This window comes from Nostoc sp. NMS2 (assembly GCF_017115105.1).
Classification (GTDB): domain Bacteria; phylum Cyanobacteriota; class Cyanobacteriia; order Cyanobacteriales; family Nostocaceae; genus Nostoc.
This window is the reverse complement of sequence record NZ_JABXKH010000163.1, coordinates 1-57,671: the sequence shown is the minus strand read 5'-3', so window position 1 is coordinate 57,671 and position 57,671 is coordinate 1. Positions and strand designations below refer to the sequence as shown.

Annotated in this window: 48 protein-coding genes, 1 tRNA gene, 1 other RNA gene and 1 pseudogene (1 of these 51 running past the window's edge); 24 read left to right on the top strand and 27 right to left on the bottom strand. The window is 40.7% G+C overall.

Features of this window, described 5'->3' with window-relative positions:
• Together HWQ36_RS29995 and HWQ36_RS29990 are read left to right on the top strand one after the other, a co-directional pair.
• A protein-coding gene (locus tag HWQ36_RS29995; RefSeq protein ID WP_292709621.1) for a low specificity L-threonine aldolase crosses the window boundary here: on the top strand, positions 1 to 985 show its 3' portion. The gene continues 59 nt to the left of window position 1, outside the view; only the last 985 of its 1,044 coding nucleotides appear in the window; its start codon lies beyond the left edge, outside the window; the stop codon is at positions 983 to 985.
• 68 nt (positions 986 to 1,053) lie between these two features.
• Positions 1,054 to 1,249, top strand: a pseudogene (locus HWQ36_RS29990) (IS4 family transposase); the annotation flags it as partial.
• Between the two features lie 65 nt (positions 1,250 to 1,314).
• Here the strand turns inward: HWQ36_RS29990 and HWQ36_RS29985 are convergent.
• The 5 genes from HWQ36_RS29985 to HWQ36_RS29965 form a co-directional block, all read right to left on the bottom strand.
• Positions 1,315 to 3,249, bottom strand: a complete 1,935-nt coding sequence (locus tag HWQ36_RS29985) for an ABC transporter ATP-binding protein (RefSeq protein WP_292709620.1) — start codon at positions 3,247 to 3,249, stop codon at positions 1,315 to 1,317.
• A gap of 414 nt (positions 3,250 to 3,663) precedes the next feature.
• A complete protein-coding gene (locus HWQ36_RS29980) occupies positions 3,664 to 4,110 on the bottom strand; it encodes an HNH endonuclease (RefSeq protein ID WP_292709618.1) in 447 nt (148 codons plus the stop codon).
• Between the two features lie 6 nt (positions 4,111 to 4,116).
• Positions 4,117 to 4,392, bottom strand: a complete 276-nt coding sequence (locus HWQ36_RS29975) for a hypothetical protein (RefSeq protein ID WP_292709616.1) — start codon at positions 4,390 to 4,392, stop codon at positions 4,117 to 4,119.
• A 549-nt stretch (positions 4,393 to 4,941) separates the two neighbouring features.
• Positions 4,942 to 5,622: a single-stranded DNA-binding protein gene (locus tag HWQ36_RS29970; protein ID WP_366829952.1), complete on the bottom strand. Its 681-nt coding sequence runs from the start codon at positions 5,620 to 5,622 to the stop codon at positions 4,942 to 4,944.
• A 382-nt stretch (positions 5,623 to 6,004) separates the two neighbouring features.
• Positions 6,005 to 7,261 carry an FAD-dependent oxidoreductase gene (locus tag HWQ36_RS29965; RefSeq protein WP_292709614.1) on the bottom strand — a complete coding sequence of 419 codons (1,257 nt, stop codon included), beginning with the start codon at positions 7,259 to 7,261 and terminating at the stop codon, positions 6,005 to 6,007.
• Between the two features lie 206 nt (positions 7,262 to 7,467).
• On the opposite strand from HWQ36_RS29965, the gene HWQ36_RS29960 reads away from it, so the two are divergent.
• Positions 7,468 to 8,796: an ABC transporter ATP-binding protein gene (locus HWQ36_RS29960; RefSeq protein ID WP_292709612.1), complete on the top strand. Its 1,329-nt coding sequence runs from the start codon at positions 7,468 to 7,470 to the stop codon at positions 8,794 to 8,796.
• A 12-nt stretch (positions 8,797 to 8,808) separates the two neighbouring features.
• Here HWQ36_RS29960 and HWQ36_RS29955 read toward each other — a convergent pair whose 3' ends face one another.
• The 5 genes from HWQ36_RS29955 to HWQ36_RS29935 all read right to left on the bottom strand — a co-directional run bounded on the left by HWQ36_RS29955 (position 8,809) and on the right by HWQ36_RS29935 (position 13,103).
• On the bottom strand, positions 8,809 to 9,162 hold the full coding sequence (locus tag HWQ36_RS29955; protein WP_292709610.1) for a hypothetical protein: 354 nt from the start codon (positions 9,160 to 9,162) through the stop codon (positions 8,809 to 8,811).
• Between the two features lie 157 nt (positions 9,163 to 9,319).
• Positions 9,320 to 9,937, bottom strand: coding sequence for an NUDIX hydrolase (locus HWQ36_RS29950; protein ID WP_292709608.1), 618 nt, complete (start codon positions 9,935 to 9,937; stop codon positions 9,320 to 9,322).
• A gap of 57 nt (positions 9,938 to 9,994) precedes the next feature.
• A complete protein-coding gene (locus HWQ36_RS29945; RefSeq protein WP_292709606.1) occupies positions 9,995 to 10,579 on the bottom strand; it encodes a DUF4276 family protein in 585 nt (194 codons plus the stop codon).
• 11 nt (positions 10,580 to 10,590) lie between these two features.
• A complete protein-coding gene (locus HWQ36_RS29940) occupies positions 10,591 to 11,763 on the bottom strand; it encodes an AAA family ATPase (protein WP_292709604.1) in 1,173 nt (390 codons plus the stop codon).
• Positions 11,764 to 11,900: 137 nt separating this feature from the next.
• Positions 11,901 to 13,103 carry a phosphoglycerate kinase gene (locus HWQ36_RS29935; RefSeq protein WP_292709602.1) on the bottom strand — a complete coding sequence of 401 codons (1,203 nt, stop codon included), beginning with the start codon at positions 13,101 to 13,103 and terminating at the stop codon, positions 11,901 to 11,903.
• A gap of 89 nt (positions 13,104 to 13,192) precedes the next feature.
• Here HWQ36_RS29935 and HWQ36_RS29930 point away from each other — a divergent pair, with 89 nt between their 5' ends.
• Complete coding sequence (locus HWQ36_RS29930) at positions 13,193 to 13,609, top strand: universal stress protein (RefSeq protein ID WP_292709663.1); 417 nt, start codon at positions 13,193 to 13,195, stop codon at positions 13,607 to 13,609.
• A 185-nt stretch (positions 13,610 to 13,794) separates the two neighbouring features.
• Here HWQ36_RS29930 and HWQ36_RS29925 read toward each other — a convergent pair whose 3' ends face one another.
• Positions 13,795 to 14,505: a GDYXXLXY domain-containing protein gene (locus HWQ36_RS29925; protein ID WP_292709600.1), complete on the bottom strand. Its 711-nt coding sequence runs from the start codon at positions 14,503 to 14,505 to the stop codon at positions 13,795 to 13,797.
• A gap of 148 nt (positions 14,506 to 14,653) precedes the next feature.
• On the bottom strand, positions 14,654 to 16,072 hold the full coding sequence (locus HWQ36_RS29920; RefSeq protein WP_292709598.1) for a DUF2157 domain-containing protein: 1,419 nt from the start codon (positions 16,070 to 16,072) through the stop codon (positions 14,654 to 14,656).
• A 281-nt stretch (positions 16,073 to 16,353) separates the two neighbouring features.
• Here HWQ36_RS29920 and HWQ36_RS29915 point away from each other — a divergent pair, with 281 nt between their 5' ends.
• Positions 16,354 to 17,325, top strand: coding sequence for an RsmB/NOP family class I SAM-dependent RNA methyltransferase (locus tag HWQ36_RS29915; RefSeq protein ID WP_292709596.1), 972 nt, complete (start codon positions 16,354 to 16,356; stop codon positions 17,323 to 17,325).
• 568 nt (positions 17,326 to 17,893) lie between these two features.
• Positions 17,894 to 18,343 carry an NUDIX hydrolase gene (locus tag HWQ36_RS29910; RefSeq protein WP_292709594.1) on the top strand — a complete coding sequence of 150 codons (450 nt, stop codon included), beginning with the start codon at positions 17,894 to 17,896 and terminating at the stop codon, positions 18,341 to 18,343.
• 408 nt (positions 18,344 to 18,751) lie between these two features.
• On the opposite strand, the gene HWQ36_RS29905 is transcribed toward HWQ36_RS29910, so the two are convergent.
• The 3 genes from HWQ36_RS29905 to pip all read right to left on the bottom strand — a co-directional run bounded on the left by HWQ36_RS29905 (position 18,752) and on the right by pip (position 21,363).
• Complete coding sequence (locus HWQ36_RS29905) at positions 18,752 to 19,543, bottom strand: GH25 family lysozyme (RefSeq protein ID WP_292709592.1); 792 nt, start codon at positions 19,541 to 19,543, stop codon at positions 18,752 to 18,754.
• Positions 19,544 to 19,640: 97 nt separating this feature from the next.
• A complete protein-coding gene (locus HWQ36_RS29900; RefSeq protein WP_292709590.1) occupies positions 19,641 to 20,273 on the bottom strand; it encodes a DUF4232 domain-containing protein in 633 nt (210 codons plus the stop codon).
• 151 nt (positions 20,274 to 20,424) lie between these two features.
• The gene (gene pip, locus HWQ36_RS29895) at positions 20,425 to 21,363 is read right to left on the bottom strand and encodes a prolyl aminopeptidase (RefSeq protein ID WP_292709588.1); all 939 of its coding nucleotides are present in this window, start codon (positions 21,361 to 21,363) and stop codon (positions 20,425 to 20,427) included.
• A 166-nt stretch (positions 21,364 to 21,529) separates the two neighbouring features.
• On the opposite strand from pip, the gene HWQ36_RS29890 reads away from it, so the two are divergent.
• The 5 genes from HWQ36_RS29890 to queF all read left to right on the top strand — a co-directional run bounded on the left by HWQ36_RS29890 (position 21,530) and on the right by queF (position 23,517).
• Complete coding sequence (locus HWQ36_RS29890; protein WP_012412163.1) at positions 21,530 to 21,796, top strand: YciI family protein; 267 nt, start codon at positions 21,530 to 21,532, stop codon at positions 21,794 to 21,796.
• A gap of 37 nt (positions 21,797 to 21,833) precedes the next feature.
• An RNA gene (ffs, locus tag HWQ36_RS29885) (signal recognition particle sRNA small type) lies at positions 21,834 to 21,930 on the top strand.
• A gap of 25 nt (positions 21,931 to 21,955) precedes the next feature.
• Positions 21,956 to 22,342 carry a phasin family protein gene (locus HWQ36_RS29880; RefSeq protein WP_292709586.1) on the top strand — a complete coding sequence of 129 codons (387 nt, stop codon included), beginning with the start codon at positions 21,956 to 21,958 and terminating at the stop codon, positions 22,340 to 22,342.
• A 157-nt stretch (positions 22,343 to 22,499) separates the two neighbouring features.
• A complete protein-coding gene (locus HWQ36_RS29875; RefSeq protein ID WP_094330725.1) occupies positions 22,500 to 22,898 on the top strand; it encodes a hypothetical protein in 399 nt (132 codons plus the stop codon).
• 199 nt (positions 22,899 to 23,097) lie between these two features.
• A complete protein-coding gene (gene queF / locus HWQ36_RS29870) occupies positions 23,098 to 23,517 on the top strand; it encodes a preQ(1) synthase (RefSeq protein WP_292709583.1) in 420 nt (139 codons plus the stop codon).
• A 375-nt stretch (positions 23,518 to 23,892) separates the two neighbouring features.
• Here queF and pstS read toward each other — a convergent pair whose 3' ends face one another.
• The 3 genes from pstS to HWQ36_RS29855 form a co-directional block, all read right to left on the bottom strand.
• Positions 23,893 to 24,987: a phosphate ABC transporter substrate-binding protein PstS gene (gene pstS, locus HWQ36_RS29865; RefSeq protein ID WP_292709581.1), complete on the bottom strand. Its 1,095-nt coding sequence runs from the start codon at positions 24,985 to 24,987 to the stop codon at positions 23,893 to 23,895.
• A 118-nt stretch (positions 24,988 to 25,105) separates the two neighbouring features.
• Positions 25,106 to 26,500, bottom strand: a complete 1,395-nt coding sequence (locus tag HWQ36_RS29860; protein WP_292709579.1) for a cytochrome c biogenesis protein — start codon at positions 26,498 to 26,500, stop codon at positions 25,106 to 25,108.
• Between the two features lie 30 nt (positions 26,501 to 26,530).
• The gene (locus HWQ36_RS29855; RefSeq protein ID WP_292709577.1) at positions 26,531 to 27,271 is read right to left on the bottom strand and encodes a cytochrome c biogenesis protein CcdA; all 741 of its coding nucleotides are present in this window, start codon (positions 27,269 to 27,271) and stop codon (positions 26,531 to 26,533) included.
• 181 nt (positions 27,272 to 27,452) lie between these two features.
• On the opposite strand from HWQ36_RS29855, the gene HWQ36_RS29850 reads away from it, so the two are divergent.
• The 5 genes from HWQ36_RS29850 (at position 27,453) to HWQ36_RS29830 (ending at position 41,013) form a co-directional block, all read left to right on the top strand.
• A complete protein-coding gene (locus HWQ36_RS29850; RefSeq protein WP_292709575.1) occupies positions 27,453 to 34,538 on the top strand; it encodes an AAA family ATPase in 7,086 nt (2,361 codons plus the stop codon).
• Positions 34,539 to 34,564: 26 nt separating this feature from the next.
• Positions 34,565 to 34,783: a hypothetical protein gene (locus HWQ36_RS29845; RefSeq protein ID WP_292709573.1), complete on the top strand. Its 219-nt coding sequence runs from the start codon at positions 34,565 to 34,567 to the stop codon at positions 34,781 to 34,783.
• A gap of 114 nt (positions 34,784 to 34,897) precedes the next feature.
• Positions 34,898 to 37,483, top strand: a complete 2,586-nt coding sequence (locus tag HWQ36_RS29840) for an adenylate/guanylate cyclase domain-containing protein (RefSeq protein WP_292709571.1) — start codon at positions 34,898 to 34,900, stop codon at positions 37,481 to 37,483.
• A gap of 271 nt (positions 37,484 to 37,754) precedes the next feature.
• Positions 37,755 to 38,246 (top strand): hypothetical protein, encoded by a 492-nt coding sequence (locus HWQ36_RS29835; RefSeq protein WP_292709569.1) that lies wholly within the window; start codon positions 37,755 to 37,757, stop codon positions 38,244 to 38,246.
• A gap of 1,684 nt (positions 38,247 to 39,930) precedes the next feature.
• Positions 39,931 to 41,013 carry a response regulator gene (locus HWQ36_RS29830; RefSeq protein WP_292709567.1) on the top strand — a complete coding sequence of 361 codons (1,083 nt, stop codon included), beginning with the start codon at positions 39,931 to 39,933 and terminating at the stop codon, positions 41,011 to 41,013.
• 176 nt (positions 41,014 to 41,189) lie between these two features.
• Here the strand turns inward: HWQ36_RS29830 and HWQ36_RS29825 are convergent, their stop codons facing one another.
• Positions 41,190 to 42,158: an SGNH/GDSL hydrolase family protein gene (locus tag HWQ36_RS29825; RefSeq protein ID WP_292709565.1), complete on the bottom strand. Its 969-nt coding sequence runs from the start codon at positions 42,156 to 42,158 to the stop codon at positions 41,190 to 41,192.
• Between the two features lie 522 nt (positions 42,159 to 42,680).
• On the opposite strand from HWQ36_RS29825, the gene HWQ36_RS29820 reads away from it, so the two are divergent.
• The 4 genes from HWQ36_RS29820 (at position 42,681) to HWQ36_RS29805 (ending at position 46,474) form a co-directional block, all read left to right on the top strand.
• Positions 42,681 to 44,033, top strand: coding sequence for an OB-fold nucleic acid binding domain-containing protein (locus tag HWQ36_RS29820; RefSeq protein ID WP_292709563.1), 1,353 nt, complete (start codon positions 42,681 to 42,683; stop codon positions 44,031 to 44,033).
• A gap of 202 nt (positions 44,034 to 44,235) precedes the next feature.
• Positions 44,236 to 44,832, top strand: a complete 597-nt coding sequence (locus tag HWQ36_RS29815) for a hypothetical protein (RefSeq protein ID WP_292709561.1) — start codon at positions 44,236 to 44,238, stop codon at positions 44,830 to 44,832.
• A 287-nt stretch (positions 44,833 to 45,119) separates the two neighbouring features.
• On the top strand, positions 45,120 to 45,650 hold the full coding sequence (locus tag HWQ36_RS29810; RefSeq protein WP_292709559.1) for a hypothetical protein: 531 nt from the start codon (positions 45,120 to 45,122) through the stop codon (positions 45,648 to 45,650).
• A gap of 455 nt (positions 45,651 to 46,105) precedes the next feature.
• The gene (locus tag HWQ36_RS29805; protein WP_292709557.1) at positions 46,106 to 46,474 is read left to right on the top strand and encodes a pentapeptide repeat-containing protein; all 369 of its coding nucleotides are present in this window, start codon (positions 46,106 to 46,108) and stop codon (positions 46,472 to 46,474) included.
• A gap of 209 nt (positions 46,475 to 46,683) precedes the next feature.
• On the opposite strand, the gene HWQ36_RS29800 is transcribed toward HWQ36_RS29805, so the two are convergent.
• Positions 46,684 to 47,655, bottom strand: coding sequence for a LysR substrate-binding domain-containing protein (locus tag HWQ36_RS29800; protein WP_292709555.1), 972 nt, complete (start codon positions 47,653 to 47,655; stop codon positions 46,684 to 46,686).
• A gap of 274 nt (positions 47,656 to 47,929) precedes the next feature.
• Here HWQ36_RS29800 and HWQ36_RS29795 point away from each other — a divergent pair, with 274 nt between their 5' ends.
• From HWQ36_RS29795 to HWQ36_RS29785, 3 genes are all read left to right on the top strand, one after another.
• Positions 47,930 to 48,640, top strand: coding sequence for a cadmium resistance transporter (locus tag HWQ36_RS29795; RefSeq protein WP_292709553.1), 711 nt, complete (start codon positions 47,930 to 47,932; stop codon positions 48,638 to 48,640).
• Positions 48,641 to 48,719: 79 nt separating this feature from the next.
• Positions 48,720 to 49,382 (top strand): hypothetical protein, encoded by a 663-nt coding sequence (locus HWQ36_RS29790; RefSeq protein WP_292709551.1) that lies wholly within the window; start codon positions 48,720 to 48,722, stop codon positions 49,380 to 49,382.
• Positions 49,383 to 49,502: 120 nt separating this feature from the next.
• Entirely contained in the window at positions 49,503 to 49,733 is a 231-nt protein-coding gene (locus HWQ36_RS29785; protein WP_292709549.1) for a hypothetical protein, read from the top strand.
• Between the two features lie 209 nt (positions 49,734 to 49,942).
• Here the strand turns inward: HWQ36_RS29785 and HWQ36_RS29780 are convergent.
• From HWQ36_RS29780 to HWQ36_RS29765, 4 genes are all read right to left on the bottom strand, one after another.
• Positions 49,943 to 50,014, bottom strand: a tRNA-Gly gene (locus tag HWQ36_RS29780).
• 150 nt (positions 50,015 to 50,164) lie between these two features.
• Positions 50,165 to 50,782, bottom strand: a complete 618-nt coding sequence (locus tag HWQ36_RS29775; RefSeq protein ID WP_292709547.1) for a GerMN domain-containing protein — start codon at positions 50,780 to 50,782, stop codon at positions 50,165 to 50,167.
• A gap of 255 nt (positions 50,783 to 51,037) precedes the next feature.
• Complete coding sequence (gene trpC, locus HWQ36_RS29770) at positions 51,038 to 51,889, bottom strand: indole-3-glycerol phosphate synthase TrpC (RefSeq protein WP_292709545.1); 852 nt, start codon at positions 51,887 to 51,889, stop codon at positions 51,038 to 51,040.
• A gap of 244 nt (positions 51,890 to 52,133) precedes the next feature.
• Entirely contained in the window at positions 52,134 to 52,412 is a 279-nt protein-coding gene (locus HWQ36_RS29765; protein WP_292709543.1) for a HetP family heterocyst commitment protein, read from the bottom strand.
• A 1,377-nt stretch (positions 52,413 to 53,789) separates the two neighbouring features.
• Between HWQ36_RS29765 and HWQ36_RS29760 the strand changes: the two genes are divergently transcribed.
• On the top strand, positions 53,790 to 54,659 hold the full coding sequence (locus HWQ36_RS29760) for a response regulator (RefSeq protein WP_292709541.1): 870 nt from the start codon (positions 53,790 to 53,792) through the stop codon (positions 54,657 to 54,659).
• A gap of 14 nt (positions 54,660 to 54,673) precedes the next feature.
• Here HWQ36_RS29760 and HWQ36_RS29755 read toward each other — a convergent pair whose 3' ends face one another.
• The 3 genes from HWQ36_RS29755 to rsmA all read right to left on the bottom strand — a co-directional run bounded on the left by HWQ36_RS29755 (position 54,674) and on the right by rsmA (position 56,947).
• The gene (locus HWQ36_RS29755) at positions 54,674 to 55,003 is read right to left on the bottom strand and encodes a DUF3082 domain-containing protein (protein WP_292709539.1); all 330 of its coding nucleotides are present in this window, start codon (positions 55,001 to 55,003) and stop codon (positions 54,674 to 54,676) included.
• Positions 55,004 to 55,057: 54 nt separating this feature from the next.
• Positions 55,058 to 56,011, bottom strand: a complete 954-nt coding sequence (gene ispE / locus HWQ36_RS29750; protein ID WP_292709537.1) for a 4-(cytidine 5'-diphospho)-2-C-methyl-D-erythritol kinase — start codon at positions 56,009 to 56,011, stop codon at positions 55,058 to 55,060.
• A gap of 93 nt (positions 56,012 to 56,104) precedes the next feature.
• A complete protein-coding gene (gene rsmA / locus HWQ36_RS29745) occupies positions 56,105 to 56,947 on the bottom strand; it encodes a 16S rRNA (adenine(1518)-N(6)/adenine(1519)-N(6))-dimethyltransferase RsmA (protein ID WP_292709535.1) in 843 nt (280 codons plus the stop codon).
• Positions 56,948 to 57,671: the final 724 nt, after the last annotated feature.

Here is a 57,671-nt window from a genome sequence, read left to right as displayed (position 1 = left end):
ACTGGAATATACGATTAGGGCAAATCAAGGTAGTGTTCCAGCTTATGGGAATGATGAATGGACTCAAAAAGCAACAGATTATTTTCGTGAATTATTTGAAATTGATTGTGAAGTATTTTTTACCTTTAATGGCACAGCCGCAAATTCTTTATCTTTAGCTGCTCTTTGTCAGTCATATCACAGTGTAATTTGCCATGAAACATCTCATATAGAAACAGATGAATGTGGCGCACCAGAATTTGCCTCTAATGGTTCTAAACTTTTATTAGCTCAAGGGAAAAATGGCAAGTTGACATCAGAATCGATAGAGGCAATTGTCACTAGACGTACTGATATTCATTATCCCAAGCCTAAAGTTATTAGTATTACCCAATCAACTGAATTAGGAACTTTATATTCTATTGAAGAACTTCTAAAAATTAAAGAAGTTGCGAAAAAGTATAATTTAAAAATTCACATGGATGGCGCTCGTTTTGCAAATGCAGTTGCCGCTATGAATAAAAGCCCTGCTGAAATTACTTGGAAAACTGGAGTAGATGTATTGTGCTTTTGTGGTACTAAGAATGGAATGGCATTAGGTGAAGCAATTCTTTTCTTCAACAAAGAGTTAGCAGAAGATTTTGATTATCGATGTAAGCAAGCAGGTCAGTTAGCTTCAAAAATGCGGTTTATTTCTGCTCCCTGGTTGGGGTTATTAGAAACTGGTGCTTGGCTAAAAAATGCCAGACATGCCAATCAATGTGCTGAATACTTAGAAAATCAACTGTTAAATATAGAAGGCGTTGACTTGATGTTTCCCAGAGAAGCCAACGCGGTATTTGTGAAATTACCTGAACAAGTCATTCACACTTTAAAAGTAAAAAACTGGCAGTTTTATACATTTATCGGTGTAGGAGGAGTACGTTTTATGTGTTCTTGGAATACTACACAATCAAGGATTGATGAATTGATTGATGATATTAAAAAAGCAATCATAACTATCTGATTGATAAAAATTCGTATTATCCAGATACCCGATTTATTTAAAAAGTCGGGTGTCTAATATCAATTACATCTGAGGTTGCTCAAGCCTATAGAGTCATTAATTTTTGTGATTTAGAAACTAAAACTGAATAACGCTAATGTGACTAATTTACCAGAGTCGGGAGATGCAGCTGTTCATGATGATGAAATTAGGGATATTTATCGATTACGTTGGGGAGTTGAACTCTTGTGGAAGTTTTTAAAGATGCACTTAAAACTTGACAAATTAAAGGCATTATTCTGTTAGCGATAGCGGGGCGTTTAGCCCGTCCTGACTCCTGAATTCTGTTTCTATAAAGCCCGTAGATGACGACTTCGCACCCGTTCAGCACTACCAGTAGGAATTGCAGCAATTAATTTTTGCGTGTATTCCTCTTTGGGTTCCAAGTAGATGCTTTCGGCTGTGCCTTCTTCAACAATTTGACCGCGATTCATGACTAAAATGCGATCGCTCATAAATTTCACTACACTTAAATCATGAGAAATAAAGATATAAGTAAGCTGAAAATCTGACTGTAACTCTTTGAGAAGATTTAATACCTGCGCCTGTACTGAAACATCCAGCGCCGAAACAGATTCATCGCAGATGATAAACTTAGGATTTAACGCCAAAGAACGGGCTATACAAATCCGTTGGCGTTGACCGCCAGAAAACTGATGAGGATAGCGGTTAATTGCATCTGCACTCAATCCCACCCTTTCTAAGAGTTCGGCTACTCGCTGCCGTCGTTGTTGCTTTGTCTTACCAACAGCGTGAATTAACAACGGTTCCATCACCGCGTCCCCAATCTTCATCCGTGGGTCGAGGGAACTAAAAGGATTTTGGAAGACTATTTGCATTTCCCGCCGCAGTTTTTGCAACGGTTCTCCTTTGAGGCTAGTAATATCTTGTTTCTCAAAGATAATTTGACCACTCATCGGTTCAATTAAGCGCAGCAAGGTTCTACCAAGGGTGGTTTTACCACAACCAGATTCTCCCACTAAACCTAGTGTTTCTCCTGGTTTGACATCGAAAGAAACGCCATTAACTGCCATGTTGTAGCGTTTTGTCCCACCAAACACCCCACGCACTGGAAAACCAACTTTCAGGTTACGGATTTGCAGCAGGGGTTCCAATTCATTGAAGTTTGCCAATCTTGCAGCAATCTCTTCGGTGGTCACTTCTATGGGTTGTGCGGGTTCTTTCGCCTGAATTATCACTTGGCCTGTTGCTGTCTCCTCTGTACTCATGTAATCAGAAACGGTGAGTAATTTTTGGGGACGGCGGTTGAGTGTGGGGCGACAAGCTATCAAACCTTTAGTATATGGATGATGGGGACTGCTGAAAATTTGTTCAGAAGTACCAGATTCGACAACCTTGCCTTTATACATCACCGCTACTTGGTCAGCAATTTCTGAAATTAGCCCCAAGTCGTGGGTGATGAAAATCATTGCCATATCACGGCTTTGCTGCAATTCTCGCAACAAGTCCAAAATTGTGGCTTGCACCGTCACATCCAAAGCTGTGGTTGGTTCATCGGCAATTAAGATTAATGGGTTGCAAGAAATTGCCATTGCAATCATTACCCGTTGCAACTGACCCCCAGAAAGTTCATGAGGGTAGCGTTCCAGCATGGCTTCTTTGTGTTCTTTAACCAACTGGGCCAACTTTGATGGTTCTGGTTTCGATGAATTGCTGTTAGTTTGATGGTCACTGAGCTTCTTGCCCTGAGCGTTGTCGAAGGGTGTCGAAGTGTGCCAAGTTTCGGTATACTGCTGTTGGATCTCCTCATCGCTAGGTAGAAGCTTTACCTCTTGCAGACCTGCGATCGCAATTTGTCTTGCTTGGGCTGCTGACACATTTTGATGCCGCATAATCGCTTCTGTTAGCTGAAACCCAATGTCATAAACCGGATTAAGCGAACTCATCGGTTCTTGAAAAATCATGGCGATATCGCCACCCCGGTGTAACTGCATTTGCTCAGGAGGCAATGTTACCAAATCTATAGGGTTGCCATTCTCTTGAGGACGAAACCAGATTTCACCGCCAGTCACTATACCAGGACTTTGCAACAAACCCATCACAGCTAGGGCTGTCACTGATTTCCCACTCCCCGATTCTCCTACTATTCCGAGAGTCTCACCTCGATGCAGCCCAAAGGATATACCATCCAAAGCTTTGTCAGTGTTGCCATCACCGGGAAATTCAACTTGTAGATTGTGAACCTCTAGGACAGTTTCTCTCATAGGAGTTGGGTAGGAATTCTAACTTAAAATTATTTGGATTTTAACAAGAGTTTTGATCTATTATGTCGGTAAATTTGGTTTTTATGCTCCTTAGCAGTTTTTCACCCACAACTAACATTACATACTTACACAATATACACACATTTGCGATGTGCAACTGCTTGTGACTTCTGCAAATCTTCATTGGACTATGGTATCCTCGCAAAAATGTTGTGAGGGCACTATCCCTTACTCGCTTGTATCAATTTTTCTTTGAATCGATCGTCTATTGGTGGATGGCGACCAATTTCTTTATCAGCTGCACGAAATATTGATAACCCGTTCCCGATTTAAAGTTAATACAGTGACAGTTGCTCGTCCAATAGGTGTCAAACCAACAATTAACAGGGAGCATCCCGTTTTGGCGGATCGCCCTCAGACTAGAAGTCTGGGGCTATACAAACTAAACCCGCCTTCGCGGGTTTCAGAGAGTCCGCGAAGGCGGACTTCGTTTGTGTAGCCGCGATTTCCAATCGCCCGGTGTTTCTTCCAAAAGTGGATGCTCCCAATTAACAGTCCATCCGCAGACCAGATAAAATGCTCACTCCAAATGTGCTGTCGCGGATTCAACAGTAAAACTTCTTCTCCCGATTGATGATCAGTTGCTGTAAGCCGATTTGTCTTCCTGCGATTGCAGTGAAAGCAAGCTAACGCCAGATTTTCTAAATTATCTGTTCCACCTAATGACAACGGCATAATATGATCTACCGTGAACTGCACATATTGCCATTGTTCAGATGCATGACAGTATTCACACAGGTACTTAGCACGTTGACGTACTTGCTTTTGTATAGATTCAGAAATCTTGCTACGAAAAGACACAATTTATTATGCTTGTTGATTTGGAGCAACAGACAAATTACGAATTGTGCGATTTACAAAGCTTAGGTAGTCATCAATTTCTTCGTAGCAATCCAGTTCTTTCTCTTCTTCTGCACTAAGTGAAGTTTTTTGCTGTTTTGCTAATAATTCTTCAATACGACTTTGAACAGTACTGGATGCTCGAAAAACTGGAATACCTTCTTCCAAATCAATCCGAACCGCGCCATCAATGGGTAGTGTTGTTGGAAGACTATTGAGTTTCGGTGGTAGAGAAATGGTCATGGCAGTGCCAGGAAATTAATCTATGAGTAATTTTGATTGTAGCTTACACCATTTTTGATTTTAGATATTGGATTGGAAATCGACTTCTTTTTCTCGGTTATGTCAATCTATGTGCCGCACTATTTTTTCAAATTGGTATTAGGAGAATGAGTGAAATAAAAGTAGGTAAAATGTATTACAACAAGATGTCAAGCGTCAACACATATAAAAAAATAGCACACCCTAAAGGATGGCTATTTGTAGAATTTGAAACTCGTCACGTAACTGCAATCCATTCACCATGCAAGACCTTTCACCATCACCTTTTGGTTGCAGCCTATCAACCGCTTTTGGCTACTTCAACATAACGACAGTTCAGCCACAGGTTTCTCTCGTAACCATATCTATCTATACTCGCTGGGGTTCCTAACGCGGTTTTAAGTTACCAGCTTTTAGCCCATGCACCGATTTAGCAGGGGTGCCAATTCTCCTAAACTGGGCTATGTATCAACTTGATACCAAGGCGGTGAGAATTACACTCACACAGTAAACAAGTTAGTCAAACTCAAGCTAGATAAACTTGAAGTTATGACTGATTCCTATCTGCGGGCATTGGCTTTCGATTTCGTAGAAATCAAGCAAGCCAGATGAAGCAGTTCTGGAATCAACGGAGCGCACGAAGGGAATATCATCTGGATCTGGTTCTTCTACTTTCACTGCTGGATAAGTAGTTCGTTCATAATTTGTAGATTGGGGTACGGGTTCGTAATTTGTCGTTTGGGGAGCAACGCCAACAGGATTTGCAGTCGGGGTAGGTGCTGGACGTGGTGACTCGTAAGTGTCAACGTCTTTTTGTGGAGGACGAGATGCTGAAGATGTTTGTCGTGGAGTAGTTTCAGTAAATGATGGAGTTACGGTTGCCGAAGGCAATGGATCGGTATTAAAACTACCTCCAACAGGTTGAATTTGTTGTACTGTCAATTCAGCGCGTTTTTCTTTAAAACCTTCTTGACGCTCAACAGTATTCATGCCTAAACGTCCTACGAGGATGACGCGATCGCCTTGGTGGTAGTTTTGCTGGATTTCTGTCGCTAAATTCCCCCAGCCGACAACTTTCAGGGTGGCTGGCGGATCTTCTGGTTTCAGGGAATTGGGAAACTGCACCAGCATTTCCGTAACTCCCAAATTATCGGCTGTATAGCGGAGTTGTGGTTCGTTAATAATTTCCGCCATCAAAACGCAGCTGTTCATTAAAATTACTCCTGACTGCAAAAAGTACTGGTTGAAAAAGAGGGGGTTTTTCTATGTAGTGCCAATTAATATCTAGATATGTTTAATTGTTCGCATTTTTTAATAATATTTGAACAAATTTTCTAAGAGAATTCAGGAGTCAGAATAACACTTGATGAATGAATATACCAATCATACTAAACTCCTTATCAATTCTGACTTCTGACTCCTGGGTGCTGAATTCTTTCTAGTCCTTTCTAGCATAAAAGCCAAGCGATCGCTTTGAACAGCATCAAGTATGCCGTCCGCCACCCTCGCTTGACTAAATTGAGCATTCAATTCTGCATTGAGTAGTATAATTGTACCACCCATTTCAGAAATAGAAAAAATTATTGGCAAAAATTTAAGTCTTGACGTGAACTGGAAAAACACCCAAGGCGATCAACCTGGCTGGGAGGTCGCGCAAGATGGGTAAGCGCAAAAACGCAGGTGGTACAAAGGTGCTTTTTGAGATGAGAACCGGGGCAAATACCCGCTTTTGGATAAAAGTTTGAAATGCCTGAATGATGCGTGTGGGCAATTCGCGTTGACGTTGTACTTTTGCTAGGTCGCTAAGTTGTACTTGTCGATTTTTGAGCGGTTTGCTGAGTACATTCGCTGCGACTACAGCATCTTGAATCGCGTAGTTAATGCCAACTCCACCCACAGGAGACATTATATGAGCCGCATCACCGATGAGTAACAGTCCGGGATGATACCAGCGTTTGACGCGGCTGGACTCCACTGAAAGAAAAGCTATTTGTGACCAATCGTGTAAATTTTGGATGCGTTGCTGGAATTCTGGCACTACTTCCACAATAGATTTTTTTAACTCCTCCAAACCCTCAACCCGCAGTTGTTGATAGCCTCCCTTGGGGATGATATATGCAACTTGCCACTCATCACCACGGTCAAGCATGGCCATGATTTTACCTTTACCAAAGCGCCCCATTCCCCCTTCTGGGTCTCCTGGCTGACGCGGTAAGCGAAACCAAAGGATATCCATTGGCGGTGAGGTTTCGATGGATTCAAACTCACCCAGGTGGCGTAAACGTGAGTGGCGACCGTCTGCACCCACCGTCAGTATTGCCCGGATTTCATGCCAGCCACCGCTTCCCCGATAGCGGACACCTTGAATTACGCCATTTTCGGTAATTAATTCTTGCACATTCGCACCCATTACCAGATGGAAACTTGGATATTTTTGTGCTTCTTGGGTGATGAACTCCAGGAATTTTACCTGGGGAAGCATTGTAATGTAGGGGTAGCGGGTTTTCAGATGGCTAAAATCTGCCAATGTGACAGTATCTTGAGGAGTTTTAAACCTAATTTGGCGCATTTTGGCATGGGGAAGTTTTAGCAAGCGATCGCTAAGTCCCAATTCTTCCATAATTTCCATCACCGACGGATGAATCGTGTCACCGCGAAAATCGCGATCGAAGTCTTTGTGTGCTTCCAACAGCATCACCGAAATGCCTTGACGCGCTAACAACAGCGCCAAAACTACTCCGGCTGGCCCCCCACCCACAATGCAACAATCTGTGGTTTGTGTGTCTACAATGTCATGGACAGCGTTAATACTTGAGTCTTGGGAAAGATTTTTAGGTATATCGGTAGTCATAACAACACCTCCTAATAGCCCTAAAATCTAGGGTAGTTTGCTTTTGATGGTGCAAGCTGTTTTTTTTACTTTTCGTATTTACCCTGAACATGTATTATTGGCGCTAAACTGTCATTGGTCATTAGTCACTTGTACTGAGCGACTTGTGCCGAGCGAAGTCGAGGTAAGCCGAAGTATTGGTCATTAGTCATTAGTTGTTAGTCATTGTGTCTCAAGTTATTTTAGAAAACGTTTATAAAAGTTTTTCCTCACGTAAAGGGGAAAGTGTTTCCTTACAAAACCAATCTTCCCCTACGTCTGGGGAGAAAATTGATGCACAAGAACGTGCAGGAAGTGTTAACGTCTTGCGGCGGATTAACCTGACGATCGCAGATGGCGAGTTTATGGTGCTGGTGGGCCCTTCTGGTTGTGGGAAAAGCACCTTGCTGCGGTTAATCGCTGGTTTAGAAGTGATGACTGGCGGTAATATCTGGGTAGGCGATCGCTTAATCAATGACCTACCACCCAAAGAACGCGACATCGCAATGGTATTTCAAAATTACGCCCTCTATCCCCACATGACGGTGTATGACAACATCGCCTTTGGGTTACGCCGTAGGGGAAGCAGGGGAGCAGAGGAGCAGGGGAGCAGAGGAGAAAATACTCCCTCATCCCCCTCATCCCCTTATCTTCGGACGTGGGCAGAAAATCTCTTCGTAGGTGCGACAAGAAAGTTACCTAAAGGACTACGCTACATTTCTGACAAAGAACGGGCGGTGGATCAACAGGTGCGTAGTGTTGCTCAACTGTTACAAATTGAAACATTGCTGAATCGCTTACCCAAACAGCTATCTGGGGGACAAAGACAACGGGTTGCATTGGGAAGAGCGATCGCGCGTGACCCTCAAGTATTTTTAATGGATGAACCGCTTTCTAACTTAGATGCAAAATTGCGAGCAGAAACCCGCGCCCAAATTGTGAAATTGCAGCGCCAACTGGGGACAACGACAATTTACGTTACCCACGATCAAACAGAAGCGATGACAATGGGCGATCGCATTGCAATTATGTCCGAGGGTAAAATTCAACAAGTAGCTTCTCCCCTAGAACTTTACAACCGCCCTGCCAATCTTTTTGTAGCAGAATTCATTGGTTCACCACCGATGAATTTTATTCCTGTAGAATTTCAAGCCCCTCAGTTGATTACGCATTCTCAGTTTCGTTTTACCCTCCCACAAGTTTGGGGAAATGCCCTACAAAAATACGATCGGAAAACTCTAATTTTAGGGATTCGTCCAGAACACTTGAACTTGAGTATGCCTGCCACCAAAAATTTACCAGTGCAAGTAGATTTGGTAGAGAATCTCGGTAACGATTCCTTTCTCGCTGTTAAGATTGCCGAACCTGGTTCTCAGCCTGCCACTACAGCCAATTACCTACAAGTGCGAATTCCCCCAGACCGTTTTGTACAAGCTGGTGAGCAATTATGGTTATCGCTAACTCCAGAGAAAATTCACTTTTTTGACCCAGAAACAGAGTTAGCAATATTTCCTTAAAAGTATCCGCGTCTAATTGGTTAACATTTTTGAGGGGTCTAAGTACAGCATTTCATTAATTCGTAACGAATTAATTTTGGCAATACCCAACAATGTTAACGCATTAGCTTGCATTGTTAACGCATCGGCTTGCATTGTTAACGCATTAGCTTGCATTGTTAACGCATTAGCTTGCATTGTTAACGCATTAGCTTGCATTGTTAACGCATTAGCTTGCATTGTTAACGCATTAGCTTGCATTGTTAACGCATTAGCTTGCATTGTTAACGCATTAGCTTGCATTGTTAACGCATCGGCTTGCATTGTTAACGCATTAGCTTGCATTGTTAACGCATTGGCTTGCATTGTTAATGCATTAGCTTGCATTAAAAACGCTACGCTTTTACGCAAACCTGTACTAAGTTCCTCGCTTATATTGCGCGACAAGTTTTGTGGTGGGGTTAAAATCCCCAGACGCTGCGCGAACGCTAATGCAAAACTTAATTACGAATTACGAATTACGAATTACGAATTACGAATTATTTTAATCAAAGTCTGTCGGTAAATCTGGTTGGCGATAATGTTGAAAAAGCCGGGTAATTTGTGCTGTCGTCACCCGTCCGATAGAAAGTTCTGGTAAAGCATCTTCAGAGAAAAAACCGACATCTTCAGTTTCAATACTTGATAATGGAGAACCACCAATAAGTTCACATTTAAAAAACAGTTTATACACATAAAACGGCAACGGGGAATGTCCCTGTTTGTTTCTGTCATAAACTGCTAGTAATTTAATAGCGCGTGCTTGATATCCAGATTCTTCATATACTTCTTTCACAACTACTTCACTGGGCGACTCGCCAACATCAGCCCATCCACCAGGTAAACTCCAGCAACCGTCTGCTTTTTCCTTGACTAACAATATAGTATCATCACGGAAAATTGCCGCCCGCACGTCAACTTTGGGAGTTGCATATCCTTCTTCACGGCTAAATAAATCGAGGATATAGCTGTGTTCTACATTCGAGTAAGTCGCCATAATATCTGTGGCGATCTCTCGTAATTGTTTATATCGTTCAATATCAAAAGGCCCTTCAGAATAGGTTAGACCATTTTGAGCGATCGCTTGTAATTTTTGCGCCCATTCCAGCCATTTGGTTTCCACACTTTCCTCCAAATTTGTGTAATTTATTATAAGTAATAACTACCTGATTAATAAATTTTATTTGACGATGCTTCTTAGTCCATCTCGAAAAATCTGAAAACTTTTAGAGAGGTTGTTTTCTACATCCATGTGGGGAGAAACTTTCTCAGCAAAGTCGATTTTTTGTAAACCTGTCTCATAACCATATTTTTTGAGGATCTTATCTAGTTGCTCCCATGTACCACCTTTAATAGTGTCTGGATTCCGAAATTTGGCTTGCTGGGATAAAGAAACTGGGATCTTTTCATATTCAGCCCTAATTGCTGTTACGTCACCTATAAACCATGACTCCAGTTCTTCTACAGCAATTCTATGGAGAACAATATTTCCTTTTTGTTTAGTCACAACACTGCTAGCATCACAAAGTTTCCTCTTTAACTCTTGGCAATCAGCTCTATCTTCATCTAATAAAATCACGATCCGCCAGTCATCAGGTACAAATTTAGCATAAGATTTCATCCGCTCAGGCAGTCTTTTTAAAAGTCTACCTTTATTTTGAAAGTTATGAATTTTCAGCGTATGAGTATCACCTATAATTTTAGGGACAATAAAATTTAAAGCAACTTCAGTTGAAGGTTCCTCTACTAAAAACTCTATGTGCATAATTGCTACTACTAGTAAGGTAATCCTCTAAGATATCCCTCAGACCAGAGATCACCTAAGCCTGCTTGGGATTCTATAAAATGTTTAGCATCATCGATTTTGTCAGCCCTTGTAACAGTTGCATAACCCTTGTCATCGCGTTGGAAAATCCAGAGTTGTCTAGCATCTTTTATTGTGTTAACAAAAAATGGGGAGTGGGTAGAAACAAATACTTGTGCGCGTTGCGAGTAAGCCTGAGCTTCCTCACTTAATGAGTCAAGAATTCTATGGTGCAGTCCATTCTCTGGCTCTTCAATACAAAGTAGCTGAGGAGGATTAGGGTCATTTAATAATATTAAATATGCCAGTAACTTTAGCGTTCCGTCTGAGGAAAACCTTGCTAAAAATGGCTTACTAAAAGGTGCATCTTTAAATAAAAGAGCCAGTCTACCATCAATTGTTGGCTCCGACTCCACTTTTTCTAACTGGGGAACACGGCTAGCCAGTAACTTCAAAATTTTAGATAAAGTTTCTTGATGTTCATCAGCAAGGTATTGAACTACATTAGCAATATTGTCTCCTTCACGAGAGAGATGTTCCATTGCGCCAGCAGTCGCTAGCTGACGAGCTTGATCTGGTATAAAATAAGATAGAAACCATCCCTCAATAAAACGGCGCAAACTAGCAATACGTGGGTTATCTGATAATTGACCTATAGTTTTAATAGCCAAGGAACTGGGGTCATCCATTTGATAGTGAATTCTTTTATCATTAATTTCGGGATTTTCACCACTAATTACTTCACCTCCCCCATTTTCAAACTTCAGAAAATCAAATGGTTGTCCATGAGAACCACGCCTCCATTTGAGAGTTTCCCTTGAAACAATTGGCGCTCCATTTTGTAAAGCAATAGCAACTGTATAGGTGATTTTAGGAGAGTTATTATCTTCACGATACTGAATTACAATTTTAATTTCTTGACCTTGACAATCGCGGGAGATAACTTCTTGAAATCTCCCTCGCTTTTCTAAGGCTTTGCGAACATTAGTAGTAAGGCAATCTGAAAGAAAACCTATCACATCAAAAAAAGTAGTTTTGCCACTACCATTAGGGCCAAGGAAAACGGAAAAAGGTTTGATATCTTTTAGGGTGACATCTTGGAGAACCCTATAGTTTTTGACTGAAATTTCTTCAATTCTTGCCACTACACTTTCACCTCCACAACTCTGGTGGTATCGTTGCCAAAAATGCTAATAAATATAGTAAGGGTACGGTACACCGCACCCTTACCACAATTATCAAAAACTACCAGATTTTTTCAATAGCTTAAGGGCTAATTTTCTTAAGCATCATCTAAAGCTGCAATTCCAGGTAATACCTTACCTTCAAGTAACTCCAAGCTAGCGCCGCCGCCGGTGGAAATGTGGCTCATTTGGTCTGCTAAACCAACCTTTTCCACAGCCGCTACTGAGTCACCGCCGCCAATGATGGTGGTTGTACCAGTTTTACCGATTTCAGCGAGAGTATGAGCGATCGCTTCCGTACCTACCGCAAACTTATCAAACTCAAATACACCCATTGGCCCGTTCCAAATTACCGTTTTGGTATCTGCAAGGGCATCTTGGAAAAATTTCACCGAGTCTGGCCCAATATCCAAACCCATCCAACCATCGGGGATATTCTCAATGCTAACGGTTTGAGAATTGGCATCAGGGGCAAAGTTATCTGCCAATACTACATCTGTGGGCAGCAATAAAGCAACACCCCGTTCTTTAGCCTTAGCTTCCAAAGACTTCGCTAGTTCTAGCTTGTCTTCTTCTACCAACGACTTACCAACATTCAAACCACGGGCTTTGTAGAAGGTGAAAATCATCCCACCGCCAATAATCAGCTTGTCGCACTTCTCCAGCAGGGTTTCAATTACGCCAATTTTGCTGGAAACTTTGGAACCGCCAATAATTGCCGCCAAAGGACGTTGGGGATTTTCAATAGCGTTTTGCAGATATTGCAATTCCTTCTCAACCAAATATCCAGCCACAGAAGGGCTAAGGAATTTAGTTACACCTTCAGTAGAAGCATGGGCGCGGTGTGCAGTACCAAAAGCATCATTTACATAAAAATCAGCATTAGCTGCCAATTTTTTGGCAAATTCTGGGTCGTTTTTCTCTTCTTCTGGATAAAAACGGACATTTTCTAGTAATAGCACTTGGCCATTTTGCAAAGCGGCAACTTTCGCTGCAACTTCATCGCCAATGGAATCATCAGTTTTAATGACTTCTTGCCCCAGTAACTCAGAGAGACGCTTGGCAACGGGAGTTAGGCGTAATTTGTCATCCACACCCTTGGGACGGCCAAAATGACTTGCGAGAATGACTTTAGCACCCTTCTGCGTTAAATCTTGGATGGTTGGTAGAGCGGCGCGAATGCGAGTATCGTCGGTAATGTTGCCTTGATCGTCCACAGGCACATTAAAGTCAACCCGCACTAAGGCACGTTTCCCAGATATATCAGCTGAAGATAAACTTGCTAAACTTTTTTTGGACACACCAAACTCTCCTGATTGCCTTTTTGTTATTGTTTTGAAAGTAGAACCATCAAGATTTTACCGGAGTCAGGGGTACCCAAGTGACAGAGATATTTAAGACAGTACTATTTCCTATCGATCAAAGTCGGGAAACGCGGGAAGCTGCTGATGTTGTTACCAACGTAGTTAAAAAGTACAGCAGTCGCTTGGTGCTGCTGTCTGTGGTAGAAGAACCGTCTCCAGATGCCACAGATGCGCCTAGTGCAGATCCGATGGTGTCACCAGAAGTAGTTGCTAAACTGCTGGAAAATGCCCAATCTTTATTTTCCGGGCAAGGAATTCAATCCGAAATCCTGGAAAGGAAAGGTAAACCAGCTTTTACTATTTGCGATGTCGCGGATGAAATCGGGGCCGATTTAATTATCATGGGCTGCCGGGGGCTAGGCTTGACTGAAGAGGGAGCGGATGATAGTGTGACAACTCGCGTGATTAACCTTTCCCCTTGCCCAGTGCTGATTGTGCCTTAGTAGTAGTCAGTGTCTCCAGAAATTAATTATGCCTTATGCAAAACCTTGTAGAGACGTAGCATTGCTACGTCTCTACATTCTTTTTCGGAAAAGTCTAATGACAAACAGAAAATTCTGAGTGTCGGCTGATGACGCTCAGAACTTTGGAGACAAATCTTGCATATTTACACGCTTTGCCTAAGAGCTTAAAAGCGATAGTTGCGATCGCGCACCCACATACTAACTGGAACTGCCTTACCCTGTGGATCTACTTTCGCCTTCACCACAATGGGGGGTACTTGTCCTCTGCGGGCGCGTTGGGTTCGCAAATCGTTGGCAATCTGCTGGCGTTGGTTTTCTGGAATGTAATAGGTTTCCAAACCGTAGTTAACGGAACCATCCTGATAAACACCTTTTAAGGCTACCTGATTGGCTCTTAGAGATGTTGGGCGATCGCTACTTACTCGTAACGGTCTCCAAGCTCTAGGAACACCATTACCATAGGATAGTTGCTCTTGCAAAGTCACGTAGATATTGGTTCCTTCAGGCAATCTTCTGCCGCTTCCCCGACCTTTGCTGACTAATGTTTGCCAACCAGGTAATCTCCTCAAATTTGCGGGACGGGATATGTTGTAATCTAGCGCTAAGGTGTTACCATCTAATACATTATTCGGGTCTACAGGTACGGTTTGCAAAATCACCGTTTTACCTGTCACATCTGTATAAACGGCTTGGGCTGGAACTGCCATAATTAACCCTGTTTGCAGCGCCAGGGGAGCTAGTAACCGCCAAAAAGGTAAGGGCTTATTCGATTTTTGTTCAGTAGCAATCAAGTAATCCCGAAAAGTCACCTTACTGGAGAACTCGGCTTCGGGAGACAAGGTTTTATTTTTAGATTCAGAAGAACTATTAGTCATGAGCGTAGTCCTAAAAAGCAGAGGAATTGAGGAGGTCAAAAGTAACGAGATTAGGACTAACGCAGAGAAACTTTAAAAATTTTGACGCACAGAGATTTTGATGATGGAGGAGATTCCTGAATTCTGAATTCTGAATTCTGAATTTGCACTACTTTTTACTTGCAGAGCTACCACCAGGTAGGCGGCGTTCAAACCAGAGTCCAGCACTAATTAAAGCGGAACCGCACAAGATAAAGACTAGAGACTTGAAAAGTAAGTCGGTGTCGTACTCTTGCACGCGACTGATAATTTGCAGTGTCACTAACAGCATACCGCCCCAAAAGGAACTTCTGTTGCTTAATTTCAATCCTTCTTGAATTAGTCCCCAGGCTAATGTTGCTAGAAGTACATTGAAAATAAAAACACCAAGTTCATCAATCCGACTGATAGTTTGATGCCAAAAAGGTACTATGGCAATAAAGGCAAGAAAAGTACCAATAACAGCAGTTGTGAAAATCACTTCGCGGCGCGGAGGATTATTTCTTTGACGCAGTAGAAATAACCATTGCAAGACCGCCAAGCCACTGAGAATCCCCAAATCGATGATCGGCAGAGACTGGAACAAGTTTGTCAAGTTCGTTGGCTGATTATAACCATAATTTGAAGATTCCCAAACCCAACGAAAAGACAGAACGTAAAAGACAACACCAAAGCTTACCAAAGCTAAATTACGGGCCAGAGATTGAAACAACCTGTAATTTATGGTTGGAAACAGCAGATCGTCATAACTCCAGAATAATGCAGGTGGGAGTACAAAAGCAAAAGATGCCACCCAAGGCGCTATATCAGCATAATTCAGCAGTGGCAGAGGATTAAGGTTAGCTTGTAAGGAACTAGCGAAAACAAAGGCTGCTAGACCAAAAATCCAACGCGATCGGCAGAAGTAGGCTAAGGGGACAAACACTAGCCATGCCAATAAAGGCAAATGCTGCACCACTAACCGCGACCAAGTTAACTCACCTGAAGCGTACCATAAGTCTTCTAATCCCGTCCAATACCCGATTTCCACGAGGATAATTGACAAAATTCCTAAAGAATTTATGCACAAACCGAAGGCCATCACTACAACACCCAACCCCCAGGCGAGAAAAAGTTGGGAAGTTGAACCGGCGATATTGAACATTTGGGCCATCAGCAGTAAATTTGCGCCGAAAATGAAGGCGCTTAAAATGAGCAAACCTTCTCCCAGTAAGCGTTTACTTTTTTGCGGCTTCTTCCCTTCAGGTGTTATCCAGGTGTAAAAACCGATGATCGCGATCGCAAAAAACAAACTCATCATCAGAATAAATTTGACTTCTCGCGATCCTCCTTGCCAGTTTCCTGATACAAAGGTAATTATGCCTAAGCATAAAAGGATGCTGCCTATAGCGATCGCTATTGCTTTATTGCGATCGCGTACAGCAGCTTCCAGGTTTTTAAATTGATAACGTTCTGCTATTTGCTCATACAGCGAAGAACTAATTAATCCTTCATCCCTCCATAATTGTGCTTCTTTGCGTAACTTTTGCGGAAAACTATCTAAGAACATGACCTTCTCCGGTGCAGTGGGGTAGCTTGGCCATTGCGTTCTGAATGGCGGTCATTATATTTTGAGTATGAAGCCAAAAGGCTTGATTACATTGTTCTTGTGTAACAGTTTGATTTGGATTTTGATACAACCTAATTCGTAATTCGTAATTCGTAATTCGTAATTCGTAATTCGTAATTCGTAATTCGTAATTAATTAATAAGGATCATTTTTCATATTGATTTCCACACAATTGCATCTCTAGTCTGATTTCTGAAAATTTTTATTATTTATATATCCAGATGGAAAAACCTTCTAATTTATTACTTAAAGTCTCACGGCGTTTGTTCGCTAATCTAGATGATCAAGAAAAATTTATAGAGGCTTTAATGAATCCTCAGCCTTTTTCACCCAGTATTCTTTGGTGTCAAGAAAAACTAGAGATTTCGCCTTTAGCAGTAAAAACACCAACCTATTGGCAACCACAATTTATAGACCGTTTATGCTTGGGAGAAAAACCCGGCCAGCATCCCTTGCATCAACAAGGATATTTCTATTGTTTAGATTTCTCCTCAGTATTTGCAGCTACTACTTTGTTAGCAATTCCTCAGTCAGTGCGTTTAGTTTTTGATATGTGTGCCGCACCAGGAGGTAAAAGTATTTTCGCTTGGAAAGCTTTACAACCTGAATTACTTATCAGTAATGAAGTAATTGGCAAACGTCTAGGGATGCTAATTTCTAATTTGAAGCGTTGCCAGATTAGCCCTAGTGCAGTAGTTAATAGAGATTCGAGTATATTTGCCGAAATGTTTCCCTACTCAAGCAACCTAGTAATAGTAGATGCTCCTTGTACTGGGCAATCTTTACTTGCTAAAGGTGAAAAAGCACCCGGATGTTTTCATCCAACTGCTATTAATAAGAGTGCAAATCGGCAAAAGCGAATTATAGCTAACTCTGCTAAACTTGTTTCACCACAAGGCTATTTAGCTTATATGACTTGTACATATTCACCCGAAGAAAATGAGCAAGTTTGCGAATGGTTTTTGGAACGATTTCCCCAGTTTCAAGCGATGGAAATTAGTAATTTAACTAAATATCAGTCGCATTTAACTACAATGCCTTGTTATCGGATGTTTCCTCAAGATAGATTAGGCGCTGGTGCGTTTACAGTATTATTTAAAAATACTCATGAAAATGAAGATGAGCATAAAGAATTAGATTTAAATACAATATCTTCGCTATATATCTACCAAAATTTTAAAAAGTCAAGTTAATTACATTGCTGGCTATCTTCTGGCTTAATGCCAGAAAATTTGATGTTTTTAATAGTGCTACATTTGTCAATCAGCCATCGGGAGTACACTTTTTAAGTGAGTTGACTTTATATTAAAACCACAGATATCAATACAGTTCGGTTAAGGTTTTTTGATGAAAATTTTAGATCGCAAAGACGTGATAAATCGCCGTCAAGACGAAAGACTGATTATTGTAGAGACAGCGATTCATCACGTCTCTTGCCTTAACCGAAAAGTATTGACACTCATATATGGTTTTTGTATTTAGGGATAGAGAGACTTACTAAGAGCCAATTTAGTTAACTTTATATTGCGTAACATAGTTGGATTTATTCTTGCCCATTTACTTACTTTTTCGATATTTCCAAGTTTTGCATGGAAATGATATGGCGGGAATAAAAACTTTCAATAATTAACTTTTATTGGTTATAAAAATTTTTTAACCTTTTTATAATCTAAATTTAACCAAAACTTATCCGGTATCAGCGTTAGACTTTTTGAAATAAACATTATACAAAAAAGCTAAACCGTACAGGATGCAAATTACATGAGTAGAAAAGTTAGCAAAGTACTTAAACAGTCTGGGGTGATTCCTTATAGAGTAAACAATGGCAAAGTTGAAATCTTGCTAATCACGACCCGTAACTTTCAACACTGGGTGATTCCAAAAGGAGATATTCCTAATGGCATGAGTCCGCCTGCTTCAGCAGCCAAAGAAGCTTGGGAAGAAGCAGGGGTGATTGGGCAGGTAGACATCAATGAACTGGGCACTTACAAGTACCGCAAAGGAGGCAGAAGTTATCGTGTCAAGATGTATTTATTACCAGTTGAGATGCTGAGTGAAGATTATCCAGAAGCAAGTAAAAGAAAACGGCAGTGGGTAGAAGTGACTACAGCTATTAGGTGGGTTAAGTTTAATTCACTCAAACGAATTCTTAAAGGTTTTTTCCAGGTTAAATCTCACTTTTGTGCATTTCAAGATACTAGTAATATATAGAAACAGACAGGATATAAGTATAATTAAAAAAATTAAATTGGACTGCTTCGTAGTGAGCGATTCATCATTTATAGCAAGTTTTACTAGGAAAAAAGTCCTTACCCTCCGCGTTGGTTAGTCGCTCATAGTGGAAACTCCCTACAGCCCTTCGGGCATCCTACGGCAGGCGCTAGCCTCTCCCAATGTGAGAAGACCGCGCTAACTCACTACAAACTTTAATTTATTTACGCCTAACTACTTATTGAAAAGCCCTCGAAGCAACATGAGGGAATTTCAATAAGTAGCTAATATTTAAAACAACTGCACTGGGTAATCAAAATAAGTAAATATTAGACGTAAGACATCACAAAATGTTTACATCAATTTGATGGTGAGTATGGGTCTATTTATTGAGTAGACTTATCCATTCTAAATCCACAGTAAAGCTACCCAAGTTTTTAAACCGACAATTCCATCAGCTTGCAATTTTTTAGATGTTTGAAAACTAACAATTGCATCCTTAACTGACTCAGAAAACTTCCCGTCAATGGCATCAGTATATAATCCAATATCTTTTAATTGCTGTTGTAATTGTTTGACCCTTAGCCCAGAATCTCCTAGCTGTAATCCATTAAATCTATTCAAATCGGCTCGACCACTAACACCAGCTACACCAGAGATATCACCTTCATATTGATGGATTAGGTATTGCCCCTGCCAAGCGCCAGGAATACTTGGGTTCTGGGTTCCGTAGTGGGCAATCCATAACGGATAACTCGCAAAATCAGATGGATTGCCAAGTTCTGTCCAGAAACTGGGGAAGGTATAAATAATTGGTTTAATTGGTTTTTTCGTTTGTTGTAAAAGGGCTTTTTCTACCTCTGCTAACCACAGTTTAGCTGCACTAATTACAGCTTGGCTATTTACTTTGTCAGTTACCTCTACATCCAGAACTGGTGGTAAGTCTCCTGGTTCTAATTTCCCCAGCGTTTTTAAGAATTCCTGCGCTTGCTGAACCGGGTCAGATGTATGGGGATGAAAGAAATGATAAGCACCCCGAATAATACCAACTGTTTTCATGGTCTGCCAGTGATGAGCAAAAGCAGAGTCTTTAATGCTAACTCCTTCTGTAGCTTTGACAAACGCAAAGGTTTTACCAGAGTTTTTTACAGCCGTCCAATCTACTCTGCCGTCTTGATCGGCAACATCAATTCCTAGCATAAAATCCTTAACCTTTTTGAACAGTACAATACTGAACTTATCAGAGGCTCTAATCAAATTTATGCTATTTTTAGATTTTTTAGTAAATTACATAAATTTACAAGACTGCTCGGACTGGGGTAACTCTGACTTTGCCTGTACAAGGTTTGATTTCTTCTGTGACGGTAAGGTGCTGGTAAGCATTCGGAGGCGTAATTTCAATCTTATTAGAAATTGGGCAGTTTTCCTGGGGCGAACTGATGTGATTGTATGCTACTTGAAATGAGGCTTGTTTTCCAGGAGCTAGAGTTACTTGTTGTCGAGGTTGCTGACTCGAAAAGTAAGTGTCTTTGGAGCGGATAACTTTAACCCTTTCCAACGGCTGACCTTTTGCATCTAGTAGTGCCAATCCCGGATAACCGTTGAGGGTGCAAGGGGATGAGGCGTTATTAGTGAAGGCGTAGGTGAGAGCAATATTCCCAACGCCAGCATCTTCGGAGACTCGGCGCACTGACAATTGGCTAGTTTCACAGCGCGTCGGATTCGTAGCAATAGTGGGTTCAGGGGTAGAACTGTTTGTAGTTTTTTCAGCCGGTGTAGGTGTTGAGGTCAACACAGTTGCCTTTATAGGCTGTTCAGTGATTGCTGGTAAGGCTTGTGGCTGTTTTGTAACAGAGGGAGAACTGACACAGCCTGTTGTCACCGCAGTCAGGAGCAACAACATACTGCTTTCCACAATTAGAATTCGCATATCTCTTTTTTTGTAGTGAATTACTTACACTGATGCTTTACATACAGTGTTAGTTTCCCTTTTCACTAGGGATTGCTTTGTTGTGGGTTTGGTCTTAACATTCCCTTTTTTGGCGAACTTCTCCGTTCCATAAGCTAGGTATTCAACCGCATTAAATATTATCTGTTGCTTCAATCAAAGCACTGCAAATTCCTGGTTCACTCATCGAATGTCCGGCATCAGGAACTACTATAAATTCGGCTTCTGGCCAAGCGCGATGTAATTCCCAAGCTGATATCATTGGGCAGACTACATCATAGCGTCCCTGAACAATTACAGCCGGAATATGGCGGATGCGGTCTACATTTAAGAGTAATTGATCTTCTGTTTCCAAAAATCCCTTATTCATAAAGTAATGGCATTCAATACGTGCGAAAGCTGAAGCAAATTCGCTCTCGCCAAACTTTTGCATGAGTTCTGGGTCTAAAAAAAGTCTACTTGTACTAGCTTCCCAAATTGACCAAGCACGCGCTGCTGCTAATTGAATTTCTAAATCTGGACTGGTCAACTGTTTGTAATATGCTGCGATCATATCATCACGTTCTGCGATCGCAATTGGTTCGACATAAGCTTCCCAAGCATCAGGAAAAATATAGCTAGCACCCTCTTGGTAAAACCATCGCAACTCTTTTTGCCTCAGCATAAAAATACCACGGAGAATTAATGCCGTGCAGCGAGAAGGATGGGTTTGGCTGTAGGCTAATGATAAAGTGCTACCCCAACTACCACCGAAAACCGCCCACTTTTCTATACCTAAATGTTGGCGCAGTTTTTCGAGATCACTGACTAAATCCCAAGTGGTGTTTTCTCGTAATTCAGCATGGGGCGTACTTTGACCACAACCACGCTGGTCAAACATCACTATCCGCCATTTTTCTGGGTGGAAATATTGCCGATAAAAAGGTGGACATCCACCACCAGGGCCGCCATGCAGCAAAACGATGGGTTGACCCTGGGGGTTTCCTGACTCTTCAAAATGAATGGTATGTAGGTCGGAAACCTTTAAACTACCTTCTAGGTAAGGCTCGATCGCTGGGTAAAGTTCTCGCATTTTAGATATTTTATCAGTAATGTTGTCATTGCGATCGCTTGCCTTCGGGAGCTTTGATTATTCCCAATCCAAAATCCAAAATCGTTCGACTGAGCGGCTTGCCTTGAGCGAAGTCGAAAGGAGCCGAAGTCTAAAATCCAAAATTATTACGAGAGGTCGCAAGTAAATGCCGTGGTTCGTCAAAATTGAAGAAGGGAAAGTCGATAAACCGACCTTTGACCAATATGTACCTGCCCACAAAGCCTACATCCAGGACTTGATTGCTAAAGGACACAAAGCGCGAACAGGTTATTGGGCAGAACAAAGAGGCGGAATGTTGCTGTTTGAGGCAGCCTCTAAGGAGGAAGCAGAAGCAATTGTCGCTGATGACCCGTTGGTAAAACACGGCTGCGTCAACTATCAGCTTTACGAATGGCGAATTGTTATGGAATAACACACACTTACTGGTTTTTCATGTTATGCTTGTAGAAGACCTGGATCTATGCGATTGCAACACCCAAATCTTGTCAGAACCGGAAGGTAGCAGCAACACGGGAGGCTTGTAATAGGCGTAGTCTCCGGGTCGCCCTATTTTTAGGAGCGGTCAGCAACAATGGCTGGTTTTGGAGATATTGTTCAAAAAGCTTTTTACCTCGGTGTTGGATTAGCTTCTTACGCAGGTGAGAAAGCAGGGGGAAAATTAGCCCAAGTGCGATCGCAAGTCCAAAAACTGGCAGACGAAATGGTGGCAAAGGGCGAAATGAATACAGAAGAAGCCCGCCGCTTCGTTGAAGAAATGATGAAGCAAGCCCAACAAGCCCAACCATCTAGTGAAACCTCCGAAAAAACACCTCCTTCTGAACCTCGCCGCATTGAAATTTTAGAGGATGATGAAGAACCAACGGTGAAAGAGGGATCAACTGATGAAAGTGCGGATAAATTGCGTCAAGAAGTGCTAGACCTGCAAAACGAGTTAAAACGATTGCAACGCGATCAATAAAAATTATTTTTTACTCGATATAACCGGTAATAAGTGGCAATTTGACATAGCACTTCATATAGAAACTTGATAAGATACATTGCCTAGTGTGTATTCTAGTGCTTCCACCCAGATAACACAAAGCGTCCTGTTTATAGCCTGCAAAGGTGTCAAGTTTATGGAACAGTGGCAAAAGGATTTAGCAGAAATCGTTGAAACAGTGGCTGATGAAGTAGAGCGTTTCTTCCTGGGAATGAGTGAAATGGTTGACGCTTTTTTTGAGCTAACGGAAGAAATTACTGAGCAAGTCCCTAATATTGTTACTGAAGTCGATCAGTATTTACAGGATTTAGCCGAACCAATGTTGGAGGCTTACTGGGAACTGGAAGACATGGTAGCAGATGTAGATCCAGGTTTTCCTTATTCGGTTGAACCTACGGCTGAAAAAAATCCTGCCTGCATCGGTTGTACTCATTACCACGGTCAAGTTTATAGTGGTAATTTGTTAGTTTGTGCCATGCATCCCCACGGTTGTGAAGATGAGAATTGTCCAGACTGGGAGAAGGAAGAGTATTGAGAGGCTGAGGGGAGTGGGGAGATGGGGGAGCAGGGGAGGCAGGGGAAGCAGGGGAGAATAACTAATGACCAATGACTAATACTTCGACTTACCTCGACTTCGCCCTTCGGCTACGCTCAGGACAGGCTCGGCACAAGTCGCTCAGTACAAATAACAAATGACAAATGACAAATGACAAATAACAAATGACAAATGACAAATGACAAATGACAAATTTCCTGAAAGTGGATCTCAGGCAAACCAAGAAATGAAGTATGGTGAACGCGACATTGCGGAAGGTAAATTAATTACCTTCCCAAATCCGCGTGTGGGAAGACGATATGACATTAATATTACTTTGCCGGAATTTACTTGTAAATGTCCCTTTTCTGGCTATCCTGACTTTGCGACAATTTACGTTACTTATGTGCCTGATGAACGGGTAGTGGAATTAAAGGCGCTTAAACTTTATATTAATAGTTATCGCGATCGCTATATTTCCCACGAAGAATCTGCTAACCAAATTTTGGATGATTTTGTGGCTGCTTGCGATCCTTTAGAAGCCACTGTGAAAGCAGATTTTACGCCTCGTGGTAATGTACATACTGTAGTTGAAGTGCGTCATCAAAAGTACCCATAATGAAAACTTGGGCTTGTAATGAGGACTTTAGTCCTCTCTACGAGACGCTAGGGGAGAAAAATCAGGACTTTTGACTCTCAAGTCGATCAAATAAGGCGATCGCCTACCCTAAACTAAAAACTAGTAGTCTATGTCATTAAATTTGAGGGATAAGAGAACGAACGGCAGAGGCACAGAGAACGCAGAGAGAAAGATTCTAAAACTTGGTTTATATCATGTTCGCTTGATTACTTATTAAACCCGAAGAACCCCACCCCGCCAAAGCTACGCTTCGTCTCCCAGGGGATTAAGGGGTGGGGTGCAATAACTGTGGAAATCATAACTAATTATGCGAACATGATATTACTAAGAATTGTTGACTTGACAGACTACTAGTTATTCTGCAATTCTGTTTGCAGCAGATTTTACTTGAAGCACAACTTTTTTAGACAAAGGAATATATCCGAGTTCCAAACTGGATTTTTGCCCCTCAATCAAAGCCCAATCAATAAATTTTTTCAGCGCTTCACCTTTGACTCGGTTTGGATATTGCTGATAAGTCAAAATCCAGCTATAAGTAACGATGGGATAAGACTGGGAACCTGTAGGATCGTTGATAAAAGCAATCAAGTTATTGGCGGGTAATTTTACTGACTCCAAGGTTTGAGCTACAGATTCTGGTGTCGGCGTAATATAATTACCAAATTTATTTTCCAAAGCAGCCACAGGAAGTTTATTTTGTTTGGCGTAGATGTATTCTACATAGCCAATAGCTCCTGGGATCTGTTGAACTAAGGCGGTAACACCTTCATTACCCTTTCCAGCAATTCCTACTGGCCATGCTACAGATTTACCAGTTCCAACTTTGCTTTTCCATTCTGGACTTATGACACTTAGATGTTGTGTCAACACACTTGTAGTTCCACTACCATCAGTTCGGTGTACAACCTGAATCGGTAGATTGGGCAAATTTACCCCTGGATTAGCTACAGCTATTCTCGGATTATTCCAATTGGTAATTTTTCCGAGAAAAATATCTACGTAGACTTGACGTGAAAGCTTTAAACCATTTGGCAGATTGACTTGAGATGACTGGAGGGTAGGGGCAAGGTTGTAAGCCAATACTATGGAACCAGCAGTCATGGGTAAAGCAATAACTCCCCTCTTTATCTTAGCTGCTTGTTCATTTGTAATTCCCACATCGCTAGCTGCAAAGTCCACAGTACCTTCAAGAAGCTGTTGCACCCCAGCACTGCTTCCTATAGCTTGATAGTTAATTTCCACATTGGAATTTTGCTGGTTATAATCTGAAAGCCAGCGTTCGTATAAAGGCGCAGGAAAACTTGCCCCAGCACCAACGAGAGAAATGTGCTTGATTTTTTTATTATCGGCAGTACAAGAAACGATACTCAACAAGATAGCGATTATGGGTAGTAGGCAAACCCGTCGTTTAGATTGAAGTTGAGCAGATATATGAATCTTTAGTTCCAATGTTCAATAATTTTCCAATCTGTAGCCGTGTGGGTGTAATTAATTGTAAAACGAGGAAAATAAATTTGAAATACAAAGGTACGCACAGCAGAAGTGAAAACTGTGCGTACCTTTGCTTTTAAACTTCAATAGCTGTCTCTTTCTCCTCAATTTTTGGCTCTGAACTCAGCCGATCTAAAATATCTAAAACCTCTTGTTCAAAAGCAACTTGGGCGCGGTTAGTTTTGCCACCAACGTATAAGCGATCGCCTTTTTGCAATGCCCATATTTGTGAATGAGAAAAGTAACTCATCACTACACCCAGCATTAGTAAGCCAAATCCTGAGTAAACAATTGGTATGCCCGGATCGGCTTTAATTTGTAAGCCAGTGCTGCCAATGACATCCAAAATTTTCAGCTTCACGCCATTGACTTCGGTTGACATCCCAGCGCGGACTGTATCAATGAGTTTACCAGTGGGATCATAAATTAATACCATCCCTTGCAAGTCTTTGGCTAGTAAAGATACACCCTCACTCAAATCCGGTTTCGTAGGAACCCAGGTTCCCCAAATGCGCCCTTGTCCGTTGGTGTCCAATTGCGCCATTGGTAGCTTAAAAATCGGGCTGTTGTTAAATTGGACGCGAATGCCTGCAATTCCCCAATCAGTTTGATAAAAAGTTATGCCATGATAGCGCAGAGGCTCGTTGACAAAAATCTTCTTGTGGTCAATTTCCTCTCCCTGCTTATTTAAGACAGACATATCTGAATAAAATTGATCGATGCCGCCAGATGGGGTGTAATCAATCCAAAAACGATTGACGCGCACAGACCAATCTTTTGGGATTTTTGCGGCTATTGGACCAGCATCGACAATATTTGTCACTTGAAATGTATCGCCACTTGCAACCATTTCTTGAGCCAGAAACCCAGTCATCGCCCCCCAAATTCCCCCTAGCAGAATAGCGACGATGCCAATATGAACGATAATTGGGCCGATGCGTCCGACTATTCCTTTGCGGGCATAGAGGATATTTTCTTTTTCTTGATCTGGAAAAATTTTATAGCGGCGTTTCTGTAATAGTTCGCTGAGAGAATTTAGAGAACCATTATCTAGTTCTGCACTTAAAGCTAATTTTTGAAATTGCCGTGGTTCTTCGTAATATTTCCAGCGCTGGGCAGCTTTTAAGGCTGGTAACTGACGGGTAAAAGAACAAGCAGTTAAGCTAGTGCCAAATAAGATGAGTAATGCCAGAAACCACCAGGTACGATATACATGGTCTAACCCAACTACCTGAATTACCTTCCAAGTTAAAAAACCAAACAAAGCTGGATGTTCTGGGTAGTTAGCCTGATAAAATGCGGGTGGCTGACCTTGTTCAATTACAGTACCGGTGGAACTAAAGATTGCAATCAATAGCAGTAGTGCGATCGCTAGTCGTAAGTTAGTCAGTACTGGCAAAAGCTCTTGCCGTAAGAACTCCCCAGGTATTGCCCACCATTTTAATTCTTTGGATGAATCTTCTAAAGTCATTATGTGTAAAATCTAATAAAGGTATTGATATTAAAAACTGCCAAGGGGAATCCGAGAAATTAAGGAAAATACACCGAATCCTACCAATAGTGCCCCGCTAACTGGGTTAATCCAGCCAGACCAGCGACGCAATTCTAGTAATTTTTTAATTGAAGCTGTAAAAGTACCCGCCAAAATCAATGGTGCTACATAACCGGCTGTGTAAGAAAGTAGCAAAACAGCGCCTAAAATTAAGTCTTGTGTATTCGCAATCCAACCCAGCAAGCTGGCTAAAACAGGTGTGCTACAAGGGGATGCCACTAAGCCGAAAGTCAGCCCCAGCAAATAGGAACGCAATCCTGTTGGTAAATCTTGCGAAATCCAATTGGTTTCGCCCAAGGATGGAAATTGCAGAGGCAATGCTTCTAATAAGTTCAACCCCATGAGAATGGCGATAATGCTGACGATAATCGGCAAACCAATTCCCACTTGTCCATAGACTTTTCCTACAAAAGCTGCTATAATTCCCATTCCAGCTAATGTAGTTGCTAATCCTAAAGCAAACCAAGTTGATTGAGCAGCTGCTTGCAAGCGGCTTTTGGCTTCATAACCACCGATGTAACCAATGGTAATTGGCAGCATAGAAAGCATACAGGGTGTAAGACTGGTGAGCAAGCCAGCCACAAAGATGATACCAACGCTCACCAAGCTTAGGTGTGTCAGTTGGTTAGAAACGAGGCTGTTGGCAAATTGTTCTAGCTGGTAAATTTGGGTTTGCAGATGATCAAACATGGGGAATTTCTGAGCGGGAAATGCTTACTCTGCTTGAATTGTAGCTTATTTTTGTCTGTAGAGTCAGCAGAAGTGATTATCAGAATCTAATATCATCTAAACTTCATCTGCCCGAAGAAATGTATCTAAAATACAATTAAGCTCGAATTATCCCTGAAGAAACACGGCTGGAGTATTTGGCATGATGATTGCATTACCCGGATTTAAAATTGTCACTTTGTTAAAAGCAGGGGTAAAAGCAGTCATATACCGTGGAATCAAGGTTAAAGACCAGTGTCCGGTAATTATCAAAGGGCTACGTGCAGAACAGTGTACACCCAATAATATTGAACAATTCAAACATGAGTATGCGATCGCTCAAAGGTTAAATATCGCCGCCGCAGTCCAGGTTTACGCCTTAGAGATGCACCAGGGAATCCCTTATTTAATTATGGAGGATTTTGAGGCGCGATCGCTCGATCAATTGCTAGACCAATTTCAAGAACCTGTTTCATTCTTAAAAATTGCTATTGAAATCACCAGCAAACTCGCACAAATTCACACTCATCACATTGTCCATAAAGATATTAAGCCGCAAAATATCTTAGTTAATCTCGAAACTAATCAGGTTAAAATTGCTGATTTTGGAATTGCTGCTTTCATTCCATATCAGCAGCAAATGGTTAGCAGTTCCAGTCGCATTGAAGGCAGTTTACCTTATCTTTCACCTGAACAAACCGGGCGGATGAATCGAGGAATTGACCATCGTAGCGATTTGTATTCACTGGGAGTCACCTTTTATGAGATGCTGACAGGTCAGCTGCCATTTCAAGGCAAAGACCCCTTAGAGTGGGTGCATTGTCATATTGCCAAATCTCCGCCATCCCCGAAAAAGCTCAACTCTGATATTCCTCAAATGCTCTGTGACATCATCATCAAATTGTTGTCGAAGGTTGCAGAACAGAGATATCAAAGCGCTTTAGGTTTGCAATTTGATCTGGAACAATGCTTAAAACAATTGGAAACAACCGGAGAAATTCAATCCTTTGTTTTGGGTGAGCAAGATATCTCAGATCGCTTTCAAATTCCCCAAAAATTGTATGGGCGAGAACAAGAAATTGCCAAGCTTCTGCAAGCATTTGAGCGAGTTGTTAGCCAAGGAAAACCAGAAATTGTCCTCGTCTCTGGCTATGCTGGAATTGGTAAATCTTCTTTAGTGAAAGAGATTCACAAGCCAATTGTGCGAGAACGTGGGGTTTTTATCTGTGGTAAATTCGATCAGTACAAACGAGATATTCCTTACTTCACCATTGTTCAAGCTTTTCAAACACTTGTTAGACAAATTTTAACCGAGCCGGAAGATCAACTTGCCAATTGGAAAAAGCGAATACAAGCAGCATTAGGGAACAATGGTAGATTAATCGCCGATGTAATTCCAGAAGTTGAATTAATCGTTGGCGAACAGCCACCTATACCAGAGTTGGGGCCTGCTGAATCTCAAAACCGATTTAATTTAGTATTTCAGAATTTTATCAGCGTCTTTTCTCAAAAAGAGCATCCACTCACTGTTTTTTTAGATGATATGCAGTGGGCAGACAGCGCTACTTTAAATTTAATTAAAACCGTCATTACTGGGTCTAGTATCCAATATCTCTGCTTCATTTTAGCCTATCGAGATAATGAAATAGATATTGTGCATCCCTTTAGTTTGATGATGGAGAAGATTTGCCAGCAGGGAGTAAGAACAACTGGAATTCTTCTTACTCCTTTGAATCTTGTTTATGTAAATCAATTGATTGCTGATACATTGCATAGTTCAGCAGAACAAGTAGAACCTCTTGCTCAATTGATTATCCAAAAAACTGATGGTAATCCTTTTTTTGTCAATGAATTTTTGAAAACGCTGCATCAAGAAAATCTGCTAAATTTTAACCCTCAATATCGAATTTGGAAATGGGATCTAGCTCAGATTGAAGCCCAAGGTATTACAGATAATATTGTCAGTTTGATGATTGGGCGGATGCAAAAACTGCCAGCCGCAACTCAAGAAGTGCTTAAATTAGCCTCCTGTATTGGTAATCGCTTTGATCTAGAAGTTTTAGCGATCGTTGGTGAAAAATCTATTCAAGAAACAGCAAATGCCCTTGCTGAAGCAATTTTAAGAGGATTAATTATCCTCGTAGAGTCAGATGAAAGTGCTGGTAGAAACTATCGTTTCTATCATGACCGAGTTCAACAAGCTGCTTATGCTTTAATTGCTGATGAATCAAAGTCGGTAGTTCATCTGACGATTGGGCGACTTTTGCTGAAAAATTCTAGTCAGGAAAAAGTCAACGAGCAAATTTTTGATTTAGTTAATCAATTAAACCTCGCAGTTAATCTGATTATTGAACAGACAGAAAAAGATGAATTGGTAAGATTGAATTTAATCGCTGGTAAGAAGGCAAAAGCATCTACAGCCTACACTCCTGCTAAAAGATTTTTTAGCGTTGCCATGAATCTTTTAGCTGAGAATGCCTGGATAGAACAATATGAACAAACATTTACTTTATTTAGAAAACTAGCTGAGTGTGAATTTTTAACAGGAAATTTAGAACAAGCGGAACAATTATTTGACTTACTATTGCTCAAAGTAGAATCTCATGTAGAAAAATCTAATATTTATATGCTGCAAATCAGACTCTATCAAGTTGCGGGTAGATATGAAGAGGCGCTGACATTGGGATTAGAAGCTTTAAAACTTTTTGGGGTAACATTCCCTGATGCAAATGAAGAAGTGCAAGCTGCGATCGCAATTGAAAAAAACCAGATATTAATTAATCTAGATAACAGAGAAGTCTCTGATTTAATTGATTCTTTAGTAATCGAAGACCCCAATATTAAAACAGTAATTAGTCTGTTGACAACTTTGGGCCCACCTACTTATCTTGGTAGACCTCATCTCTTTCCCTTAGTCGTACTTAAAGCAGTTAACTACTCACTCAAGTTTGGGAATACGGAAGAGTCCTGCTTTGCTTACAGTATGTACGCCATGTTGTTAGTTTCTATCTTCCATGATATTCCTACAGGCTACGCATTTTCTGAGATGACAATTCAATTGAATGAAAAGTTGCACGACTTGAAACTTAGAGGAGTTGTTCTACACATTCATGGAAGTCATATCAACGTTTGGCGTAACCATATTGCTACCGATATTCCCTTTTTAGAACGAGGATTTATTGGCTGTGTGGAAGCAGGCGATGTGACGATGGCAAACTACAACGGTTATCAAGGATCGTGGCAAATTATCCAATTAGGCTCTCCACTTTCAGATACATATAAATCTCTAGAGAAATACATTGTATTTGCCCGCCAGTCTAAACATGAGGCTGTCTATCAGACAATCAGACTACAGCAGATGTTGCTGATGAATCTGCGCGGACTCACTCACCAAAGTTTGACTCTAAGTAATGATGAATTTGATGAATCATCCGCTTTATCTCTTATTACAGATGCAGGTTTTGTCAGTGGAATTATTTTTTATCACATTATCAAATTAATTATATTTTTTACTTATGGACAATATACAGAAGCACTAAGTTGTGCATTAGAATTATCTAAATTCCCCGTTACGACACTGGCATTACCCATTGAAACAGATTATATTTTATATTACTCACTGACTCTAACTGCTCTTTATCCAACTGTATCTTTTCAAGAGCAAGAACAGTTTTTGCTAACTCTAGAATCCCATCAGCAACAATTGCAATACTGGGCTAAACACTGCCCTGCAAACTTCTTACATAAGTCTCAATTAATAGCTGCTGAAATAGCTCGAATTCAAGGTCGAGACTTGGAAGCAATGCGCTTGTATGAACAATCAATTGCTTCAGCCCGCGAGCAGGGATTTGTGCAATATGAAGCTTTGGCTAATGAACTAGGCGCTAAGTTTTACTTGGAGCGAGAGTTTGAATTAATTGCCAAAACCTACTTGCAAGAAGCTAAAAATGCATATCTGCGCTGGGAGGCATCCGCTAAAGTTAAGCACTTAGAAGAATGCTATCCTCACTTATTGCCACAACAACAGCTTATTTCTAACGGAACATTTATCACCACAGGTGAACATCTAGACTTTTTATCAGTAGTTAAAGCTTCTCAAAGCATATCTAGTGAAATTGTTTTTTCGCGGTTATTAAAGACATTAATGCAAATTGTCATTGAGCAAGCAGGAGCAGAAATCGGTTATTTGTTGCTTGAACACGAGCAAAATTTGGTAATTGAAGTAGAAGCTAAAGTTAATCCCCAGGCTGAGAAACCGAATGTTTCTCGACCCGTATTTGATGGCGAAATTTCACAAGTTATTCCGCAATCAATGCTGAATTATGTGCAGCGAACTCAAGAAACAGTGATTTTGCAGAATGCTACTGAGCAAAATATGTTTTCTAGAGATGAGTATATAATCCAAAAACAACCTAAATCTGTACTTTGTTTACCGATCGCACGTCAGTCAAAATTACTTGGTATTTTATATTTAGAAAACAATCTCATTCCCAGCGCCTTTACACAGGACAAACTTTCGGTACTAGAGATTTTGACAGTTCAAATTGCTATTTCTCTAGAAAATGCTCGTCTTTATCAAAATTTAGAGAACAGCCAAGAACAACTCAACTTGGCATTGAAGTCTGGCAAAATTGGTGTTTGGAGTTGGGATATTGCCAATGATTTGTTTGACTGGGATGAGCAGACTTATCAACTATTTGGGTTAACACCTGAAACTTTTGTTGCAACTTCGGAAGCAATTTTAGCTCGTTTGCATCCAGATGATAGCCCATTGCTGGCTCAATCGTTGAGTCGAGCAATTAACGAAGGTATCGAGCATGATTTAGAATATCGAATTATTTGGGATGACGGCAGTATCCGCTACCTAGCCTGCCGGGGAAAAGCCTTTTTCAACGAAGCAGGTAAAGCCACACACATGAGTGGTGTTGTGCTTGATATCACAGATCGCAAACAAGCTGAAGCCGAACGTATCCAACTAATTCAAGAGCAAACCGCGCGACAGGAAGCAGAAGCCGATCAAAAACGAGCAGCATTTTTAGCTCAAGTCAGTGCAACCCTTGCATCTTCCCTCAATTACGAAAGCACGCTAGCAAGTGTGGCCAACCTGGTTGTGCCTTACTTCGCCGATTGGTGCAGCGTCGATCTGCTGCAAGAGAACCAATCAATTAATCGGGTAGCAGTTGCTCACCGAGATCCAGAGAAAGTTAAACTCGGTTGGGAACTTCATCAGCATTATCCTAGAAAGATGGATGAACCTCAAGGTGTGCCTAAAGTCCTGCGTACAGGAATTGCTGAAATGGTAACTGAAATTTCAGATGCAGCCCTAGTACAAGGTATTCCAGATGCAGAACATCTCAGAATTATACGTGAAATCGGTTTAAAATCCTGTATAATACTGCCCTTGATGGCACGGGAAAGAATTTTTGGTGCAATTTCCTTTTTTACGGCAGAATCAGAACGTCGTTACAGCACGGCTGACTTGTTACTAGCTGAAGATATTGCCCATCGAGCAGCGATCGCTATTGATAATGCCCGCCTTTACCAAGAAGCACAGCAAGCCCAAAAAACCGCAGTGCAAGCCCTAGAGCGCATTGCCCGTCTGCAATCGATCACGGCTGCCCTTTCAGAATCGCTGACACCAGCCCAAGTCTCTGAAGTCATTGTAGAGCAAAGTCTGGCTGCCTTGGGAGCCAGTTGTGTCTTCGTCGCCTTACTGAATGAAAACAAAACTGAACTAGAAATTGTGCAGGCGGTTGGCTATCAGCAAGATTTGGTAGATACTTGGCAGCATTTTTCTATTGATTCACCTTTTCCTCTAGCCGAAGCTGTACGGACTGGACAACCCATTTGGGTTGAATCAAAACAAAATAGAATAGCTCGTTACCCTCATCTAGCTGAAGCTTACGCCCAATATGACATTAATGCTTGGATTTCTATTCCTTTGATGGTGGAGGGTTCGGCAATTGGAGGTATAACTTTAGGATTTGACCAACTTCAACTACTTAGTGGAGAAGATCAAGCGTTTATCTTGGCTCTTGCTCAACAATGCGCCCAAGCGATCACTCGTACCCATCTTTACGAAGCCGAACGAATGGCGCGAAATGCTGCTGAATCAGCAAACCGCATCAAAGATGAATTTTTAGCCGTGCTATCCCATGAACTGAGAACACCCCTTAACCCGATTCTGGGTTGGACAAAGCTGATGCGGAGTCGCAAACTTGACCAAGCAACAAGCGATCGCGCCCTCGAAACCATTGAGCGCAACGCCAAGTTACAAACCCAATTAATTGAAGATTTGCTTGATGTCTCCCGCATCCTTCAGGGTAAGTTGAGCCTCAATTTCGGCCCGATTAATTTGATATCAGTTATTGAAGCTGCGATCGAAACAGTGCGTTTATCAGCACAGGCTAAGTCCATCGAGATTCAGACAATTATTGAATCTGGTGTCGGGCCAGTTTTAGGTGATGCCAATCGATTGCAACAAGTTATTTGGAATATTCTTTCCAATGCCATTAAGTTTACTCCCACTGAGGGACAGGTAAAAATTAAATTAGAGCAGGTTGGCTCACAGGTACAAATTCGCATAACTGATACAGGAAAAGGGATTGCACCTGAGTTCTTACCTTACGTCTTTGATTATTTCCGTCAAGCAGATGGTGCCACAACTCGAAAATTTGGCGGTTTAGGTTTAGGATTAGCGATCGTCCAGCATCTTGTAGAACTTCACGGCGGAACTGTGCAAGCAGAAAGCCTGGGCGAAGAACAAGGAGCAACTTTCACCGTCAGACTTCCATGTTTACAGAATCAAAGTAAAGGAATCAAGGATGCAAAAGATAACTCCTCACTTCTGCCAGATCAGTCCTTACCCTTGTCTGGCTTAGAGATTCTCGTGGTCGATGATGACGCAGATATGCGAGAATTTTTACCTTTCATGCTGGAGCAATATGGGGCAACTGTGACAGCTGTAGCCTCAGCCATTGCAGCTTTAACTGCACTGAGTCAATTTCAGCCAAATTTGATTATTAGTGATATTGGGATGCCAGAAATGGATGGCTATATGCTGATGCGACAGATTAGGAGTCTAGAACCAGAGCAAGGCGGGACAATTCCGGCGATCGCTTTAACTGCCTATGCTGGAGAGATAGATCATCAGCAAGCGATCGCTGTTGGATTTCAACAACATATTTCCAAACCTGTAGATCCAGAAGAATTGGTAAAGGCGATCGGATCGTTAATTAAAAGTTTGTAGTCAGTTCGGTTAAGACAAGAGACGCTATGAATCGCCGTCTCTACAATAATCGGTCTTTTGTAGAGACGGCGATTTATCGCGTCTTGGTAATGATATACGGGATACAGACAATATTGTTTTATCGTTTAAATCAGGGGTCTGACCCTCTATTCATCATCTGTATGCGTCAGTGGCAAGGGGTTCTGGTCAAGATATGGTTGTTGGTAATCAACTTCCACCCTTATTCACAGGATGACGCTAGCTAAACAAGCGATTAAACTATGGATAATATCAAGGCATTGTTGCTTTTAGCACAAGTTACATAAATTTCATCTCATTCTTAAATCTAAAATCTCATCCTGCTATATAAAATACCAGTTATGTCAGTGTATCAAGAAAGTTGTGGGGAGGCCACCGATTTGATTATTGGTGTTCACAACCAAGAAAACCTCGAATTACCAGCAAATTCTGCTCCTGTGGGCGCTCTTGCCACAACACAAGGAAATTTTTCTACGTTTCTTGCTCCCCTGACTCAGGATACTTTTAAGCAGGTTGTTCAGGATGTCGAGCAAAAATTACAGATTGTCCATCAAACCCTATCAATGCTGGATTCTCAGGGGTTTGAAACTCTCCTGCAAGAAATGTTGCATTCCATTACCTTGAAAACCGGAGAATTACTGGGGGCAGACCGGACAACGATATTTTTATTAGATGAAGAAAAACAAGAACTCTGGTCGATTTTAGCTGAAGGTGAGGGCGATCGCTCTTTAGAAATTCGCATCCCTGCCAATAAAGGCATTGCTGGGGAAGTTGCCACTTTCAAACAAGTGATCAATATTCCCTTTGATTTTTATAACGATCCGCGATCGCATTTTGCCCAAGAACAAGAAAAAAGAACTGGCTACCGCACCTACACCATGCTGGCTTTGCCGTTGTTAAACGAACATGGACAGTTAGTTGCAGTAGTACAATTACTGAATAAATTAAAATATGGGAATAATCACGCCGCTCCCCTGGCAGAGCGGATTGATACCAAAGGTTTTCTCTCTTGTGACGAACAATTATTTCAAGAATTTGCTCCTTCGATTCGCCTAATTTTAGAATCCTCGCGCTCTTTTTATGTCGCCACCCAAAAACAAAGAGCAGTGGCGGCGCTAATGAAAGCGATCAAGTCTCTCTCTCAAAGCAGTCTCGACTTAGAAGACACCCTGAAGCGGGTAATGGATGAAGCCAAGGAATTGATGAATGCCGATCGCAGTACACTATGGTTAATAGACCGCGATCGTCATGAATTGTGGACGAAAATCACTCAGGATGATGGTTCAACTAAAGAATTACGAGTCCCCGTAGGCAAAGGCTTTGCGGGGATAGTAGCGGCTTCTGGCAAGAAACTGAATATTGCCTTTGATTTGTACGACGATCCTGACTCTGATACCGCCAAAAAACTTGACCAGCAAAATGGTTATCGCACCTGTAGCTTACTTTGTATGCCAGTATTTAACGCCGATCAACAACTGATTGGCGTTACCCAACTCGTAAATAAAAAGAAAACTGGTGATTTTCCCCATTATAATCCTGTTGATTGGCCCAAAGCTCCCGACTGCTTCCAAGCTAGCTTTGACCGCAACGATGAAGAATTTATGGAAGCTTTTAATATTCAAGCGGGAGTAGCGCTGCAAAATGCTCAGTTGTTTGCCACAGTCAAGCAACAAGAACAAATGCAACGGGATATTCTGCGTAGTCTTTCCAATGGAGTAGTTTCCACTGATAAAACTGGGTTAATTATCGCCGCCAATGAAAGCGCCCAACGTTTGCTAGGACTGGGAATAGATGACCGATTAGAAGGTAAATTAGTTACTGATGCGATCGGCATCAAAGAAGGCGACTTTAGCAAGTGGTATCAAGATGCTTTACATGCAGTTGACTTAAAAGGCCGCCAGCAGTATTACCCCGATCGCACACTTGTAACTACTGGTACAGCAAGTCACAGTATTAATTTATCCATCAATACAATTGCTGATGCCAGCGACCACGAGCAAGTCCGTGGGGCACTGGTGGTGATGGAAGACATCAGTGATGAAAAACGGCTTAAAAGTACCATGTACCGCTACATGACTCAAGAATTAGCCGAAGAATTGCTGAAATTAGATGATGCTAAACTAGGTGGCGATCGCAAAGAAGTTTCGATTTTATTTTCCGATATTCGCGGCTACACCACTTTGACAGAAAACTTGGAAGCAGAAGAAGTGGTAAGTATGCTCAATGAATATTTTGAATCAATGGTAGAGGCAGTTTTTAAACATAAAGGCACTCTTGACAAATACATCGGCGATGCAATTATGGCTGTGTTTGGTTCTCCTCTCCCATTAGAAGAACACGCTTGGATGGCAGTGCAAACATCCTTAGAAATGCGCCATCGCCTGCACGAATTTAATCAACGTCGCTATGTAGATGATAAACCCAGAATTAAAATCGGCATTGGCATCAACTCAGATACCGTAATTAGTGGGAATATTGGCTCTAGTAAACGCATGGAATTTACCGCCATTGGCGATGGCGTTAATCTTGGCTCTCGATTAGAAAGTGTCAGTAAACAATATGGTTGCGACATTATTATTAGCCATAACACTTTTAAACCATGCGAAGATCATATTTGGGCTAGAGAACTAGATTACATTCGTGTCAAAGGCAGAAATGAGCCAGTAGCCATATACGAATTACTGGGTTTGCGTTCCAACCCAATTGAAAGCGAAAAATTGCAAGTAATTGAGCATTATCACAAAGGGCGTGAGTATTACCTCAATCGCCAGTTTGCCTTTGCTAGAGCCGAGTTCGCCAAAGTTTTAGCCGCAGACAACCAAGATAAAGCTGCGATGTTGCATCTTCTCCGTTGTCAGCATTGGTTACAATCACCTCCAACAGAGTCAGATTGGGATGAAGGTGTCTGGACATTTCAAGAAAAATAGGTGACTTTGCTAAATCTAACCACTAATTATCATCTTTCTCGTTTCCAGACAGAGGCTAGAAATGCAATAAAAAATTGAGTATTTATTAAGAAGCAAAATCTATTTAAATTATTTTTTAAAATATCTTAATATTTCTCAATCAAGTTTAAAAAATCTTGGGATTGGATTAAGAATCAATTAAGATAAATCGCTTTGTAAAGGTTAGTTGATATTACTTGTCAAACTGCCAATGAAGTTAGAAACTAAGAAATACAACACACGCAATTATTTTATGACTGCTATTTCTAGCCTTGAATACAAACGACCAATTTGGCAAACCGCTATTATATTGACTTTGGGCTTTTGGCTCAGTGCTAGTTTAGTTTTAGACTGGGTAATTATGCCTAGCCTTTATCTTTCCGGCATGATGAGCCAAGCTGGTTTTACAACAGCAGGCTATACGATTTTTTGGAACTTCAATCGGATGGAATTATTATCTGCTGCTGTAGTACTGACAGGGGCATTAGCCTTGGGTAAAACCCAATATCACTGGCGCATTGGCAGTATTATTTTATCTGGACTGCTGCTAACTATAGCTATGCTCGACACCTATTTCTTAACTCCGCAAATGTGCGCCATAGGAGTTCAGCTAAACCTATTTGAAGCAGCAGCTGCTATTCCATCGACCATGAATTTACTACACGGTAGTTATTGGGTACTGGAAGTAGTTAAGTTGGTGGCTGGTGGAACACTTTTAAGCTGGTGCTGGCGCGAACAAGTTTAAGTAGATGGAGAATTATCACGGTGAGAATATCCATTTATAAATCTCACACCAAAGACGCAAAGAATTTCTTTGCGTCTTTTTGCTACATATAGCTTATGGGTTAATGAATGCCATGTTTACGATGGGCTATGTCTAAGCGGGCAATTTTGTATTTATATTTGTGACTTTTAAAGCTTGAGATTCTTCGGTTAAATTGCTATTATAAAATGATTCATCTATCTATTAAGTGTAATTAAATAAGCAGACAAAATTATCTTTTACTGTACATTTTTAGCCTTCCCGGATATTAGAGCAAAAAAATACTGAAAGATAATATTAATTAGTTTTCATGCTTACTTTACTGATTTATCATAAAGTTTAGATATTTCTGCTAACTTTTTTTGAAAATTATAGTAATCTGAATTTTAGTGAGTACGTCACTTGTTATCTACCATCTAGCTGGACATAGCTATTTTGCAGGTATGTACTACTAATCAAGAATTTCACTGTAAGTTCTTGAATTTGTCACTTCAAATTGTGCCGGGTGAATATAGCGTTTCCTAATCATACAAGGTACATCATAGTCACCTCCTCGCTTGCGGGGAGGGGTTCTTGTACCTCACTCAAGCGAGAACCGCTATATTTAGCCCCAAACAACATTAGAACCAGTTTCCAGTACTTATGAAGAGATTCCCTTCTGCTGGTCTAGTCGGCTGTGCATCTCACCACACACCATTATGGCGGTAATTGTCAGCTAACTCATCCTTGGTCGGAGGTTTCCCATTCTTGTTGTGCAATTGATAGTTTTGCCCAATCCCAACCCTAAAAGTTGCTCTACAAGCTCAAGACCTAAGAGGTTGTTTGAAAAGTCTAATTTCTTACTTGCCTCGGCGATTGGAAATCGCGGCTACACAGGCCAAACCTGCCTCGCAGGTTAAAAACCCTTGATTTTGCATTAATCCACGGAGATGGACTTTGTTTGTGTAGTAGCGTTCGCCCTTGGCGTGCCGGAGGCATCATTTTATTCACCCAATACTTTTCAAACATCCTCTAAGTAAGAAATTGGGCTTTTTGAATGCTTAGTTTTTAATAATACTTTTCTCTTGATGAAGTTATCCTCAAGAAAAAACTTCTCGCAAAAGTACCCAACAACTTTAGTCATGGCGAAAAAAACATTGTTCTTCAGTGCTGAATTAATCCATAAAAGCCTTGATAGAAAGTCTTTTTCACCTAATAAATAAGAGATTTTGATTGCTTCAGACTTTAGCATAAGGGGCAAAAAAACTTTTGCAAGAAAACTAAAAGTATCAGCAATTTTAGGCTACTAAATACGGATAACAATGATGCTTTTGTGACTGATGGGCGAGAGCCAATAGTCTATTTGTTGCACTTGAGTTAATGTTAGATTGGCTAGATTAGCGAAAGATACAGAAAACTAATCTAATTTTTGAAATACTATATCCTGGCAACCAGTCGGGCCATTTTGCTATTGGGCAATAATATGGATTGGTTTATTTGTAATTCGTGCTTTCTAGCTTAACAAAGATTGGTTAATTAAGAGTTGGGGGGTGTGGAATCTCTGTACTAACTCAAACGTGACCGCTATATTTATCTGAATAGTGCTTCCAACAAAGTCGCAGTGAATTCCGAAAAGGTAATTCACTAATTTTGCCTGCAATGTTAATTTTATTCCAGAGCTATCCCAATGAAGACACTTCCGATTAGTAGATACAGATTTTTCCAAAAGCTCCAGCCTTTATCTTTGTTGAAAAAAATCACTGGTAAGTCTGTTACTGGTTGTTTGCAGGTGTTTAGTGCATCAGGCTCTTGGTCAATATATGTAGATGAGGGTAAACTAATTTATGCCTGCTACTCAGAGAAAATGTTTGAGCCACTTTACAGAAATTTGCAACGCTTGAGTCAGCAAATTTCTACTCTCCCTCGTGAAATTCACGAACAGTTACGGGCGATATTTGAAACTGGGATTGAAAATCAGGCAATACCGAACCCAGATTATTTGGCCATTTGTTGGTTAGTTAATCAGAAATATATCAGTCCCTTTCAAGCGGCGATACTGATAGAGCAGTTGGCGCTAGAAGTTCTAGAGTCATTTCTGAACTTAGAAGAGGGGAGTTATGAATTTATTCCTGAAAGCTTTCTGGATGATATGCCAAAGTTTTGTCATCTGAATCTCCGCTTACTGGTTGAACGATGTCAAATGCCCCGAAGCGAAGCGGCTTATCGTCAGACTTCGCCAGCTTCTCAATCGCACCCCTCAGAATTGTTCAAAATCAATGAGCTAAAACCGAAGAGCAAAGGTACACCAAACTCGTTTAGAACAAACGGCTATAAACCACCAACCTACTCTATTAATACTAATGAACATAGGGGTCAGCGAATTACCCAACCTCCTGTTGACAAAAAAATTTACAAAATCTTTTGCATTGATGACAGTCCTACGGTATTGAATACTATTCAAAGTTATTTAGATGAGCAAACCTTTTGTGTTGTGGGAGTCACCGATTCTTTAAAAGCTTTAATGCAGATTATTCACACAAAACCCGACATCATTTTGTTGGATATTTTGATGCCTAATTTAGACGGTTATGAACTCTGCTCTTTGCTGCGTAAACACTCACATTTTAAAAATACACCTGTGATTATAGTGTCAGAAAAAGTAGGATTTCTAGATAGAGTTAAAGCTAAGATGGTCAAAGCATCAGGCTATTTAACTAAGCCTTTTACACAAGGAGATTTACTAAAAGTAATCTTTAAACATATTATTTAATTTTTTAATATAATAAATAATCGTACCTAATCAATACATTTTTTAGATTTAAGGTTGAGCATTATTTGGATGGCTAGTATTCTAGTTGTAGAAGATTGTCTGAGTAAATTTAAATTTGATTCTCACTCCTGAATTCTTCTTCAATAAGATAATTAGTGCTAAACAAGCTATATGAATTAATTCTGAGTAAGTGGTATCTCCCTCAGTATTTTTAAAAGCGATCGCTCCATAACTTCGCTGACAAATTTATTACCTTGTAAGTTGAGGTGAATGTGGTCGTGATACAAGCCTTGCGGGTTGTTCGTTGAATTGAATAGCGGTAAAAAGTCTATATAGTTAATTTGCTTTGCTTTAGTAAAATCGCTCAAGCGTTGGCGGGCTTTAATTTCGTAATCGCGGGGGCCTGGTTCAGCAATTTCTCGTAGTAAGGGAGTCATAACTAGTAAAAATTGGCTGTTGCTTTGGCGAGTCAGGGCTTGAATTTTGCCGATCGCTTCCAAATTAATCCCCACGCGATCGCCTGCTTCATTCTGCACCGCTATCATTTCAGGAATTGGCTTCTGCTTGACGATATAACGTTGCCACACTTCCGCTAATGCTAGGGGAGGTTTACTATTGGGATAGTTGCGATCGCGTCCTACTGGTAAAGAAGTAGGAGGAGTAGCAAACAGGTCATCGGTATTAATTAATAACACTACCGCTTGCGCGTTGAAATTGCTAAACTTCTCTAAATAAGCTAACTCGTTCCTTGGCCCCCAAGAGTTAGCTGAAGCATTCAGCACTTCTACTTGCTGATAATTACTATGAGTGGATGATGCTAGAGAACGCATCATTATCGCCGATATTGTATTAGTCTGATCTGTCCACCAGCCACCATTAGCAATAGAATCTCCTAACAGTAAAACTCTCAGTGTAGAAGGTGCGGGTGTTTTATTTATCGCACTACCTCGCATAGAATACTGATTAATTTCAATGCGATTACCAAAACGACGGGTACGCTGGTTAGGAGCCAATAAATAGCCAATCTGCTCATCGCCAATGTAAATTAGGGGATTACCAAAGCCAAAGAGCGATCGCAGTCCGATCTCGACTACTATGAAGAATCCTAGAACCACCGCCAAAATTACGAGCAGCGCCACTTTCATCTACCCACACCCTTTAATACCGAGTTACTTCTCAACGATACTAACTGACGTGTTGGGAATTGGGAATTGGACATTGGGCATGAAGAAGAGACAAGGGAGACAAGGAAGAAGGGGAGACAAGGAAGAGACTATTCAATAATTCCCCCTTGTCCTCCTTGTCTCCCTCATCCCCCTCATCCCCCCTGCTCCCTCATCCCCCGGTTGGTGAGCGAAGTCGAACCACATCTCCCTCACTCCCCCATCTCCCCACTCCCCGCGCTAAAGCGACGGGGTTTCTCGGAGAATTCGATGATTAATATATATTGAAATGTGTTTATAAGCTTTAAAAACAGCAATTATATGGCTATTAACTGTTTATCTAATAGTTTGTCAAAGTTTTGATATACTTTGTCTACTTTTGTGTAAGAGTATAGCAGTGTTTTCTAGTGATATAATTTTATATTACCAGTATTGCTACAACTAGAATTTTCATTATTTTATGAATTAATTAATTTCGCAATTTTTTTTGGGGGTGTAAGTAGGATGATCAAAATAGCCACACGTAAATATTTAGGCAAACAAAATGTGTATGACATTGGAGTTGAGCGTGACCATAATTTTGCACTCAAAAATGGCTTAATAGCTGCCAATTGTTTCAATAAATCCCATTCGACCGCTTATGCTTATGTAACTTATCAGACAGCATATTTAAAAGCTAATTACCCATTAGAATATATGGCAGCCCTGTTAACGGCTAACAGTGGCGATACCGATAAGGTACAGAGATATATTACTAACTGTACAAATATGGCTATTTCCATAGATCCGCCAGATATTAATCGTTCTGGTGTTGATTTTACGCCGACATTGGGAAAGATTCTGTTTGGATTTTCGGCGGTGCGTAACGTGGGACAGAATGCAATCGCCTGTATCTTAGAGGCGAGAGATGAGACAGGAGAGTTTAAATCTCTTGCTGATTTTTGCGATCGCGTGGATTTACGTGCTGTTAACCGTCGGACCCTGGAATCGCTGATTTATTGTGGAGCCTTTGACAAAATTGAATCCAACCGCCAACAGTTAATTAACGACTCAGAATTAGTGTACGATTGGGCACAATCTCGCGCTAAAGATAGAGCCAGTGGACAAGGGAATCTCTTTGACTTATTAGGCGATGGATTTTCTTCTACTCAGAATAAAAGAGCAAATAATGCCTTTGAAACCGCTCCTAAATCTCAACCTGTGACAGATTTACCCCCACAGAAAAAGTTGCAGATGGAGAAAGAATTATTAGGTTTTTATGTATCAGACCATCCACTGAAATCCTTACGGCAAATAGCACCACTTTTGACTCCAATTAACCTTTCGCAACTGGGAGAGCAAAGGGAAGACACAAGGCTTTGTGCAGTTGTAATGTTGAATAATGTCAAAAAAGTGGTTACAAAAAAAGGCGATCAGATGGCAATTTTGCAAATAGAAGACCTAACTACACAATCAGAAGCTGTAGTTTTTCCTAAAACTTATGAACGCATTAGTTTTCTACTTCAAGTTGACACAAGATTGATTATTTGGGGAAAAGTAGACCGACGCGACGAGCAAACTCAATTTATTGTTGAAGATGCAGAACCAGTGGAAACAGTACAAATGGTAATGGTGGAGTTAAATCCCCAGCAAGCAGGTGATATGGAAAAACTACATCTCTTGAAAACAATTTTGCAAGAACATTCAGTAGACAAAGAAAAGGCAAAAATGCCAGTGATTGGAATTATCCAAACTGAAAATTCTCGTAAACTTGTTCGCTTGGGTTGGCAATTTTCCGTACAAGATTCAAGAATAACCGTCCAAGCTTTGCAAAATGCCAGTTTTCCTGCTCATATAAAATCCCTCACTGGTAGCTAATACCAGAAGTGAAAAATCCACCAACACTGCAAAGCATCTGACAAATTAGTTTTATTGAAGTGTCAACAGTAGATTACCTTAAATATTCATGGTTAAAAGCGTTTTTTTAGTTACTTGTGCGGATGATGATTTACCAGAGGGAGTGGTATCTTTTTATGCTAATACCCCTAAGGCTGCGACCGGGGGAAGGAGTTAAAACTTGATGAGCGTAAACGAGCTACATAAATTTGTTTCATACTGTAAAAGGATTCAACCCCAAACTCACGAGGACATTCAAAAGTTTTTTGAAGGAGTGATCTTATTTCCTTATGATAAGGAACTTCTACTGCAAGCTTATTTATTTCTGAATATTAAAGAGTTGTTTCCCTCTTGTGCCGAATTGCTGTTATTTGAAAAATCTCCAATTTCAGATTATACAGATTTAGGAAAGTGTGATTTCGTCTACCTGACTTTTAAAGGTAGTCTGTATTTAATTGAAACTAAGTTTATTGATACGGAAGCAACAGGAGCAACAGAAAGAAAAAGAAGAAATAAACACAGAAACAAGGTATTTGAGCAAGTTATTACTTTAAAAGGCAGATTTAGTGAATATTGGAATATGAGGCTAGAGCAATTAGAGTGTGGAGTTTTCACAACAGATCCAGAAGTTGCTTGGCGAGGAAATGGTGTGAACGTCACATCTAAATCAATATCTATAGATCATCTCGAAAAATGGCGAAGAAGTTATCACACTAGTGAAAGATTTTTATCTCATCAAGATGCGCCAAAATTTGAGGAGAAGGTTAATTTGAAAAGTTGAGCCTTGACTGAAGAGGCAAGATGTGAAGCAAGAACCCCATTGGATTTTAGCCGTGGAAGTGTGAAATCGTATAAGCTAAGTAGTCAGACAGAATTAATTCCCCAATGTCATTGCAAAGAGCAGCGATCGCTCACAATGACTATAAATATTTTTGTCCGACTACTTATCGGTTAAATGTGCCAGATACCTAAGAGCAATTTCATCTTTTTCAAATCATAAGCAACCATAGCCCGGAAAACGTGTCAGATTACTTGAATAAGTACCAAAAGTCTGACAGGAACATACTAATGAGAATTTGGGCTGCTACTGCTGTGCTAGCTTCCTCTTGGCTAATATCTGGGGTTATATGTTCTGATCCAATCAACGCTACTTCTATTTTGGTAGAAAATGTCATATCATCCCCTGCGCCAACAAATACAAAAAAGATTACTGTTAGTAAAGCTGAGTTTGGGCTGAAGAGAGTTGACTCCCAAGGTAACGTTACCATTTTCCAGACAACAAGAGTGCCGCTCCAGCAGGGAAATGCCTACGGATGGCGGATTAGACTCAAAGATTACCAAGGTGAAGTAAAATGGCGCGAAGTCTTGCGTTTACCAAAACCTCCAGAAACTTGGGGTACAGATAGCGGTGAAGACTTCTCAATGTCACCAGATGGGATGACATCTGTAACACGGCGCACACAGTCGGCTCCAGAGGGTGTAATTGAGAATTTTTGGACGATTACTCCTGGCGATCCGGTTGGTAAGCATAGAATAGAAGTCTATATTGATGACCGTTTGATCGGTACTTTCGAGTTTGAAATTATCCCAGTTAAGTAGATATAAAAGGGAGCATCCACTTTTGGCGGATTGCCCTCAGACTAGAAGTCTGGGGCTATACAAACCAAACCCGCCTTCGCGGGTTTCAGAGAGTCCGCGAAGGCGGACTTCGTTTGTGTAGCCGCGATTTCCAATCGCCCGGTGTTTCTTCCAAAAGTGGATGCTCCCATATAAAACCAATTCCCTCCTTTTTAAGGAGGGAAGCTGCTTACTACAAACCTTTAACTATTCTGACTCCTGAGTTCTGACGATAAATCTATTAATTAGAGCAATAAAATAATCGCATACCCGAATATTCAAAGGAAGAAATTACTGTAAATTGTTCTCTGAGATATGTGCATTTGAGTAAATTGGAGTAATTGCAGATATTAAATAAACAACCTCTAATATGGCGGTTACAATAGAAGCACCTTATATATTAGAGATATAAGTCTGATTCTTGTCGGGTGGCGATCGTGAATACAGAGGAATTAAAACGGCGTTTTGCCGCAGGTGAAAGATATTTTCCAGCCGTCAACTTGAGTAGGAACAGGCTGATTGGAGTCTATTTACCTGGAATCAATTTATGGGGATCTGACTTGAGTGGAGCTAACCTAGCTAAAGCTAAACTCTGGGGAGCAGATTTGAGTAGAGCTAACTTAGCGAAAGCGAATTTGACTAGAGCTAATTTGAGCGGTGTCAACCTGAATGAAGCAAATCTCCGGGGAGCCAAACTCAACTATGCTAAGTTGTATGGTGCGAATCTGACTGGCGCTTACTACGATGAAAGCACTCGGTTTTCTAGAGGTTTTGACCCCATTAGTAGAAATATGCAGAAGGTGTGAGTTCTATAAATCTCTCCCTGCTTTGAACTTTCGTTCAAGTCTGTCCCTCTTCGAGTCGGAGAGGGACAGTTTTGTAAAGAAATGCTTAACTCAAGCGTAATCAAATCCGGTGGGGTAGCAATCTGAATGATTAAAAACCGCAGAGACGCTGAGAGCGCAGAGAGAAAGGAAAGAGAAAGAATTCTGATACAAACGGATTTGATGTTATTTCAAATAACTGATGTTGATACATATTGATATGAGTCATCTGACATAGATGAGATCAACATTTGTTCAAAGACCTTGGAAAGAGCAGTTTGAAAACGCTGACGATGCTTGAGTTTGAAAAAAGGTCGAACTATTTCTGCGATTGCACCGTTACCGTCTCTATTATCAATCACTCGAATTGCCCGCAGAGTCCCTAGTTGTATTTCTTTTTTTACCATCAACTCAGAAATTCCAATCGCACCGACACCATCTTCGATCGCTGCTTTTGTCATCTCTCCACTGTTGAATACTAAAATTACATCCAGTTCACTGAGATTGATTCCCCAATTTTGTAAGGCTTCTTCAAATCTTTGCTGGGTTCCAGAACCGGGTTCGCGCATCACCCAAAGGGTTTTAGTCAATTGGCTTAAGTCAATTTCTCCCCACTCAAACCAAGGGTGTTTTTGACCTACTACTATTTGTAAGCGATCGCTCCCCACTATTTCATACTCTAGAGTATTCTGGAGCGCTGGCTTCACATCTCCTTCTACCAAACCTAAATCAAACTGTCCTGTGGCCGTTCCTAGACAGATATCTTCTGTATTGGCAAGGCTACAGTTAATCTGAATACCGGGATATCGGCTCTTAAACTCACTAATCTTACTTGGTAGCCAGTAGTTACCAATTGTCAGACTTGACCCTAATTTCAATTCACCCCGTTGCAGATTGTTCAATTCTCGCAATCCCCTTTCAGTCAAGGAAACTTGATCGAGAATTTTCTGTGCTTCCACTTGCAGTAATTTACCCGCCTCAGCAATCTCGATATGGCGACCAATCCGATGGAATAGTTTCACTCCGTATTCTTGCTCTAAGTTGTGGATTGCTGCACTGACGGCAGGTTGTGTAATATAAAGCTCCTCTGCTGCGCGAGTAAAGTGTAAGTGGTGCGCCACAGCTAGAAAAATTTTTAGCTGCTCAAGCGTCATTCCTGCCATTTATGGTATCCCTACAACTTTGTGTCAAAATTTTAATCACTTTCATTTATCATTTTGACAAATAAAAGCATTTGATTCTATCGGTTAGTTTCACTAAAGTATAAATCAAAGCTTTTTACTTAGTCATTTGTCATTGGTCATTGGTCATTTGTAAATGCCCCATGCCCACTTGCCCTGAGCAAAGCCGTACCACTTCGTGGATCTTGCTATGCGTAGCGTCCCGCAGGGAAGGGATGCCCAATGACCCATTGCATCAAAATAAGGACTTCCAAAAATGAGCGGTTTAATAACTGCAATTACCACAGGGATCACGGCATTCACTGCCACCAACATTGATGATATTGTGATTCTGACGTTACTTTTTTCACAAATAAATAAAACATTCCGCAGTCGTCACATCCTTGCTGGTCAGTATCTCGGTTTTGCTGCATTGATTGTTGCTAGCCTTCCCGGGTTTTTCGGTGGACTAATTATACCGCAGGACTGGATTAGACTACTTGGTTTAATGCCAATAATCATTGGTGTGAGTGGTTTACTAAAACGCGAAGAGGATTCACCAGAGGAAGCCACAGAAGGAGCCGAGCCGTCTTGTCCCTCTATAGTTAGGAGTTTTTTCTCTGGGCAAACTTGCAACGTCGCTGCGATCGCCTTTGCCAATGGTAGTGATAATATCAGCGTCTATGTGCCCCTGTTTGCCAATTCTGAATTAGATAGTCTGCTGATTATACTCAGTGTATTCTTTACCCTAGTGGGCGTATGGTGTTATACCGCTTATAAGTTGACCTACTTGCCTGCGATCGCAAACTTCTTAACTGAAAATGGCAACACTTTTGTCCCTTGTATCTTGATTGGTTTGGGCATATTTATTGTTACAGAAAATGTTACCTGGACTCTTTTATCTGTAGTTTCTAGTTATATATTTTCATTAATCTTAGGTTTCAATACTCAATCTTCGAGTGAAGAACAAGAAAAGTTAAGTATCTAGAAAGATGTGCATCATGAATTTTCTTACCAAAATGAATTTCAAACTACAAAATATCTTACCCATCAACAGGAATCAAAGCATGAAAGTCTGGAAATCTCTGCTAATTGTCTTAATGATTGTCGCCAATCTAGCCTTCGCTCAACCTTCTTTTGCTGATAGACCAAAATTTAGCAAAAACCCTGATTATATCGAAGTCACTAAAGCTCTTAACGAGCTGTCTCAAACAAAAGATGCCCAAACTCAAATTGAAGGTCTGACACCAGAAGAAATTCAAAAGAGAACCGAGGAATTAACACTGCAAAAATATGCTTTAGAGACGGGAATTAACTGGGGTAAATGCGAAAACCAAACAGGTAATACCATAGCAGTATACGGTAAAAGACCAAATGATGAAGACAATGAAGATGCCGTATACGACAATGGTCTGTATTTTCTAGCTAATGGTCAGTCCACTAAAAATAACTGGGATTGTGATGGCATCTATCTACCAAATAATCTCAATGTAGCAAATTTCACTTCTAGTCCTAATGGTCAAGGTGAAAAATTGACAGGACCTGCGGCTCTGAAGATCCTTGATGGAACTCAGTTGGTGATTAAGAGCAATCCAGATACTTCTGCCATTGAATTGAATGTTCCGACCGTGAAAGTTCTTAATAGCAATAAGGCTAACTGGTTTATCCCAGATATATCGCAGGCTCTCATAGATACACGAGTTCCTAATGCACCTATTAATAAGTTTTAAAATAGACTATGCAGCAATACGCTTGGCTTTGTGAAAAATTGTAGTGGCGCGACAAGGCTAAAGTAGTGCATTAGCTTTCTTCTTGTGGGATGGGCATCTTGCCCGTCCGGTGCAGGCAAGATGCCTACACCACAAGAAAATTTAATGCAACATTTTAGCCTTGTCACGCCAGTAGGTTGGGTTAAGCAAAGCGCAACCCAACAAAGCCCTGGAAATGTTGGGTTTCGTTCTTCAAACGCCACTTGCTACCCTGCGGGAACGCTAAAAGCGAACAAGTCGGGAAACCCGTCCACCGCAGTGGCTCCCCAACCTACACAGTTTAAGGTTTTGGCGTTAACCCAAGCGTATTAGACTATGCAGTTCCATTTCAAGACTTATTGTTCTCAATTTCAAAGAAATCCCATCTAGAGTAGAGAAGAAATATCCTGGTTACAGGAAGCTCAACAAAAATACGCCGAAGAATAACCGATGAGCGTTCATCGCTGGAGTTACAGCCGATTAATTAAGGGCATTGAATCCCAAGCTGCAAAAGCCGGAATTTCTACTGAAACTGATACAAAAGCGGGCGATGGGACTCGAACCCACGACGTTCACCATGGGAAGATGACATTCTACCACTGAATTACGCCCGCAAATTGCTGCCATAAAGTTAAGGTTGATGTCAATTCTACCACTATTTACAGCTGTTTTCAATTGACTAAAACATACACTGTTTTGGCAACTGCTGATGTATCAGTCCTGTGGCTGTTCAGACTGAAAATATTTTGAGCTAATATCTTTAACTAAAGAACAATATCCTCACCTCGCTCGGTGAAGCGAACCTCTTTAATATTCCATTGGCTATTACTCGTTAAGGTTTTGCGGAGACTACCAAACAGAGCAAACTGTTCACAGCTAGAAAGAGAAACTATTTGCCGCTTTGATTCAGGAGATATTCGCAGATCAACTGTAGCAACGCCATTTTTGATGTTGACACGATATCCAGACAAGCTAAAGTCGCTTGTATCTCGTTTTTCTAATATCTTACTTACTATATTTTTGACTGGTTCTTCAGCTGATACTGAAACCTTTTCTGGAATGAATTCTTGACATTGAGTATCGCTTGTGTATAGTGTGACATTAGTAGTTTTGCTAGTGACAGCTTTAGAAATTGATGGGGAAGGCGTATTTTCTTTAGGAGATTCTTGATTAGGAGATTTTTCTCTCAACTGAGCTACGCTAGGAATTTGGCTAGGAGTCTGAGAAGATACGCTATTCGTTGGTGTTGGTGTTGGGGATAACGTCGGGCTGTCAATATTACGAGCGGTGGGGTTAGAACTACAACTGCTGAGGCTGACAGCCATTGTCACAAAAATCAGGGGTAAAAAATATCTTTTGGTTGTGTTCATAATTTTGCTCATAAGTGATGTTGTTGCTATCAATTTCAGTGTCGCTGGTATTAATTCCGTATAAATTTGTGAATCTTCAGCCAGTCTATAAAGTGTCAACCCGAAATCTGTTAAAGTCGAGGGTTACAATATACACCAAAATTACAACATCTGTTGTTCAATGAGCCATGTCTGACGATATGCCCCTTTGCGTCTACGCCAATCCCAAAAAGCTTGACTAGAGAAGCAAGAGGGCAGTAAAGGAGAATATATAGTAATTGGGTCTATTTATCTGAAAATAGCTGTAGGTTTGAGCAGATTACGCACACTCTGTTGGATATCTTCTTGGTTAACTAGGGATTCGCCAACTATAACGGCATGTGCACCAGCTTCAGCTACAAGGGATAAATCAGCAGATGTATATAAGCCAGACTCACTAACAACCATAATGCCCAAGCTTTGTAGTTGCGATCGCCTAGCTGCCAGTAGTTGCTCAGTTATGTCAATATTGACGTTAAAATCTTCTAGACTTTGGTTGTTAATTCCTATTAGTCGTACATCATCAAGCTTTAACACCCGATCTAGTTCTGCTAAAGTATGGACTTCTATCAAAGCATTCATTCCCAAATAGTGAATTACTCGCAAAAAGTTTTCAAGTTCCTTATCTGAGAGAATTGCTGCAATCAATAGCACTGCGTCTGCGCCTGCTGACCGTGCTAAATAAATTTGGCAGGGATCTAAAATGAACTCCTTGCACAGTAGGGGCAATCCTACCCGGTAGCGGATGGTGCGTAAATTTTCAAAGCTGCCATGAAAGAACTTCTGATCGGTGAATACAGAGATACAAGTTGCACCACTACGTTCATAAGCTTTAGCGATCGCTACTGAGTCCAAGTCTGCTTTAATAATTCCATGAATTAGGGATGCTTTTTTCACCTCTGCAATAATACAAGGTCGGTAATGACTCTGTTGCAAAGCAGAGATAAAATCTCGCACAGTCGGTGCAGCAGTTAACTGGCGTTGCAAAGAAGCAAAAGACATCTCTTGCTGGATTTGTGTAACTTCATGCTTTTTCTGCCATATAATCTCTTTCAGAGTAGGTTGCAAATAAGTATTAGCGGTAGTAACTGGGTAAGTCATAATTGTTAAGGATGGCGTGACCAAAAAAGTATGAATTATAAAATTTCAGGCTATCCAACAGATATTCTTCTCAATTGGCCTTTGTAGAAACGCCTTTAACAAATAGAAATCTGTAAATAACCTGACATTTAAAGTTTTCAGTCTTCATCCTTTCCTTATGGAACTTTGTGGTCAATTTACTTGAAATAGCCTCAATTTCTGACATTCATTTATAGGAATTGTACTATCTTGATTATTTTCATTTTCAAAGATGAAGCCAGGTTGATTTCAGGCTTAACGCTTCTACAGCCTCAGTATCAATTTTATTTTGTTTTGAACTTTCAACTAAGCAGTTATTTTTGAGCAGTCGAATGTAGGTGCGGTAAGGTATATAGTCTATGGGATTGTAACCAGCAAACCGCAGAATTAAAACACATGCCCAGGAATATTTGCCAGCAATAATCGCTTTGATGATTTGCTCAATTTGTTCATTATTGATTTTCTTACCCATTTGTGTTTGATAACCAGTAATATTTTGAGTCATAAAATCCGCTCTTCTGTGTAAATTAAAACTGTTTTGTATTTGGTGACTTTTATCTTCTTTTTCCTTTCTCTAATCCCGCAAATTATCTATCTTTTGTGCATCCGCACCTATTTTAATAACTACCAGCCGGACTTATCTCGATCAACTTAAAAATAATTAACTATTAGAAGTGTTTAATATTAAACTCCAATAATCATATCGTTTCCTGAAGTTTTTTCAAGAGCATTATCCATATCTGAAATAACACGATTATAATATAATGCTTAGGTTAACTTAAATAAAGTTAATAACTATTACAATTTTAGATTAAAAGGAGGGGCGGGATTAACCAGGATTATAAATATCTTATTAAACCCGCTCTTACAGATTAACCGTATTGCAGAAGCTGCTTCTTCGTTAAGCTTACTCAATCTTTAGCAAATGAGTATATGAACGATTTTTTGATAGATATGTCTATTTTTTCGCTTTTGAAATCTTATTTATTTTCATTAGTGTCAAACCAACTTAGACTTTGGAAAGGGAATATGGAATTTATTAATTTTTATATAGTCAAGACACGTGGCTTTATTAGACTTCTCTTGCAATGTCCTCTAATTAGACCTTTCAGAAGGTAGAAGTACCAAAAAAATTTCATAAATCGTGTTGATAAATACATTCTTGCTTAATATTTTCTATTTCTTTTGGAATATTTATAAGCTCCAAGTATATAATTAATAAAAATAATGTACTCCTTGTGACAGATGACGAGTTGTCCGATCGTGTTGTTAGATGCCTAAATGAGCAAGTTTAAGATCAGTTAAATTGATGAGCAAAAATTCACTTATTAAAACTACAAGTCTTAGAATAAATGCATCTAAATTAGAATTGACAAAATTGTTTTGTTATGATTTAAAGTTTTTTTATGCTTAATATTTTACTCTTCTAACCTTGAATGAAGAATAAGGTAAAGATTGTTTATTTATGTGTTTATCAATGATATCTTTATATTACCAATATCAAATTTTCTCTTTTTATTGTTAAAATTATATTTAAATCCACTAAATAATGTCAGATTCTTCGGAATTGCATTTATTTATAAATAGCCATTAGCACCATGATGATTTTAGAAAGTAATGATTAGCAACCCATCAATGGCTATAAAACCAACTTATTTAACCGAGTGAGCAGGGATATGGATTCTGGCCCTTATACGTTAGTTCAATCTAACTCTTAATTGGTGCTACAGCCAGAATTAAAGATTTCCTGGTTTCCTGATAGTAGTGTTCTGAGTTGTTAATTAATAATCATCTTCAACTCAACACTCATCACTTTTTGACATATCACTCGGCATAGAATTTGGTTATCATTCCCTGCCACAAAAATCCTAGTGATGGAAAAATGAGATACGAATCGTCGAAAAAAATTCTTGTAATTGAAGATGATGCTGTTACTCGCAATCTCTTCTTAGAGGTTCTTGAGGCTCAAGGTTTTGACACCATAGGTGCTGAAGATGGACTGGCTGGTATCCAGCAAGCACAAGAGCATTTACCCGACTTAGTGATTTGCGATATTCAAATGCCAGATATGGATGGCTATACCGTTTTAACTAGGTTGCGCCAATATCCTCACACAGCAATTATTCCTTTCATTTTTTTGACTGGGAGTAATACTCAAACAGATGTTCGCAAAGGTATGGAGTTGGGAGCGGATGATTATCTTACTAAACCCTCTACTATAGAAGATTTGCTCAGAGCGATCGCTGTCCGATTAGAAAAGCAAGCTTTTTTGAGGTATTGGTACGCTACTAACTCTCATCAAGTCATTCAATCACCACCTTCATCGTTCAACTCTGAGTCCATTTTTCCATCTGTTCCTCAACTGCAATCGGTTTTCGACTTTATTGAAGCTAATTATCGTCAAGGAATTACTTTGTCTGATGTGGCTCTTGCGGTTGGTTATTCGCCTGCTTACTTGACTAATCGAGTCGCAAAACAAACAGGAGAAACTGTGAACGCTTGGATTGTTAAGCGTCGAATGGCAGCAGCACGTCCTTTACTCAGAGATACTAATCAGACAATCGACCAGATTGCTATTGCACTGGGCTATCAAAATACATGTCATTTCTCTCGCCAGTTTCGTCAACACCACGGGCTTTCTCCCAAAACTTGGAGAAAACAGCAACAACTTCTTCAGCCTTCTAGAAACGCGAAGCTACAATTGCTCAAAAATCATGGAGCGTTAGAAAAACTTGTGCCCTTAGGTTGCTGATTAAAAGCAAATTACTAGTTTTCACTACTTTTTTGCTTGCTCAATTGCTGCATTAATAATTGCACTCCCAGAGCCAACAAACCAATTGCTACTATACCAAATATTCCGCTTCCTAAAGCAACTACACCAACAACCAGAGTCCTAACAGCAGAAGAAATCTTAATTACCAATGGATTAATTGAATGGAGAGGTTTACTAGCAAAATTTGTAGCGATCGCAATCATCAGTGAATACAGTGCATACCCCATTCCTCCAGAAACTACCGCCCCAATTAGACAGCGTAACGGACTCGCTGCTCCCTGTATTTTAGTATCAGTTGGTGGTGTTAAATTTTTGTCATTCATACCATTTTAGATTTTAAATTGGGAAATTATACTTCATTAGCGAAAAAGAATTATTTAAACAGATGATGCCACTTTAATACCATGTGTAATTGTCCGAGTTACAAACAATTCTAAGTCCTCATCAAGAATTGCTTCCCTTACTTGCAGCAAAACTAGTTCTGCCTGCTGTTGAGACTCAAAAAGAGCAAATACTGTTGGGCCAGAACCAGACATCATTGTTCCTAAAACGCCTTCCTGATTTGCAAACACTTCTCGCAACTGCAAAACTTGGGGATAGGCTGGCAATACCACGCGCTCTAAATCATTGTGCAATTTTTGGGCAATTTCTCTCGTATCTTTATGCAAGATAGCTTTTACTATTGCTCCTGAATGAACTGCACTAGCACGCGCTGCCAAGTTATCGGTATCTCTGATATAAGAATGACCAAACTGCTGTCGATAGGTTTTGTATGCCCAAGGTGTGGAAACTTCCAGACTGCGGTATTTCCCCAGTACTATATATATGTTATCCAAACTCGGCAGGGGAGAAAGTTGCTCACCCCTACCTGTAGCGATCGCAGTTCCACCCGCTACACAAAACGGGACATCTGAACCGAGTGTACCTCCCAACTCCTCTAGTTCAGACTGAGTTAGTCCCAACTTCCACAGTAAATCTATCCCCACCAACACAGCTGCTGCATTCGTCGAACCCCCAGCCAACCCAGCTGCTACAGGAATCTGCTTATTGATAGTAATCTCCACGCCCCCATATTTAGCAAAGGCTTCGGGAAATTGCCTTACCATTAATTCTGCTGCGCGGTATGCCAGATTACTTTTATCTGTCGGTACTTGTGAGTGGTTGCAATGAACACGGATGGTGTCAGTGCTAATAGAACGCACATGAATTTGGTCTGCAAGTCCGATACTTTGAAGTATCATGGCTAACTCATGATAACCATCAGGGCGGTCGCCAATAATTTCCAGATACAAGTTGATTTTAGCAGGAGCAATAAGGCTGTAAGAACGCATTTTGAAAGCTAGAAATTATGGGTTGTAGTTGGGAATGGGTGAATTTTGGATTTTGAATCAAAGTAATCATCATACATATTCCCTCTTAACTCCTCACTCCTCACTTTTGACTCCTAACTCATTTGCTAGGACTACCCATTGCTGAACACTGATATCTTCGGCTCTGGCTTGAGGATTTATTTTTAATTGTTCCAGTAATTGGTTCAAGCGATCGCGCTCTATGACTGATTGCAAATTATTTCGTAACATTTTGCGCTTGGCACCAAACCCCAACTTTAAGAAATTCTCTAACTGTCGGGGATTAAGCGCTGGTATTTCTATTTTTCGGGGGCGCAATCGCACCACTGCTGAATCAACTTTTGGCGGTGGATGGAATGCGGACGCTGGAACTGTGCAGATTAACTCACACTCAGCCAAATACTGTACCCGCACGCTCAACGCCCCAAAGGTTTTTGACCCTGGTTTAGCATACAACCTTTCTGCCACTTCTTTTTGTACCAGCAATACTATAGAGTCAAATGGTTCGGGATTGGGATTTGCGATCGTACCCAGCAGTTTCTCAATGATTGGCCCTGTAATGTTATAGGGAATATTGGCTACTACCTTATTTGGCTTTTGGAAATTGGGAAAGGCTACTAGATAAGATGGTAAATCTAGAGTCAGAAAATCGCCTTGCAGCAGTAAAAAATTTTCAGTCTTACCAAGCTGCTTTGACAACAGATAGCATAAGTCGCGATCTATTTCAATTGCAATCAGAGATTGCACTAAGGGTAATAAGCGACGAGTTAGAATACCAGTTCCGGGCCCAATTTCCAGGATGCGATCGCCTTTGGGGGAGCGATCGCTTTGCGTACACTCTGCTGCTTGAATAATTGCGTCGAGCGCCTTTTCACTTTTGAGCCAATGTTGAGCAAAGACCTTACGCGGTCGGATCATCTGTATTTCTTGCCTAGTCTAGTTTTTAGCTTTTTCTCAAAAACTCATTATAAATTTTGAAGTCCTTCTACAGCGCTAGACTCACTGTAACGCCGATCTTCTCTTCCAAACGCTCTGATCACGTAACAGTGGCGATCGCTTAAATATCCATATAAGCGTCACCTGTAGGATAGGAGTCTTAAACCGTAAGCTCCGCAACAATTATGCTCTTAATATAGTAAGTTAGTTCGAGCATTTGGATTCAGGATAAATTCCTCTAGCCAGGCCACTCCTGCCTTTTTCGATGATCACTCAACCTGCATCAGATCCCATTTAGGGACAAGCAACGTGCATTATTCATACAGTCAGGTTTAGCCACTTTGTTTTCGCCTCCCCCCGTTGCTTAACCCATTCATCTGAAAATAATGCCAGTCAAGCGATTTGCCCTTTTAGAAAAAAAATAAATTTACCCCTTGACAAACTAGGGGATGACTAGTTATTCTAGTTAAGTGGAAAAGCAACAGATGCAAACCACCTCTGAACCTGAAAAATATAATACTTTGAAAGCTTAAGAAAAAACCAATCCTCGTCAAAGGATTTTACTTTTTGGTAAACCCAAAAAGATAATCAAAAATTAGTAACTAGGATTCCGAAAGATATTTTTTTCGGAGCCACAAACTCGAAACACAACAAAACGGAGAGTTTGATCCTGGCTCAGGATGAACGCTGGCGGTATGCTTAACAC

Excerpts from the sequence above, each read along its gene's own strand:
- HWQ36_RS29985 (WP_292709620.1), bottom strand. The coding sequence starts at position 3,249 with ATGAGAGAAACTGTCCTAGAGGTTCACAATCTACAAGTTGAATTTCCC.
- HWQ36_RS29975 (WP_292709616.1), bottom strand. The coding sequence starts at position 4,392 with ATGACCATTTCTCTACCACCGAAACTCAATAGTCTTCCAACAACACTA.
- HWQ36_RS29970 (WP_366829952.1), bottom strand. The coding sequence starts at position 5,622 with ATGAACAGCTGCGTTTTGATGGCGGAAATTATTAACGAACCACAACTC.
- HWQ36_RS29965 (WP_292709614.1), bottom strand. The coding sequence starts at position 7,261 with ATGACTACCGATATACCTAAAAATCTTTCCCAAGACTCAAGTATTAAC.
- HWQ36_RS29955 (WP_292709610.1), bottom strand. The coding sequence starts at position 9,162 with ATGCAAGCTAATGCATTAACAATGCAAGCCAATGCGTTAACAATGCAA.
- HWQ36_RS29945 (WP_292709606.1), bottom strand. The coding sequence starts at position 10,579 with ATGCACATAGAGTTTTTAGTAGAGGAACCTTCAACTGAAGTTGCTTTA.
- HWQ36_RS29925 (WP_292709600.1), bottom strand. The coding sequence starts at position 14,505 with ATGACTAATAGTTCTTCTGAATCTAAAAATAAAACCTTGTCTCCCGAA.
- HWQ36_RS29920 (WP_292709598.1), bottom strand. The coding sequence starts at position 16,072 with ATGTTCTTAGATAGTTTTCCGCAAAAGTTACGCAAAGAAGCACAATTA.
- HWQ36_RS29915 (WP_292709596.1), top strand. The coding sequence starts at position 16,354 with ATGGAAAAACCTTCTAATTTATTACTTAAAGTCTCACGGCGTTTGTTC.
- HWQ36_RS29910 (WP_292709594.1), top strand. The coding sequence starts at position 17,894 with ATGAGTAGAAAAGTTAGCAAAGTACTTAAACAGTCTGGGGTGATTCCT.
- HWQ36_RS29905 (WP_292709592.1), bottom strand. The coding sequence starts at position 19,543 with ATGCTAGGAATTGATGTTGCCGATCAAGACGGCAGAGTAGATTGGACG.
- HWQ36_RS29900 (WP_292709590.1), bottom strand. The coding sequence starts at position 20,273 with ATGCGAATTCTAATTGTGGAAAGCAGTATGTTGTTGCTCCTGACTGCG.
- pip (WP_292709588.1), bottom strand. The coding sequence starts at position 21,363 with ATGCGAGAACTTTACCCAGCGATCGAGCCTTACCTAGAAGGTAGTTTA.
- HWQ36_RS29890 (WP_012412163.1), top strand. The coding sequence starts at position 21,530 with ATGCCGTGGTTCGTCAAAATTGAAGAAGGGAAAGTCGATAAACCGACC.
- HWQ36_RS29880 (WP_292709586.1), top strand. The coding sequence starts at position 21,956 with ATGGCTGGTTTTGGAGATATTGTTCAAAAAGCTTTTTACCTCGGTGTT.
- HWQ36_RS29875 (WP_094330725.1), top strand. The coding sequence starts at position 22,500 with ATGGAACAGTGGCAAAAGGATTTAGCAGAAATCGTTGAAACAGTGGCT.
- queF (WP_292709583.1), top strand. The coding sequence starts at position 23,098 with ATGACAAATGACAAATTTCCTGAAAGTGGATCTCAGGCAAACCAAGAA.
- HWQ36_RS29860 (WP_292709579.1), bottom strand. The coding sequence starts at position 26,500 with ATGACTTTAGAAGATTCATCCAAAGAATTAAAATGGTGGGCAATACCT.
- HWQ36_RS29855 (WP_292709577.1), bottom strand. The coding sequence starts at position 27,271 with ATGTTTGATCATCTGCAAACCCAAATTTACCAGCTAGAACAATTTGCC.
- HWQ36_RS29850 (WP_292709575.1), top strand. The coding sequence starts at position 27,453 with ATGATGATTGCATTACCCGGATTTAAAATTGTCACTTTGTTAAAAGCA.
- HWQ36_RS29845 (WP_292709573.1), top strand. The coding sequence starts at position 34,565 with ATGAATCGCCGTCTCTACAATAATCGGTCTTTTGTAGAGACGGCGATT.
- HWQ36_RS29840 (WP_292709571.1), top strand. The coding sequence starts at position 34,898 with ATGTCAGTGTATCAAGAAAGTTGTGGGGAGGCCACCGATTTGATTATT.
- HWQ36_RS29835 (WP_292709569.1), top strand. The coding sequence starts at position 37,755 with ATGACTGCTATTTCTAGCCTTGAATACAAACGACCAATTTGGCAAACC.
- HWQ36_RS29830 (WP_292709567.1), top strand. The coding sequence starts at position 39,931 with ATGAAGACACTTCCGATTAGTAGATACAGATTTTTCCAAAAGCTCCAG.
- HWQ36_RS29825 (WP_292709565.1), bottom strand. The coding sequence starts at position 42,158 with ATGAAAGTGGCGCTGCTCGTAATTTTGGCGGTGGTTCTAGGATTCTTC.
- HWQ36_RS29820 (WP_292709563.1), top strand. The coding sequence starts at position 42,681 with ATGATCAAAATAGCCACACGTAAATATTTAGGCAAACAAAATGTGTAT.
- HWQ36_RS29815 (WP_292709561.1), top strand. The coding sequence starts at position 44,236 with ATGAGCGTAAACGAGCTACATAAATTTGTTTCATACTGTAAAAGGATT.
- HWQ36_RS29810 (WP_292709559.1), top strand. The coding sequence starts at position 45,120 with ATGAGAATTTGGGCTGCTACTGCTGTGCTAGCTTCCTCTTGGCTAATA.
- HWQ36_RS29800 (WP_292709555.1), bottom strand. The coding sequence starts at position 47,655 with ATGGCAGGAATGACGCTTGAGCAGCTAAAAATTTTTCTAGCTGTGGCG.
- HWQ36_RS29795 (WP_292709553.1), top strand. The coding sequence starts at position 47,930 with ATGAGCGGTTTAATAACTGCAATTACCACAGGGATCACGGCATTCACT.
- HWQ36_RS29790 (WP_292709551.1), top strand. The coding sequence starts at position 48,720 with ATGAAAGTCTGGAAATCTCTGCTAATTGTCTTAATGATTGTCGCCAAT.
- HWQ36_RS29785 (WP_292709549.1), top strand. The coding sequence starts at position 49,503 with ATGCCTACACCACAAGAAAATTTAATGCAACATTTTAGCCTTGTCACG.
- HWQ36_RS29775 (WP_292709547.1), bottom strand. The coding sequence starts at position 50,782 with ATGAGCAAAATTATGAACACAACCAAAAGATATTTTTTACCCCTGATT.
- trpC (WP_292709545.1), bottom strand. The coding sequence starts at position 51,889 with ATGACTTACCCAGTTACTACCGCTAATACTTATTTGCAACCTACTCTG.
- HWQ36_RS29765 (WP_292709543.1), bottom strand. The coding sequence starts at position 52,412 with ATGACTCAAAATATTACTGGTTATCAAACACAAATGGGTAAGAAAATC.
- HWQ36_RS29760 (WP_292709541.1), top strand. The coding sequence starts at position 53,790 with ATGAGATACGAATCGTCGAAAAAAATTCTTGTAATTGAAGATGATGCT.
- HWQ36_RS29755 (WP_292709539.1), bottom strand. The coding sequence starts at position 55,003 with ATGAATGACAAAAATTTAACACCACCAACTGATACTAAAATACAGGGA.
- ispE (WP_292709537.1), bottom strand. The coding sequence starts at position 56,011 with ATGCGTTCTTACAGCCTTATTGCTCCTGCTAAAATCAACTTGTATCTG.
- rsmA (WP_292709535.1), bottom strand. The coding sequence starts at position 56,947 with ATGATCCGACCGCGTAAGGTCTTTGCTCAACATTGGCTCAAAAGTGAA.